At 63.8% G+C, this 56,510-nt stretch carries 51 protein-coding genes and 1 tRNA gene; 27 read left to right on the top strand and 25 right to left on the bottom strand.

Going from position 1 to position 56,510, the window contains the following annotated elements; genetic code table 11:
- Window positions 1-105: 105 nt before the first annotated feature.
- Window positions 106-558 (top strand): hypothetical protein, encoded by a 453-nt coding sequence (locus OOJ09_RS04845; protein ID WP_269904108.1) that lies wholly within the window; start codon window positions 106-108, stop codon window positions 556-558.
- Between the two features lie 41 nt (window positions 559-599).
- Here the strand turns inward: OOJ09_RS04845 and OOJ09_RS04840 are convergent, their stop codons facing one another.
- The 4 genes from OOJ09_RS04840 to OOJ09_RS04825 all read right to left on the bottom strand — a co-directional run bounded on the left by OOJ09_RS04840 (window position 600) and on the right by OOJ09_RS04825 (window position 3,886).
- Window positions 600-1,409, bottom strand: a complete 810-nt coding sequence (locus tag OOJ09_RS04840; protein WP_269904107.1) for a hypothetical protein — start codon at window positions 1,407-1,409, stop codon at window positions 600-602.
- 100 nt (window positions 1,410-1,509) lie between these two features.
- The gene (locus tag OOJ09_RS04835; RefSeq protein WP_269904106.1) at window positions 1,510-2,484 is read right to left on the bottom strand and encodes a WD40 repeat domain-containing protein; all 975 of its coding nucleotides are present in this window, start codon (window positions 2,482-2,484) and stop codon (window positions 1,510-1,512) included.
- Window positions 2,462-2,836: an Imm45 family immunity protein gene (gene imm45 / locus OOJ09_RS04830; RefSeq protein ID WP_269904105.1), complete on the bottom strand. Its 375-nt coding sequence runs from the start codon at window positions 2,834-2,836 to the stop codon at window positions 2,462-2,464. Before imm45 ends, OOJ09_RS04835 begins: the two co-directional genes overlap by 23 nt.
- 9 nt (window positions 2,837-2,845) lie before the next feature.
- Window positions 2,846-3,886 carry a CobW family GTP-binding protein gene (locus OOJ09_RS04825; RefSeq protein WP_269904104.1) on the bottom strand — a complete coding sequence of 347 codons (1,041 nt, stop codon included), beginning with the start codon at window positions 3,884-3,886 and terminating at the stop codon, window positions 2,846-2,848.
- Window positions 3,887-4,098: 212 nt separating this feature from the next.
- Between OOJ09_RS04825 and OOJ09_RS04820 the strand changes: the two genes are divergently transcribed.
- Both OOJ09_RS04820 and OOJ09_RS04815 read left to right on the top strand, forming a co-directional pair.
- Window positions 4,099-4,839: an intradiol ring-cleavage dioxygenase gene (locus tag OOJ09_RS04820; protein ID WP_269904851.1), complete on the top strand. Its 741-nt coding sequence runs from the start codon at window positions 4,099-4,101 to the stop codon at window positions 4,837-4,839.
- A 213-nt stretch (window positions 4,840-5,052) separates the two neighbouring features.
- A complete protein-coding gene (locus tag OOJ09_RS04815; RefSeq protein WP_269904103.1) occupies window positions 5,053-5,523 on the top strand; it encodes a MarR family winged helix-turn-helix transcriptional regulator in 471 nt (156 codons plus the stop codon).
- 22 nt (window positions 5,524-5,545) lie between these two features.
- On the opposite strand, the gene OOJ09_RS04810 is transcribed toward OOJ09_RS04815, so the two are convergent.
- Window positions 5,546-6,418: an AraC family transcriptional regulator gene (locus tag OOJ09_RS04810; protein WP_269904102.1), complete on the bottom strand. Its 873-nt coding sequence runs from the start codon at window positions 6,416-6,418 to the stop codon at window positions 5,546-5,548.
- Between the two features lie 51 nt (window positions 6,419-6,469).
- Between OOJ09_RS04810 and OOJ09_RS04805 the strand changes: the two genes are divergently transcribed.
- From OOJ09_RS04805 to OOJ09_RS04785, 5 genes are all read left to right on the top strand, one after another.
- A complete protein-coding gene (locus OOJ09_RS04805) occupies window positions 6,470-6,877 on the top strand; it encodes a DUF2000 family protein (protein ID WP_269904101.1) in 408 nt (135 codons plus the stop codon).
- 201 nt (window positions 6,878-7,078) lie between these two features.
- Window positions 7,079-7,963 carry a DMT family transporter gene (locus OOJ09_RS04800; protein ID WP_269904100.1) on the top strand — a complete coding sequence of 295 codons (885 nt, stop codon included), beginning with the start codon at window positions 7,079-7,081 and terminating at the stop codon, window positions 7,961-7,963.
- Window positions 7,964-8,029: 66 nt separating this feature from the next.
- Complete coding sequence (locus OOJ09_RS04795; protein ID WP_269904850.1) at window positions 8,030-9,052, top strand: LacI family DNA-binding transcriptional regulator; 1,023 nt, start codon at window positions 8,030-8,032, stop codon at window positions 9,050-9,052.
- Window positions 9,049-10,032, top strand: a complete 984-nt coding sequence (locus tag OOJ09_RS04790) for a 2-hydroxyacid dehydrogenase (RefSeq protein WP_269904099.1) — start codon at window positions 9,049-9,051, stop codon at window positions 10,030-10,032. Before OOJ09_RS04795 ends, OOJ09_RS04790 begins: the two co-directional genes overlap by 4 nt.
- Before the next feature lie 82 nt (window positions 10,033-10,114).
- Window positions 10,115-10,519: a hypothetical protein gene (locus OOJ09_RS04785; RefSeq protein ID WP_269904098.1), complete on the top strand. Its 405-nt coding sequence runs from the start codon at window positions 10,115-10,117 to the stop codon at window positions 10,517-10,519.
- Here OOJ09_RS04785 and OOJ09_RS04780 read toward each other — a convergent pair whose 3' ends face one another.
- Complete coding sequence (locus OOJ09_RS04780; protein ID WP_269904097.1) at window positions 10,520-11,293, bottom strand: gamma-glutamyl-gamma-aminobutyrate hydrolase family protein; 774 nt, start codon at window positions 11,291-11,293, stop codon at window positions 10,520-10,522.
- A gap of 264 nt (window positions 11,294-11,557) precedes the next feature.
- Between OOJ09_RS04780 and OOJ09_RS04775 the strand changes: the two genes are divergently transcribed.
- Window positions 11,558-12,667: a TRAP transporter substrate-binding protein gene (locus tag OOJ09_RS04775; protein WP_136621867.1), complete on the top strand. Its 1,110-nt coding sequence runs from the start codon at window positions 11,558-11,560 to the stop codon at window positions 12,665-12,667.
- 54 nt (window positions 12,668-12,721) lie between these two features.
- Here the strand turns inward: OOJ09_RS04775 and OOJ09_RS04770 are convergent, their stop codons facing one another.
- The 4 genes from OOJ09_RS04770 to OOJ09_RS04755 form a co-directional block, all read right to left on the bottom strand.
- Window positions 12,722-13,750 (bottom strand): zinc-dependent alcohol dehydrogenase family protein, encoded by a 1,029-nt coding sequence (locus tag OOJ09_RS04770; RefSeq protein ID WP_269904849.1) that lies wholly within the window; start codon window positions 13,748-13,750, stop codon window positions 12,722-12,724.
- A gap of 19 nt (window positions 13,751-13,769) precedes the next feature.
- Complete coding sequence (locus tag OOJ09_RS04765) at window positions 13,770-15,542, bottom strand: TRAP transporter large permease (protein ID WP_420107500.1); 1,773 nt, start codon at window positions 15,540-15,542, stop codon at window positions 13,770-13,772.
- Entirely contained in the window at window positions 15,542-16,126 is a 585-nt protein-coding gene (locus OOJ09_RS04760; RefSeq protein WP_269904095.1) for a TRAP transporter small permease subunit, read from the bottom strand. The genes OOJ09_RS04765 and OOJ09_RS04760 overlap by 1 nt, the downstream gene beginning before the upstream one ends.
- 189 nt (window positions 16,127-16,315) lie before the next feature.
- Window positions 16,316-17,221, bottom strand: a complete 906-nt coding sequence (locus OOJ09_RS04755) for a branched-chain amino acid ABC transporter permease (RefSeq protein WP_269904094.1) — start codon at window positions 17,219-17,221, stop codon at window positions 16,316-16,318.
- Between the two features lie 152 nt (window positions 17,222-17,373).
- Between OOJ09_RS04755 and OOJ09_RS04750 the strand changes: the two genes are divergently transcribed.
- The 10 genes from OOJ09_RS04750 to OOJ09_RS04705 all read left to right on the top strand — a co-directional run bounded on the left by OOJ09_RS04750 (window position 17,374) and on the right by OOJ09_RS04705 (window position 29,498).
- A complete protein-coding gene (locus tag OOJ09_RS04750) occupies window positions 17,374-17,982 on the top strand; it encodes a CGNR zinc finger domain-containing protein (protein ID WP_269904093.1) in 609 nt (202 codons plus the stop codon).
- Complete coding sequence (locus tag OOJ09_RS04745) at window positions 17,975-18,505, top strand: hypothetical protein (protein WP_269904092.1); 531 nt, start codon at window positions 17,975-17,977, stop codon at window positions 18,503-18,505. Before OOJ09_RS04750 ends, OOJ09_RS04745 begins: the two co-directional genes overlap by 8 nt.
- 215 nt (window positions 18,506-18,720) lie before the next feature.
- Window positions 18,721-22,200 (top strand): indolepyruvate ferredoxin oxidoreductase family protein, encoded by a 3,480-nt coding sequence (locus OOJ09_RS04740; RefSeq protein WP_269904091.1) that lies wholly within the window; start codon window positions 18,721-18,723, stop codon window positions 22,198-22,200.
- A gap of 144 nt (window positions 22,201-22,344) precedes the next feature.
- Window positions 22,345-24,657: a putative bifunctional diguanylate cyclase/phosphodiesterase gene (locus tag OOJ09_RS04735; protein ID WP_269904090.1), complete on the top strand. Its 2,313-nt coding sequence runs from the start codon at window positions 22,345-22,347 to the stop codon at window positions 24,655-24,657.
- A 149-nt stretch (window positions 24,658-24,806) separates the two neighbouring features.
- A complete protein-coding gene (locus OOJ09_RS04730; RefSeq protein WP_269904089.1) occupies window positions 24,807-25,586 on the top strand; it encodes an N-acyl amino acid synthase FeeM domain-containing protein in 780 nt (259 codons plus the stop codon).
- A 120-nt stretch (window positions 25,587-25,706) separates the two neighbouring features.
- The gene (locus OOJ09_RS04725; protein WP_269904088.1) at window positions 25,707-25,856 is read left to right on the top strand and encodes a DUF3096 domain-containing protein; all 150 of its coding nucleotides are present in this window, start codon (window positions 25,707-25,709) and stop codon (window positions 25,854-25,856) included.
- Between the two features lie 205 nt (window positions 25,857-26,061).
- A complete protein-coding gene (locus OOJ09_RS04720) occupies window positions 26,062-26,286 on the top strand; it encodes an aa3-type cytochrome c oxidase subunit IV (RefSeq protein WP_269904087.1) in 225 nt (74 codons plus the stop codon).
- Between the two features lie 84 nt (window positions 26,287-26,370).
- Window positions 26,371-27,669: a Re/Si-specific NAD(P)(+) transhydrogenase subunit alpha gene (locus tag OOJ09_RS04715; RefSeq protein ID WP_269904086.1), complete on the top strand. Its 1,299-nt coding sequence runs from the start codon at window positions 26,371-26,373 to the stop codon at window positions 27,667-27,669.
- Entirely contained in the window at window positions 27,669-28,094 is a 426-nt protein-coding gene (locus tag OOJ09_RS04710; protein ID WP_091581083.1) for a proton-translocating transhydrogenase family protein, read from the top strand. The genes OOJ09_RS04715 and OOJ09_RS04710 overlap by 1 nt, the downstream gene beginning before the upstream one ends.
- A gap of 6 nt (window positions 28,095-28,100) precedes the next feature.
- Window positions 28,101-29,498 carry an NAD(P)(+) transhydrogenase (Re/Si-specific) subunit beta gene (locus OOJ09_RS04705; RefSeq protein WP_269904085.1) on the top strand — a complete coding sequence of 466 codons (1,398 nt, stop codon included), beginning with the start codon at window positions 28,101-28,103 and terminating at the stop codon, window positions 29,496-29,498.
- A gap of 78 nt (window positions 29,499-29,576) precedes the next feature.
- Here OOJ09_RS04705 and OOJ09_RS04700 read toward each other — a convergent pair whose 3' ends face one another.
- The 4 genes from OOJ09_RS04700 to OOJ09_RS04685 form a co-directional block, all read right to left on the bottom strand.
- The gene (locus OOJ09_RS04700) at window positions 29,577-30,494 is read right to left on the bottom strand and encodes a hypothetical protein (RefSeq protein WP_269904084.1); all 918 of its coding nucleotides are present in this window, start codon (window positions 30,492-30,494) and stop codon (window positions 29,577-29,579) included.
- Between the two features lie 221 nt (window positions 30,495-30,715).
- Complete coding sequence (gene gyrB / locus OOJ09_RS04695) at window positions 30,716-33,187, bottom strand: DNA topoisomerase (ATP-hydrolyzing) subunit B (RefSeq protein WP_269904083.1); 2,472 nt, start codon at window positions 33,185-33,187, stop codon at window positions 30,716-30,718.
- Window positions 33,188-33,348: 161 nt separating this feature from the next.
- Window positions 33,349-35,967, bottom strand: coding sequence for a caspase family protein (locus OOJ09_RS04690; RefSeq protein WP_269904082.1), 2,619 nt, complete (start codon window positions 35,965-35,967; stop codon window positions 33,349-33,351).
- 91 nt (window positions 35,968-36,058) lie between these two features.
- On the bottom strand, window positions 36,059-36,628 hold the full coding sequence (locus OOJ09_RS04685; protein WP_269904081.1) for an NADPH-dependent FMN reductase: 570 nt from the start codon (window positions 36,626-36,628) through the stop codon (window positions 36,059-36,061).
- 211 nt (window positions 36,629-36,839) lie between these two features.
- Here OOJ09_RS04685 and OOJ09_RS04680 point away from each other — a divergent pair, with 211 nt between their 5' ends.
- Window positions 36,840-38,213, top strand: coding sequence for a cytochrome P450 (locus tag OOJ09_RS04680; protein WP_269904080.1), 1,374 nt, complete (start codon window positions 36,840-36,842; stop codon window positions 38,211-38,213).
- 21 nt (window positions 38,214-38,234) lie between these two features.
- Here OOJ09_RS04680 and OOJ09_RS04675 read toward each other — a convergent pair whose 3' ends face one another.
- Window positions 38,235-39,212 (bottom strand): complex I NDUFA9 subunit family protein, encoded by a 978-nt coding sequence (locus OOJ09_RS04675; protein ID WP_269904079.1) that lies wholly within the window; start codon window positions 39,210-39,212, stop codon window positions 38,235-38,237.
- A gap of 24 nt (window positions 39,213-39,236) precedes the next feature.
- Here OOJ09_RS04675 and OOJ09_RS04670 point away from each other — a divergent pair, with 24 nt between their 5' ends.
- Complete coding sequence (locus OOJ09_RS04670; RefSeq protein ID WP_269904078.1) at window positions 39,237-39,626, top strand: hypothetical protein; 390 nt, start codon at window positions 39,237-39,239, stop codon at window positions 39,624-39,626.
- Between the two features lie 162 nt (window positions 39,627-39,788).
- On the opposite strand, the gene OOJ09_RS04665 is transcribed toward OOJ09_RS04670, so the two are convergent.
- The 3 genes from OOJ09_RS04665 to OOJ09_RS04655 form a co-directional block, all read right to left on the bottom strand.
- Entirely contained in the window at window positions 39,789-40,790 is a 1,002-nt protein-coding gene (locus OOJ09_RS04665; protein WP_269904848.1) for an Ldh family oxidoreductase, read from the bottom strand.
- Window positions 40,791-40,905: 115 nt separating this feature from the next.
- Window positions 40,906-41,715, bottom strand: a complete 810-nt coding sequence (locus OOJ09_RS04660; RefSeq protein WP_269904077.1) for an ABC transporter permease — start codon at window positions 41,713-41,715, stop codon at window positions 40,906-40,908.
- Window positions 41,715-42,428: an ABC transporter permease gene (locus tag OOJ09_RS04655; protein ID WP_269904847.1), complete on the bottom strand. Its 714-nt coding sequence runs from the start codon at window positions 42,426-42,428 to the stop codon at window positions 41,715-41,717. The genes OOJ09_RS04660 and OOJ09_RS04655 overlap by 1 nt, the downstream gene beginning before the upstream one ends.
- On the opposite strand from OOJ09_RS04655, the gene OOJ09_RS04650 reads away from it, so the two are divergent.
- On the top strand, window positions 42,424-42,618 hold the full coding sequence (locus OOJ09_RS04650; RefSeq protein ID WP_269904076.1) for a hypothetical protein: 195 nt from the start codon (window positions 42,424-42,426) through the stop codon (window positions 42,616-42,618). The genes OOJ09_RS04655 and OOJ09_RS04650 overlap by 5 nt on opposite strands.
- Here the strand turns inward: OOJ09_RS04650 and OOJ09_RS04645 are convergent.
- The gene (locus tag OOJ09_RS04645; RefSeq protein ID WP_256749190.1) at window positions 42,588-43,385 is read right to left on the bottom strand and encodes a transporter substrate-binding domain-containing protein; all 798 of its coding nucleotides are present in this window, start codon (window positions 43,383-43,385) and stop codon (window positions 42,588-42,590) included. The two genes, OOJ09_RS04650 and OOJ09_RS04645, sit on opposite strands and share 31 nt — an antisense overlap.
- 57 nt (window positions 43,386-43,442) lie before the next feature.
- Window positions 43,443-44,255, bottom strand: coding sequence for an ABC transporter ATP-binding protein (locus OOJ09_RS04640; RefSeq protein WP_269904846.1), 813 nt, complete (start codon window positions 44,253-44,255; stop codon window positions 43,443-43,445).
- 219 nt (window positions 44,256-44,474) lie between these two features.
- Here OOJ09_RS04640 and OOJ09_RS04635 point away from each other — a divergent pair, with 219 nt between their 5' ends.
- From OOJ09_RS04635 to OOJ09_RS04625, 3 genes are all read left to right on the top strand, one after another.
- A complete protein-coding gene (locus OOJ09_RS04635) occupies window positions 44,475-45,323 on the top strand; it encodes a dimethylarginine dimethylaminohydrolase family protein (RefSeq protein WP_269904845.1) in 849 nt (282 codons plus the stop codon).
- Window positions 45,320-46,909 carry a 5-guanidino-2-oxopentanoate decarboxylase gene (locus tag OOJ09_RS04630; RefSeq protein WP_269904075.1) on the top strand — a complete coding sequence of 530 codons (1,590 nt, stop codon included), beginning with the start codon at window positions 45,320-45,322 and terminating at the stop codon, window positions 46,907-46,909. The genes OOJ09_RS04635 and OOJ09_RS04630 overlap by 4 nt, the downstream gene beginning before the upstream one ends.
- Window positions 46,910-47,096: 187 nt before the next feature.
- Complete coding sequence (locus OOJ09_RS04625; RefSeq protein WP_269904074.1) at window positions 47,097-47,804, top strand: SDR family NAD(P)-dependent oxidoreductase; 708 nt, start codon at window positions 47,097-47,099, stop codon at window positions 47,802-47,804.
- Here OOJ09_RS04625 and OOJ09_RS04620 read toward each other — a convergent pair.
- The 4 genes from OOJ09_RS04620 to aroA all read right to left on the bottom strand — a co-directional run bounded on the left by OOJ09_RS04620 (window position 47,789) and on the right by aroA (window position 53,835).
- Window positions 47,789-49,555 (bottom strand): hypothetical protein, encoded by a 1,767-nt coding sequence (locus OOJ09_RS04620; RefSeq protein WP_269904073.1) that lies wholly within the window; start codon window positions 49,553-49,555, stop codon window positions 47,789-47,791. The genes OOJ09_RS04625 and OOJ09_RS04620 overlap by 16 nt on opposite strands.
- A 233-nt stretch (window positions 49,556-49,788) precedes the next feature.
- The gene (rpsA, locus tag OOJ09_RS04615; protein ID WP_091580884.1) at window positions 49,789-51,486 is read right to left on the bottom strand and encodes a 30S ribosomal protein S1; all 1,698 of its coding nucleotides are present in this window, start codon (window positions 51,484-51,486) and stop codon (window positions 49,789-49,791) included.
- A 206-nt stretch (window positions 51,487-51,692) separates the two neighbouring features.
- A complete protein-coding gene (cmk, locus tag OOJ09_RS04610) occupies window positions 51,693-52,343 on the bottom strand; it encodes a (d)CMP kinase (protein ID WP_269904072.1) in 651 nt (216 codons plus the stop codon).
- Window positions 52,344-52,476: 133 nt separating this feature from the next.
- Window positions 52,477-53,835, bottom strand: coding sequence for a 3-phosphoshikimate 1-carboxyvinyltransferase (gene aroA, locus OOJ09_RS04605; RefSeq protein WP_269904071.1), 1,359 nt, complete (start codon window positions 53,833-53,835; stop codon window positions 52,477-52,479).
- A 206-nt stretch (window positions 53,836-54,041) separates the two neighbouring features.
- Here aroA and OOJ09_RS04600 point away from each other — a divergent pair, with 206 nt between their 5' ends.
- Both OOJ09_RS04600 and OOJ09_RS04595 read left to right on the top strand, forming a co-directional pair.
- The gene (locus OOJ09_RS04600) at window positions 54,042-54,431 is read left to right on the top strand and encodes a TIGR02300 family protein (RefSeq protein WP_091581070.1); all 390 of its coding nucleotides are present in this window, start codon (window positions 54,042-54,044) and stop codon (window positions 54,429-54,431) included.
- 172 nt (window positions 54,432-54,603) lie between these two features.
- Window positions 54,604-54,679: transfer RNA gene (locus OOJ09_RS04595), tRNA-Ala, on the top strand.
- An 856-nt stretch (window positions 54,680-55,535) separates the two neighbouring features.
- Here the strand turns inward: OOJ09_RS04595 and OOJ09_RS04590 are convergent.
- A complete protein-coding gene (locus OOJ09_RS04590; protein WP_269904070.1) occupies window positions 55,536-55,811 on the bottom strand; it encodes a hypothetical protein in 276 nt (91 codons plus the stop codon).
- Window positions 55,812-56,510: the final 699 nt, after the last annotated feature.

Below are 56,510 nucleotides of genomic sequence, written 5' to 3'. Positions count from 1 at the left end.
TTGGCCGCGGGTCCGCCCTGCATTGGCTCAGCCGGCAGCGGCGGCGCTTGACCCGGTTGGCGAAGTCGGCGTCAATGCGGACGGCAATGGGTGGCGTGGGGGAAAATGCGGTCGATCATCTGCGGATTGGGGCTGTTCCTGTCGGCCGGCACGGCCTTCGCCACCGGCGGCATCTGGTGTTCCGTCGACGATGCGGCGGTGAAATTCCAGGTCGATGCCGGCGTCACCACGGGCATGGGCGGCCCGACCTTCAATTTTCGCGGCGACCTCGAAATCAAGGCAAGGCCCGCCGGCGATGAATTGCGCAAGACGGTGTTCGAGAATTCCAACCTCACCCAGTACTGGCTCGACAACAAGGAGCTGCGGTTGAACATCTACAGCGAGCATCAGGTCGCAAACACCTACAGTTCCGTCGAACTGACGGTCCTGACCAAGGCCAGCGACGAAGGCGTCTATGACGGGCAGTACAGGCTTGCCGTCTACGACAGCACGGCTGACAAGGACGGCGACGGCAAACCCGCAAATCTGAGCGGGACGGTATCCTGCGGCGCCGAGTAGACCGATCGGATGCGGCAGCGCGCAAACGCGGCGGCGCCGCGTTATTTCCGGGAGGTCACCGATGGATCGACGAGATTGATCTTTTCGCCGGGCGGAAAGCCGAACACGCGTTCGAAGTGCTTGGGGCCAAGCAGCAAGGCTGCCTGATCGATCAAATGCTGGTTGCGCGCATTGATCGTTTCCGGGCTTGGCGGCGCAAAGCCTGGAATTCGCTGCGCTGTGAAATTCTGCACCTCGCCCTTCAGCGACAGGAGCTTGGCCAGCAGTTCCGGTTCCTCGTCGCCGAGCACCGATCGTGCGTGCTCCTCGAAATCGTCGGGCAATCCTTGCATCTTGGTCACTCCGCCGGCTCCACCGGCCGCCAGGGCGCTCGTTCCCAGGCAATGCTGGATCTTGCTGGCCCACGCCGCGTGCCGCAGCCCATAGGTTCCATATAGGAAGCTGCTCGCCCCATAACCACGCGCTTTCTTCACCGTCAGCCGCGTCCCGGTGGTCGCGTAGAGCACCTGATTGGCAAGCTGGTGGCAGACGCCATCGATGCCGTAAATCAGTATGGTCCCCTGGGCGGCGGGAACTGTCGCCGAATCGGCATTCGACTGGACAAGGCATTGCGCCAGCGCCAGATGCCCGGACTGTTTACCGAGAGTTCCTGTCGGATCACCGGGTGTTCCACCGGTCGGATGATAGCTGCCCCAACAGAACCAGTAGTCCTTGCCGGCGGCGGCAACAGCGGCTGCATTGGCATAGTGGTGCCGCTGGTTGTCATAGGTGGTAACCCAGGTATGGTCGACCGGCGAGCCGCCGACAAATGCCGGCGTCGCCCAGGCATGAAGCGTAACCGTGCTTGGCAAGGTCTCCTCCCATCGGAAGCTTGTCCAACGCAAAGAGGATGCGCTCAAGAAGGGCAGCGCGCAAGCATGGTGCCGGGCTTGACCCCGATGGCGCGGGGTTTCAGGCCGAAATGTCGATGACGCCGCAGTCGCCGGCGGCACTGCCAAACGCGACGCGGCGTTCTTCCTTGTCCCACATCATCGAGGTGATGGCGCCCTTGCCCGGTCGCCGCAACAGCACTTCCTTGGCGTCGGCAAAACGCACCGCCATCACCATGCCGTCGTCATAGCCGACGGCGACGACATCCTGGCTCGGATGGCAGGCGACCGCCGTCACCATGGCGTTGCCGCGCGTGCCAAGTTCCAGCGGCGCCTTGCCCATCGGGCCGTCCTTGCCCGAGAATGGCCAGACGATCGCCGCCGGTGCACCGGAACTCGCCAGCCACTTGCCTTTCACGCTCCACGACAGGCTTTTGACCTTGCCGGGATAGCCGGTCATGCGCATGTGCTTGCCGTCGGCGAGCTTCCAGCCATGCAAGGCGTTTTCCTGCATCGTGGTGACGAGGAAGGCGCCGTCGGGCGAGAAGGTGATGCCGGTGTGGGCGCCCGCCCATTCGAGTTCGACCGGCTTGCCCTCGGCGGCGGGGAAATGCAGCGTCGCGCCATTGTAGCGGGCAACGCCGAAGCGCATGCCCTTGGGCGAGAAAGCCAGCCCCTCGACCGAGCGCGGATGGACGAATTCCCGGGTCTTGCCGTCGGCGAAGCGCACGAAGACCGTCTTGCCCGTCGCATAGGCGATGGCGCCCTGCGGCCCGGCGGCGACGCTGGTGACCCATTTCTTGCCGGCGCTTGCCAACTCGGCGGCATTGCCGCCCGCGGTAACGGCAAACACCTTGCCGTCCTCGCCGCCGGTGATCAGCCGGTCATTGGCCGCATCATGGAAGGCGGCGAGCAGCCCGTCATTGGCCTGAACTGTCTTGTGGCCATGGTCGAGCCGATGGACGGCGCCGTCGGCCAACGCGAAATGCGGCACGTCGCCGAGGAAGACGGCGGCGACGCAATGGCCTTCGAGATCAAGCGGGGCGACGGTCGGCATGGCGGGTTTCAACAGTCATTCGTTCGTTCCAGTGCAGGATGACGGTTCCCTCGATCGGGACCGGGCCGCCTTGATAGGTGAAGACGAACCATTTGTCCCAGTTTTCGATCAGCCAGGCTTTCGAAAGTCCAGGTTTTTTCTCGAACCGGCTTTCCTCGGGCAGCACCGCGAAGACCAGACCTGCCTTGTAGCCGGATGCCACCATCAGACCGAGCCCGGCATCGTTTTCGCGGGTATCGAAGATCAGCAGATCGACTGGGCCGGAGCCCGGCCCGAGATCGTAATTGTCGCAAAGTCGGATAACGTCTCCAATGATCAGAAAATCATCGGAGAGGTCGAGCAAACGCGGCATTGGTTGCGGTCAGGCGACCTGGCAGGCGTCGAAACTCTTCTTCAGCCGCTCGGCGTCGAGTTCGCGGCCGATGAACACCAGCCGGCTCTCATGTTTCTCGCCGTCTTTCCAGGCACGCTGGTGGTCGCCCTCGATGATCATGTGCACGCCCTGGATGACATAGCGCTCGTCGTCGCCCTTGAGCGCGATGATGCCTTTCAGCCGCAGGATGTTCGGGCCTTCCATCTGGGTGATCTTCTCGATCCATGGGAAGAATTTCTTCGGGTCCATCTCGCCGCCGCGCAGCGACACCGACTGCACCGTCACGTCATGGATGTCGGAAGGATGCGCGTGATCGTGATGATCATGCCCGTCATGATCATGGTGATGGTGATCATGATGATCGTGGTCGTCATGCGCTTCGAGGAAATGCGGATCGTTTTCCAGCGCCCTCGACAGGTCGAAGGCGCCTCGGTCGAGCACTTCGGACAGGGCAACCCCGGCGCGGGTGGTACGGTGGATCTTCGCCGCCGGGTTGATGGCGCGGATCGTCGCTTCTACCTTGGCGAGCTCTTCGGGGGTGACGAGGTCGGTCTTGTTGAGCACGACGACGTCGGCGAAGGCGATCTGGTCCTCGGCTTCCTTGGAATCCTTGAGCCGCAGCGGCAGATGCTTGGCGTCGACCAGCGCCACCACCGCGTCGAGCCTGGTCTTGGAGCGCACGTCGTCGTCCATGAAGAAGGTCTGCGCCACCGGCACCGGATCGGCGAGACCGGTCGTTTCCACCACGATGGCGTCGAAGCGGCCCGGCCGGCGCATCAGTCCCTCGACGACACGGATCAGGTCGCCGCGCACCGTGCAGCAGACGCAGCCATTGTTCATCTCATAGATTTCCTCGTCGGATTCCACGATCAGGTCATTGTCGATGCCGATTTCACCGAATTCATTGACGATGACGGCGTAGCGCTTGCCGTGGTTTTCCGACAGGATGCGGTTGAGCAGGGTCGTTTTGCCGGCACCGAGATAGCCGGTGAGAACGGTTACGGGAATCTGCGTCTGTGCGTCGCTCATGGCCTGCCTCGAAGAATTTGGGCCTCGGAAAATCCGGCCCTCGAAAAAGGGATTGTCGGCTCCATATAGGATGTGCGCCGCTCTTTTGCACGAGGCAAACCGATGGGCCAAACAGGCTTGCCGCCGTTACCTGATTTTCGTTGGCGATAGCCGCTGTCACAAGCTGGATCAGGACAAGGGAGGCAATGCGAAGCCAATTCGAGAGGCACGATATGTACGGCAAGCCATCCTCTTCCCTGCTGAGCCGGCGCAAGGCGCTTGGCCTGATCGCGGTGACCGCCGGCGGTGGTGCCTTGCTGCCGGGCGCGGCAATGGCCGCCCAGTCTTCGGAGCCCTCGCCCTATGCCGGATTGGCCCTGTTCGAAACCGGCGCCGGCGTCTGCGCCATTACGCCCGAGGTGACCGAGGGACCGTTCTATTTCGATCCGAAGCTCGAACGTGCCGATGTTACCGAAGGCAAGAAGGGCATTGCCCTTACCGTGAGGCTGCAGGTCGTCGACGCGGCCTGCCGCCCGCTTGCCGGCGCCCGCGTCGACATCTGGCATTGCGACGCGCAAGGCGCCTACTCCGGCTATCCGGGACAAGGTGATGGCAGGGATGTCGATACGTCGGGCCAGGCCTTCCTGCGCGGCTGGCAAAGGACCGACGCCAGCGGCATTGTTTCCTTCGCCACCATCTATCCTGGCTGGTATCGCGGCCGCACCACCCATATCCACTTCAAGGTCTTCCCCGATGACAATTCGGTGATGACCGGCCAGTTGTTTTTCCCCGACAGCCTCAGCGAGCAGATCTTCACCGCCGTCGCGCCCTACAATGACCGGCCCGGCAAGCGTGACACCTCGAACGCCAGCGACCGCATCGCCAGGCAGGCCGGACCGCGGTCGCAGGCGGCGCTGCGCGAAGTGGCGGATGCCTATCAGGCGCTGATGATCATTGCGGTGAAGCCCGGATGAGCTGTGCGCGCCGGAACTTCGCCTGCCGCGAAAACTCCGGCCACGAAACTCGTTTGTCATCTAACTGAAATAATCATCTGGCATTAGCCACGGCGGACACCGCAATGCTTGCCGGCAAAGCTGTTTGGGACGCCGGATTCTTTTTATCGTCGATTGCCAACCGGCTGGCAGCTTCTATGCTGCCCGCACCGGTACGGCCGAAGAGGGATGACCATGGCCAAGGCGGACAAGACTGCGACAATGAGCCGGCTGCATTCGGCGGCAAGGCTGGCAAGAACCGCGCTGGCGGCGCGGCTCCTGGCGCACGGCTTCTATGCCGGTCAGGATCAGATCATGCTGGCGCTCGACCGTGAAGACGGCCAGACGCCGGGCAATCTCGCCGGCCGTCTCGGCGTGCGCCCGCCGACTATCACCAAGACCATCAACCGGTTGCAGGCCCAGGGTTTTCTGGAAAAGCGGGCCTCGTCGGCCGATGCTCGCCAGGCGCATATCTTCCTCACGGACACCGGCCGCGATATCATCCACGCCATCGAGAAATCGGTGAAGAAGACCGAAAAGCAGGCGCTGAAGGGCCTCGACAAAAAGGACCAGAAGGCGCTGTTCAAGCTGCTTGCCCGCATCGAGGCCAACCTCTCGAACGAGGAACTGGTGTTGGTCGACGACGACGCCGAGTCGGACGAATGAACGCCTGATCCCGGCGCAACGATCAAGCCGCCGCCGCGGCGTATCCACGGATCAGCGACGACCAGCGTCCCGGCGTCATGCCGAACGCCTTCTTGAAGTGCCTGATAAAGTGGCTCTGGTCGCTGAAGCCGGCCTCGATGGCGATCTGCGCCAATGGTTCGCCCGCGGCGATCATCCGCCGCGCGCGCTGAAGCCGGCGCATCACCAGGAAGCGATGCGGGCTGGTCGAGAAGGCGGCGCGGAAATGCCGTGACAAGGCATAGCGGTCGAGCCCGGTGATCGCCTCCAGTTCGCCGGAATGCACCGGACGGGCGAAGTTTTCCGCGAGATAGTCACGCGTGAGCGTCGCCGCCCGCCACGCCGTCCTCGCGATCGGCTTGGCTGGCTGGCCCGCATGCCGGGTCAGGCCTTGCATCAGTTGGGCGAGGAAGTCGGCAATGAACAACTCATCGAGTTGCTGTTCCAGCGGCCCCAGCGCCGAAAGCAGCGTTGCGCGGAAGGCGCCATCCGTCACCACGCCGTCCCGGACGAAGGGCAGTGATGCGCCGCCAAGGCAGTCGAGCATCAGCGACGGCTCCAGGTAGAGCATCCTGTAGCGCAGGCCGTCCTCGGTGCCGGCGCCGCCATCGTGCAGCTCGTCGGGATGCAGCACGATGATCTGGCCAGGCAGGCTGTGGCGCGTCGCGCCGAGATAGCGAAATGTCTGCACGCCATGCAGCGTCACCCCGATCGCATAGGTGTCGTGGCGATGCAGCTCGAAGGCGCTGCCATGGAACCGCGCCTCGATCCTCTCCATACCGGCAGGATCGGGGGCGGAGATGATGCAGTTTTCCGCCGCATCAACGCACAAACGTCCAAGACCCTCGAAGGCCTGGCTGCCTACATCGTGCGACATCGTCTCCTTCAGCCTCGAAATCGGGGCGCAACCTCGAATGGTCAATGTCACATGTTCGATACCAAGTTTGCAATCGTGCTCAGGGACGATCTGCCAGTCTGGCAGAAACTCAACGTCACCGCTTTCCTGACCAGCGGCATCATCGCCCAGTTTCCGGACATAATCGGCGAGCCTTATCTCGATCGCGCCGGCAATCACTACAATCCGCTGTCGATCCAGCCGGTCATCGTGCTGTCGGCCGACCAGGCGACGCTGGGGACGATCCACCGGCGCACGCTGGAGCGCGGTGTGACGACATCGCTCTATGTCGAGGAGATGTTCTCGACCGGCTTTGACGCGGCCAACCGCGCCGTCTTTGCCGAATTCGCGCCCGACGATGCCAAGGTGGTCGGTATCGCGCTTCGCTCCGAGAAGAAACTGGTCGACAAGATCACCAAGGGTGCCCGCATGCACGCCTAGTCCAATGCTCACGAAAGACTAAGCCTGCCGGCGGCTGTTGTTGTGCCAGCCGGCTTTGGCCCGGCGGCAGGCGACAATTGGCTTGCCGGCAAGCGACATTTCCCGCAAAGGTGGGCTCCAGCCCTGCTTCCCACCGGCCTGCAAGTGAGTGCTCCCCAAAAACACCTAGAAAGCGCGACGCCTCCCGTGGCGATCCTGTGCATGCTTTCCACCTATGTCTGCTTCACCTTCCTCGACACCAGCAGCAAATATCTCGTCCTTGCCGGCGTGTCGGTGCTGATCGTCGCCTGGGTGCGCTTTGCCGTGCATGTGGTGCTGGTCGGCGCGCTCCTGCGCGGCTGGCGCGAGCCGGCGCGGTTTCGCCCGGACAGCCTGCCGGCACATGTCCTGCGCGGCCTGTTCCTGTTCGGCTCGACCATCTTCAACGTCCTGGCGCTGCGGTCCCTGCAACTGGCGGAGACGACGTCGATCTATTTCTTCGGGCCGATGGTGATCACGGCACTTGCCGGTCCGCTGCTGGGCGAATGGGCCGGCTGGCGGCGTTGGCTGGCGATCCTGGCTGCCTTCGCCGGGGTTCTCATCATCACCCGGCCAGGCGTGGGTGTTTTCGGTGTCGGGCACCTCTTCGCGCTCGGTTCGATGCTGTCGAACTGCTTCTACGTCATCATGACCCGCCGCATGTCGGCAACCGAGACGCCGGAAAGCCTCATCCTGTTCTCGGCGCTCGCCCCGGCGCTGCTGCTTTTGCCCCTCCTGCCGTTTTCGTTCTCCCTGCCGCATGATGGCTGGCATTGGTTCGTGCTGCTCATGCTCGGTGTGTTCGGCGCCGTCGGCCACTGGCTGCTGGTCCAGGCCTATCGGCTGGCGACGACCACGGCATTGGCGCCCTATCCCTATTCGCAGATGGTGTGGATGATCATTTCCGGCTGGATCGTCTTCAAGCAGTTTCCCGACCGCTGGACACTGGTCGGCGCCGCCATCATCGTCGCCAGCGGCCTTTACATCGTCCATCGCGAGCATCGGCTCCGGCTGCGCAGCCGCGCTGCCTCGGATGTCGAGGCGGAAGCGCTGGCAAAAAAACTTTGATTTGCTCCCAATCGATGGCATAAGGCCGCCTTTAAACAGTTTAAATCGATTGGGGAGCGCAAGGCGCTGGCACAGAAGATCAAGCTCTCGACGATCGCGGATGCGCTTGGCGTGTCCACGGCCACGGTTTCGCTGGCCCTGCGCGACAGCCCGCTGGTCGCGGGCGCCACCCGCGACCGCATCAAGGAACATGCCCGCGCCATCGGCTATATCTACAACCGTCGCGCCGCCAGTCTGCGTACCTCGCGTTCGGGCATTGTCGGTGTCGTCGTCCACGACATCATGAACCCGTTCTTCGCCGAGATCCTGCGCTCGATCGAGAGCGAGCTCGACCGCAGCCGGCAGACCTTCATCCTGTCCAATCACTACGATCAGCTCGAGAAGCAGCGCACCTTCATCGATACGCTGCTGCAACTCGGCGCCGACGGCGTCATCATGTCGCCGGCCATCGGCACGCCGGCTTCCGACATTATGATGGCCGAGGAGAACGGCCTGCCGGCGGTGCTGATCGCGCGCACCGTCGAGGGCGCCGACGTGCCGGTCTTTCGCGGCGATGATGCCTATGGCACCGCGCTCGCCACCAATCACCTGATCTCGCTCGGTCACAAGCGCATCGCCATGATCGGCGGCACCGACCAGACTTCGACCGGCCGCGACCGCTACCAGGGCTATCTCAATGCCATGGAGGCGGCCGGGCTTGAAGTCAGGCCGTCTTGGCGCATTGCCGGCCCGCGCACCAAGCAGGCCGGCTTCGAGGCAGCCGGGCAGTTCCTGGCGCTGAAGGACAAGCCGACGGCGGCATGCTGCTGGAACGACCTCGTCGCCATCGGCCTGATGAACGGCATCGCGCGCGCCGGCCTGGTGCCGGGCATCGATATCTCCGTCACCGGCTATGACGATCTCGAAGAGGCGGCGATCGCGACGCCGGCGCTGACCACCGTCTGGAACGGCCAGCGCGAGGTTGGTCGCCGCGCCGCCAGCGCGCTGCTCGACAAGCTCAACGGGCAGACGGTGCGGCCGTCGCAGGAATTGATCAAGCCGGAACTGCATGTGCGCCAGTCGACCGGCAAGCCGGTGGAGCGTGCATGACCAAGGCCGTACAGCTGCAAGCGGTAGCCATTCTGGTGCCGCGCGACTTCAGCGACCACGCGGTCGAGCGCATCGACCGAACGTTCAAATGCATCAGGATCGAGCACGCCGATCCGGCGCTCGTCACTGACGAGATGCGTCGTGGCGTGCGTGGCATCGCTGCGTTCGCCGGTATCAACGCGGCGATGATGGATGCATTGCCCAATCTCGAACTCATCGCCTCCTTCGGGGTCGGCTACGATTCGGTCGATGTCGGCCATGCGGCCGCGAAAAACATCATGGTCACCAACACGCCTGATGTGCTGACCGAGGAGGTCGCCGACACCGCCATCGGGCTGCTGATCAACACCGTCCGTGACCTGCCGCGTGCCGAGACCTGGCTGCGTGACGGCAGTTGGGTGCGCAAGGGCAACTATCCGCTGAGCCGGCTGACCTTGCGTGGCCGCAAGGCCGGTATTTTCGGCATGGGCCGCATCGGGCAAGCCATAGCCCGCCGGCTGGAAGCGTTCGGACTGCCGGTCGCCTACCACAACCGGCGCAAGGTCGACGGTCTTTCCTACCAGTACCACCCGACACTGAAGGGTCTCGCCGAAGTGGTCGATACGCTGATTTCGGTGGCGCCCGGCGGCGCCTCGACGGAGAAGGCGGTCAATGCCGAAATCCTGTCGGCGCTTGGCGCGAACGGCGTCTTCGTCAACATCGGCCGCGGCAGCACGGTCGATGAGGCGGCACTTGCGGCAGCGCTTGCCAATGGCGCCATCGCCGCTGCTGGCCTCGATGTCTTTGCCGACGAACCGAACGTGCCCAAGGCGCTGCTCGACGCGCCGAACACCTCGCTGTTGCCGCATGTTGGCTCTGCCTCGGACCACACCCGCCGCGCCATGGCAGATCTGTGCGTCGACAATCTGGTCTCCTGGTTCACCGAGCGCCGGCCGCTGACATCGGTGCCCGAGACGGTGCATGTCAGGGCACGAAGCTGAGTGACGGGCTGCCACATTTATTAACGTCAGCTTAACCCTTTGAAATCATTCTTCATCCTGTCCGTGCTCGTGGATGAACATGATGAAAACGATTTCCGCATTGATTTCAGCCGCCGCGTTGTTCGGCGGCGTTGAGCTGTTCCATGACGGCAGCGGTGAAAGTGCTGCCGACGAGGTCGCGCCGTCCAGCAACTACAGGCTGGTCGCCAATGGCGACGAGGCGGTCTGCCCGGTCAGTCGCGGCGCCGCAATTTCGGATGGCCTTTCCCTGCTCACCGTCGCCTCGACCTGCCGTCGGCTCTTGCCAGGCATCGAGCGGGCAAGGTTCTGGCGTGAGAAACAGGACGGCACGGTCGCCTTCAGCGCCAATGGCATCGATCCGATCGTCACTTTCGCGGTTGCCGATGGTGACGGTTACGAATCCTATGCGCCAGCCACGCCCTTGCTGTCGCTTGCGGCCACCGGTGATTTGAGCGCTGGCGACTGATTATTCCGCCGCGGCGCGCGCGCCGGATCTTGCCGCCGCGTGCAGGCGCACCGCATCGCCGAAGGCGCGGAAGATCCTGGCCGAGTTGCCGTCCGACTTGACCCAGTATTCAGGATGCCACTGGACGCCGACGGCGAAGGCGCGGGCGTCCTTCACCGACACCGCTTCCACCGTCCCGTCGGTGGCGACGGCCTCGATCTGCAGGTTGGGCCCGAGCCGGTCGACGGCCTGGCGGTGCACCGAGTTGACCAAAATGTCACCGGCACCGAACACACCTGCCAGACAGCTTCCAGGTGCGATCGTCACCTTCTGGCGGATGCCGAAACGTTCGTCCTGATTGTCGCTTGCCGGCGCGCGATGGTCGAGCGAGCCATCGCGCTCCTGGATCTCGGTGGCCAGCGTTCCACCCAGCGCCACGTTCATCTCCTGGATGCCGCGGCAGATGGCGAGCAGCGGCACGCCGCGCTCCACCGCCTTGCGGATCAGCGGCAGCGTGGTGGCGTCGCGCGCCGGGTCATAGGGGCCGTTGGCCTCGCTGGCATCGCCGCCATAGAGCGAGGGGTGCACATTGGATTTGGAGCCGGTGACCATGACGCCGTCGACCGACGACAAGAGTTCGTCGAAGTCGAGCCTGTCGCCGAAGGACGGCACCAGAACCGGGAATACGCCGGCGCCTGTTATCGCGGCCTCCAGATATTGCTGCGGGGCGGCATGCCAGGTGTAGTTTTCGAACTGACGTACGTCGGTCGATATGGCGACGAGCGGCTGGTGCATTTTGGCTCTGTTTTCCATCTGGGCAAGGAATGTTCTGCCCCCAAAATAGGCCATCCGTGGGCATTTTTCCATGGCAAGTTTCAGCGTGTCGCATGGGCCACGAATCGGTCTGTTAGACTATAGTTGCAAGGTCATGTGGCTTCGCCGTCAAATCCGGCCACCGCGCTGGACTCGACTTTTCGCCTGTGTATTGTTCGGGCGAACCGATACGGGGAGACGAGGATTCCCGAACGTCGGTCTGTAGGTCCAAAAGGGAGGAACTTCATGGATCGTCGTTCGTTCATTCGCAAGGCCGGCGTCACCGGCGTCGGCGCTGCTGCCGCGGCCGCAACGCTTGCCGCGCCGGCAATAGCCCAGTCCAACCCCAAGGTGACATGGCGGCTGGCGTCGTCCTTTCCGAAGTCGCTCGACACCATCTATGGTGGCGCCGAGGTGTTCTCCAAGATGCTGTCGGAAGCCACCGACGGCAACTTCCAGATCCAGGTCTTCGCCGCTGGTGAGCTCGTGCCCGGCCTGCAGGCCGCCGACGCCACCACGGCCGGCACTGTCGAGGCCTGCCACACGGTGGCATATTATTACTGGGGCAAGGACCCGACATGGGCGCTCGGCGCGGCGGTTCCCTTTTCGCTCAACGCGCGCGGCATGAATGCCTGGCACTACCATGGCGGCGGCATCGACCTGTTCAACGAATTTCTTGCCACGCAGGGCCTTTTCGGCCTGCCGGGCGGCAACACCGGCGTGCAAATGGGCGGCTGGTTCCGCAAGGAGATCAACACGGTCGCCGACCTTTCCGGCCTCAAGATGCGAATCGGCGGCTTTGCCGGCAAGGTGGTGCAGAAGCTCGGTGTCGTGCCGCAGCAGATCGCCGGCGGCGACATCTATCCGGCGCTGGAAAAAGGCACCATTGACGCGGCCGAGTGGGTCGGTCCCTATGATGACGAGAAGCTCGGCTTCTACAAGGTCGCGCCCTATTACTACTATCCCGGCTGGTGGGAAGGCGGCCCGACCGTCCATCTGATGTTCAACAAGGCGAAATACGACGAGCTTTCGCCGGCCTACAAGTCGCTGCTGCGCACCGCCGCGCAGGCGGCCGACGCCAACATGCTGCAGAAATACGATTATTTGAACCCGGCAGCGGTGAAGCGGCTGGTGGCCGGCGGCGCCAAACTGCGCCCGTTCAGCCAGGAAATCATGGCTGCCTGCTTCGAAAAGGCCAACGAAGTCTACGCCGAAATGGAAGCCTCCAACGCGCCCTTCAAGAAGATCTGGGAATCGATCAAGGGCTTCCGCAAGGAGCATTATCTCTGGGCGCAGGTGGCCGAGTACAACTACGACACCTTCATGATGGTCCAGCAGCGCAACGGCAAGCTGTAGACCACCCCACTGCATCGTTAAGCAGAGACCCCGGGCCGGCGCGCCCGGGGTCTTTCATTTCAGGCTGGGCACCACCAGCACCTTGACCTCGCCCGGAGCTGGCGGATTGGCGATCACCGTCGGCGCGTCCTCGAGCGGCACCTGCCTGGAGATCAGCCGGTCGATTTCGATCGCGCCCGACGCGATAAGCTCGGCCGCCCGGCGATGAGTGTAGGGATTGAGGAAGGAGCCCAGCACCCTGAGTTCCCGGAACAGCAGGTCGAACGGCTCGAATTCCGCTTTCATGCCTTGCGGCGTCACGCCGACGATGACGATCGTGCCGCCGGCTCGGGCCAGCCGCATCGACTGCTCGACGGTTTCCCGCACGCCGGCGCATTCGAAGACGACGTCGACACCGCTGGGCGCCAGCCCAGCTGGCCCGGCGATGGCATCGATGACATCGGCTGCGGTCGGATCGACCGTCGCCGTGGCGCCGAGATCCCTGGCCAGCGCTCGCCGCGATGCCTGCCTGGTCGACAGGATGATGGTCCTGGCCCCCGCCAGCCGCGCCAGCTGCACGGTGAGCAGGCCGATCACGCCGCCGCCAAGCACGGCCACCGAGCTGCCCGGCCCGATTTCGGCAAGGTCGACACCATGCAGGCAGCAGCCGAGCGGCTCGCAGAAGGCGCCATGCGTCGGTTTCAGGCCGGCAGGCAGGACGAAAGCCTGTTTCTGCGGCAAGGCGAGATATTCGGCGAAACCGCCGTCGCGATGGATGCCGATGGCGCGCAGATTGCTGCACAGATTGACCCGCCCGGCATGACAGTGCGCGCAACGCCCGCAGGCGATGTTGGGGTCGCCGGTGACGCGGTCGCCGACGGCAAATGCCGAGACGGACGTTCCGATCGCCTCGACGATGCCGGAGAACTCATGCCCGGGCGTCACCGGCGGCGTGCACGGAAATTCGCCGTGGAACAGATGCCGGTCGGTGCCGCAGACGCCGCAGGCTTCGACGCGTACCAGAAGTTCATCCGGTCCGATGTCAGGCTTGTCGACCTCGCGCAGCGCAATGCTGCCCACCGCTTCAAGCCGCACCGCTTTCATGATCGTCGCCATGCCTGTTTCAGTTGAAGCTTGGCGGTTGCGACAGGTCCGGCTGCGGTGCCGCCGGCTGGACTGGCGGCGTGTCGCCAAAGCTCGGCGGCTGCGACAGGTCGGGGGCGGCGGGAGCGGCCGGAGCCGTGCCGCCGCCGGCCGGCGGTGCACCGAGCGGCGACAGGCCGGGTACCTCTGGCACCTTGTAGTCGATGGTGCCTGGATCGACGGTCGTGCCCTTGTAGTGCATCACCATCTGCGGGAAGGCGATGGTCAGTCCGATCATGATGACCTGGATGCAGACGAAGGGAACCGCGCCCCAATAGATCTGGCCGGTGGTGACCGGCGCGATCTGCTTGCCGGTGAGGCGGTCGAGATAGGGCACGCGGGCAGCCACCGAGCGCAGGTAGAACAGCGCGAAGCCGAAGGGCGGGTGCATGAAGCTTGTCTGCATGTTGACGCCCAGAAGCACGCCGAACCAGATCAGGTCGATGCCGAGCTTGTCGGCGGCCGGCGCCAGCAGCGGCACGATGATGAAGGCCAGCTCGAAGAAGTCGAGGAAGAAGGCCAGGAAAAAGACGAGGATGTTGACGCCGATCAGGAAACCGACTTCACCGCCCGGCAGCGAGGTCAAAAGGTGTTCGACCCAGATGTGGCCGTTGACGCCGTAGAAGGTAAGCGAGAACACGCGCGCGCCGATCAGGATGAACAGCACGAAGGACGACAGCCGCGTCGTCGAGGTCAATGCCTGCTTGACCACGTCCAGCGACAGCCGCCCCTTTGCCGCGGCCATGATCAATGCGCCGACACTGCCCATGGCGCCGCCCTCCGTCGGGGTGGCGATGCCGAGGAAGATGGTACCCAGCACCAGGAAGATCAGCGCCAGCGGCGGGATCAGCACGATGATCACCTGCTGCGCCAGCCTGGACATCATGTTGAAGTTCAGCCGTTTGTCGGCAATTGCCACGATGTAGATGAAGAGCACCCCGACAGTGGCGCCGAGAATGTCGGCATTGTCGCCATGCGCCGGAGCGAGGTAGTAATACGCCGCATAGGAGATCGCGACCGACACCAGCAGCGCCGCCAGGAGCGACAGTACGCCGTGGCCGAGCGTACGGGCTTCCAGCGGCAGCGCCGGCACCGACGCCGGCCGGACGATCGACATGATCAGGATGTAGAGCGCGTAGAGACCGGTCAGCACCAGGCCCGGGATCAGCGCGCCCGCATACATGTCGCCGACCGAACGGCCGAGCTGGTCGGCAAGCACGATCAGCACCAGCGATGGCGGGATGATCTGGGCGAGCGTACCCGACGCCGCGATGACGCCAGCCGCCAGCCGGCGGTCATAGCCATAGCGCAGCATGATCGGCAGCGAGATCAGGCCCATGGCGATGACGGAAGCGGCCACCACGCCGGTTGTCGCGGCCAGCAGCGCGCCGACGAAGATCACCGCATAGGCGAGGCCGCCGCGGATCGGCCCGAACAGCTGGCCGATCGTGTCGAGCAGGTCTTCGGCCATGCCCGATCGTTCAAGCACGATGCCCATGAAGGTGAAGAACGGAATGGCCAGCAGCGTGTCGTTCGACATCACCCGGCTGCCGTAGAAATTGTCCGGCAACGCGTGCAGAAGCGGCCAGGCGAGGTTGATCGATCCACCGGAATAGGGCGAGAGGAGCACGCCGATGAAGAAGAACATCAGGCCGTTGGCGGCCAGCGAAAAGGCGACGGGGTAGCCGATCAGCAGGAAGATGATCAGCGAGGCGAACATGATCGGCGCCATGTTCTGGGCGATGAACTCCATCACGAGCGCACCTCTTCGGCCATCGCCTTGGCTTCGAGTTCGGCCTGCTCATGTGCCGATATGAATGGATTGGGATCGTCCATGTCGCCGCGCATGATGGCGATCTTCTTGATGATCTCGGAAATGCCCTGCAGCGCGAGCAGGAAAAAGCCGACGAGCAGGATGGCCTTGGCCGGCCAGATGATCAGCCCGCCGGAGTTGTTGGACATCTCGCCGCTGCGAAACGACAGCGACACATAGGGAACGAAATAGATCACCATCAGCGTCACGAACGGCATCAGGAAGAGGATGTGGCCGAGCAGGTCGATCCAGTGCTGCACGCGGCGCGAGAACAGGCCGTAGACGATGTCGATGCGGATATGCTCGTTCTGCTTCAGTGTGTAGGCGGCCGCCAGCATGAAGGCGGCTCCGAACAGATACCACTGCAACTCGAGCCACGCGTTGGAGGATATGTCGAACACCTTGCGGATGATGGCGTTGGCGGCGCTGACCAGGATCGCCAGCAGGATCAGCCACGATACCCACTTGCCGATGAATTCGTTCGCGCGATCGATGGTCCTTGATAGAGCGAGAAGCCCTGCCATGCATTCCTCCCTGGTATTGGAGGCGTGCCGGCTTCCCCCTTGTCTCCGTCACGCCGCGTGGTCCAACGGTATGCCGCGCGTGGACTGACGGGTCAACAAGGATAGCGGCGGCAAAACATCATCGAACGAGCGGCAGGGCCGGATACCGGCGGCCTGCCCTCGCGGCATGCAACCAAAGTCTGATACGGTTCAGACGATCTTCCGCTGGTCGCGGCCGGCGCCGATCAGCACCAGCATGGCGACGAGGAACACGTACATCCAGGCGTCGCGCCATTCGAGCGGGAAATAGCCCGCCCACAGCGATTCGGCCATGCCGAAGGCAGCCGCACCGAGCGCCGCGCGCGGCGGCGAGAGATAGCCGCCGACCGCCGTCACGAACAGGATCTTCAGACCATAGGTCAGGCCGGTGCCGAAGCTGATGTTGCCATAGTAGATGCCGGCAAGCACGCCGGCGAGCGCGGCGCAGAAGCCGCCGAACAGCACCGCGTGGCGGAACACGGCACGCACGTCGACGCCGCACATCGCCGCCGCCTTGGGGTCGTCGGAAACGGCGCGCCATGACCTGCCGAAGCTCGAGCGCGCGAACGCCCATGCGGCCAGCGCGATGGCCGCCAGCACGGCGGCGCAGTCGAGCAGCTGGATCAGCGTCAGCGTCGCCTTGAAGCTGTCATCCTGCGCGAAGATCACCGGCACCGCCAGCATCGGCGGCAGCCATAGATCATGGGTATCGGCGGCGATGCGGCTCGCCTCCGACAGCACCAGCAATATGCCGAGCGTCGTCACCACGATGGCGTTGGGCGAGCGGTCGGCCAGCGGCTCGAACACGTTGCGCGACAGGACATGGCTGATCAGCGCCGCGTAAAGGAAAGCCGCGACGACGCCGAGCGCCACCGCTGCGAACAGCGTCATCCACAGAGCCTGGTAACCGAAGGCGGCGGTAAGGATCATCGTGTGGCCGCAAAAGGCGAACACCGCGCCATAGGCGAGATTGGTGCGGTGCAGGATGCCGTTGGTCAGCACATAGCCGAAGGCGAGCAGGGCATAGAGAGCGCCCGAATGCAGCCCGTTCAGAACCTGCTGGAAGAAATAGAGCATGCACGGTCCTCAGAGCTTGTCGCCCAAAAGTGCGAGGCGGTTTTGGGACGACGACATGCTCTACTGAAGGTCGCCGCGGACGCCGCGCCCGAAGCAAGGTTGCATCGTGGAATCTAACTTGTCAAACAGGATTTATCGGTTAGATTTAGCACATGACGGTATCCTGGACCCCGCATCGCTTCACCGGCGGCATTCTCGCGCTCGACACGGCCAACACTGTCGTGTTGCGCGACGACCCCCAGAAGACCTTCGATCGTTTCGACGATCCGGTGGAGATCGCGCGCTTCGCCGATGCCGCAAGCGGTTTTCGCGCGGCCGAACTCGGTGGCAGGCAGTTGCAGGCTCCGTCGCCGGAGACGATAGCGCCGGTGGTGATGTCGATCCGCGAGAGCACCGACCGGTTGTTTCGCGGCGCTGTGTCGAAAGGCGCGATCGCCACCGGCGACCTGGCGGGCTTCTTGCGGGACTGCGCCGACGGTCTGACGCACAGCCGCACCGAAATCGGTGCGGCTGGACGGCCGTTCGGAGACCCGGCGACGCCGATCGCCTTCGAGGCGGCACTGGCCGTCTCGGCCCTGTCGCTGCTGCGCGACGACACCGTCGCCAGGCTCAGAATCTGCCCCAACTGCAGTTGGCTGTTTGTTGACCGAAGCCGCAATTCCAGCCGCCTTTGGTGCGACATGGCGGTGTGCGGCAACCGTCAGAAAGCCAGTCGACACTATCGCCGCCGCACAGCGGCCGGGGAGGTCTCCGATGTCTAGAAAGTTCTCGCGTTCGATCGTTCTGGGGGCATGCTTGTTCGCCGCCGTCGCCCTTGGCGCCTGCCGGGACTCTGGCAAGGATCAGCTGTTCGCCATTTCGGGCAAGCTTTTCGAGTTCAACTACCGGCTCGGCATCGCCACCTATGTCATCACCCTCAATCCGCTGCGTCCGATGGGTGAGGGGCAGGTCGCCGTGGTCAACTTCCAGAACCCGGCCGGCGGCGATCCGATCATCGTCAACCAGAAGATCTGGCCGAAGCTGCCGCACATCACGCTCACCAGCCCGCCACTTACCTGCGTGGTCAAGGACAAGCCCTATGCCGTTTCGATCCGCATCGAAGATGCCAACGGCAAGCTGCTGCAAAGCTTCGAGACGACGCTGACATCGTCGCTCGATCAGTCGGTCCTGCCCGACCGGCCGCTGGTGGTCGGGCCGGTCTACGAACTCAACAAGGACATGATCGGCCATGTCGACGGCAAGCTGCCGGGCGAGCCGAAGCCCGACTGTTCGAAGGCCGCCTGATATCTCCCGCTTGTGAGCGCCGCCGGGGGCACCCGGCCGCGAAGGCTGCCACCAGTGCCGTTCTCGTCCGCCTGATGGGTGTGCGGCGGTTTGCTCTCCGCTCTGCTGGACCCTTCGATTTTGTTTGACCTGCCTTGCAAGGGGAGAAAGGATGCGTCATCCGACCCCGACGTTGGCTGCCTGTCCCCGCGCGGCCTTCGCAGAGGAAATACCTGATGACGCTGCACGACGTCGCGCTCGACGACAAGTTCGATCTTGGCAAGGAGCGCATCTTCCTTTCCGGCGCGCAGGCGGTCATCCGCATGCTTCTGATGCAGCGCGAGCGCGACCGCCGCGCTGGCCTGAACACGGCCGGCTTCGTCTCCGGCTATCGCGGCTCGCCGCTCGGCGGTCTCGACATGCAGCTGTGGAAGGCGAAGAAGCAGCTCGCCCAGGCCGACATCGTTTTCCAGCCCGGCCTCAACGAGGAGCTTGCCGCCACAGCTTGTTGGGGATCGCAGCAGACGGAACTCCTGGGCGAGGGCACCCACGATGGTGTCTTTTCGGTCTGGTATGGCAAGGGGCCGGGCGTCGACCGCTCTGGCGACGTGTTTCGCCACGCCAATCTCGCCGGCTCGTCCAGACATGGCGGTGTGCTCGCCCTGATGGGCGACGACCACATGGCCGAATCCTCGACCAACGCTCACGCCACCGAATTCCTGTTTGTCGACACGATGGTGCCGATCCTCAACCCGGCCGGCGTCCAGGAGATCATCGACTACGGGCTCTACGGCTTTGCCATGTCGCGCTTCGCCGGCACCTGGGCGGCGATCAAATGCGTCAAGGACAACATCGAATCGACGGCCTCGGTCGATGCCTCGCTCGAGCGGCTTGGTATCGTCGTCCCGGATTTCGACATGCCGCCCGGCGGTCTCAACATCCGCCACGAGATCGACATGCTTGGCCAGGAGGAGCGGCTGCATGAACACAAGCGCGCCGCCGCTTCCGCCTTCATCCATGCCAACGGGCTGAACCGGATCGTCTATTCGGGCGGCCGCAACCCGAAGATCGGCATCATCACGCTTGGCAAGAGCTATCTCGATGTCCGCCAGGCGCTCGAGGACATCGGCGTCGACGAGGCGGCCGCCAACCGCATTGGCGTGAGGCTGTTCAAGGTTGGCTGCCCCTGGCCGCTCGACCTGCATCACATCGCCGACTTTGCCCGCGGCCTCGACACCATCGTCGTCGTCGAGGAGAAACGCTCGCTGATCGAGGTGCAACTGCGCGAGAGCCTTTACGGCACCGCCACCCAGCCGGTTATTGTCGGCAAGAAGGACGAGCGCGGCGACTGGCTGTTCCCGGCCAAGGGCGCGCTCGACCCCAACGAGATCGCCATTGCGCTTGGCGAGAGGATCGTCAGAACCATCGGCCCGTCGGAAGAGATTTCGGCGCGGGTGGCCAAGCTGCGCCAGTTCCAGGCAATGCTGGCGGACGCCACCGACATCGGCTCGCGCACGCCTTTTTTCTGTTCCGGCTGCCCGCACAATTCCTCGACCAAGGTGCCGGACGGCTCGATCGCCGCGGCCGGCATCGGTTGCCATTTCATGGCGTTGTGGATGGACCGCAACACCGTCGGCTTCACGGCGATGGGCGGCGAGGGCGCGCAATGGGTTGGCCAGGCGCCCTTCTCCAAGCGCGGCCACATCTTCCAGAATCTCGGCGACGGCACCTACAACCATTCCGGCATGCTGGCGATCCGCTTCGCGCTGTCGACCGACGCCAACATCACCTACAAGATCCTCTACAACGACGCCGTCGCCATGACCGGCGGCCAGCCGCATGAAGGCGGCCTGACCGTCGACATGATCGCCAGGCAGGTGCGCGCCGAGGGCGTCGACCGCATCGCCATCGTCACCGACGAACCCGACAAATATGCTGGCAAGGCCGAATTCCCGGCCGGCGCCACGATCCATCACCGCGACGATCTTGATCTGGTCCAGCGCGAGCTGCGCGACGTCAAGGGCGTCTCGATCCTGCTCTACGACCAGACCTGTGCCGCCGAAAAGCGCCGCCGCCGCAAGCGCGGCACTTTTCCTGATCCCGACAAGCGCGTCTTTATCAACGAGCTGGTCTGTGAAGGCTGTGGCGACTGCGGCGTGCAGTCGAACTGCGTCTCGATACAGCCGGTCGAAACCGAATTCGGCCGCAAGCGCAGGATCGACCAGTCGAGCTGCAACAAGGATTTCTCCTGCGTCAACGGCTTCTGCCCGTCCTTCGTCACCGTGCACGGCGCCAGGATCCGCAAGGCCGAGGGCCTGGCCGGCAAGGCCGATCCGCTCGACGGCGTGCCCACGCCGGCCGAATTCCCGCTGGGCGAGCAAGGCTGGGCGGCGATCATCGATGGCGTCGGCGGCACCGGTGTCGTCACCGTCGGTGCGGTGCTCGGCATGGCGGCCCATCTCGAGGACAAGGGCTGCGGTATGATCGACATGGCCGGCCTCGCCCAGAAGGGGGGCTCGGTGTTCACCCATGTCCGCATCGCCCGCACCCCGGACGACATCCATGCCATCCGCGTTTCGGCCGGCAAGGCCGATCTCGTGCTTGGCTGCGACCTCGTCGTGTCGGGCGCCAAGAAGGTGCTGACCGCGGTGCGCGAGGGCCATACCATCTTCCTCGCCAACACCGCGGAGATCATGCCCGGCGAGTTCGCCCGGTCGGCCGATTTCTCGTTGCCGATAGAGCGCCTGAAGAAGGCGATCCGCACCGCAGCGGGCGACGACAAGGCGCATTTCTTCGACGCCACGCGAACCGCCACCGCGCTGTTCGGCAATTCGCTCGGCGCCAACATGTTCATGCTCGGCTTTGCCTTCCAGCATGGCGGCTTGCCGCTGTCGGCCGAGGCGGTCGAGAAGGCGATTGAACTCAATGGCGAAGCCGTGGCGATGAACATCGCCGCGTTCCGCTGGGGCCGTCGCGCCGCCCATCAGCCGGATTTCGTGCGCGCCCTCGTCGTTCAGCCGGGCAAGGCCGGGCAGACTGCCGATGTCGCCGAGACGCTGGACGACATCATTGCCCGCCGCGTCGCTTTCCTGACCGCCTATCAGAACGCCGCCTATGGCAGGCGCTACGCCGCGAGATTGGCCATTGTGCGCGCCGCCGAGGCCAAGGCCGTGCCCGGCTCGACAGCCGTGGCCGAGGCAGCGGCCAGGAATCTGTTCAAGCTGATGGCGATCAAGGACGAGTACGAAGTGGCGCGGCTCTACACCGACGGTTCCTTCGCCGCCGGCCTGGCAAAGCAGTTCCAGAGCTACGAGAAGCTCGAATTCCATCTCGCGCCGCCGATCATGGGGCGTCGCGGCAATGACGGCAAGCCGAGGAAATCGAGCTTCGGTCCCTGGATGATGAGGGGTTTTCGCGTGCTGGCGGCGATGAAGGGCCTGCGCGGCACCGCCTTCGACCTGTTCGGCTACTCCGCCGAGCGGCGCATGGAGCGGCAACTGCTTGGGCAGTACGAGGCGGATCTGGAGCTCGTGGCCAGATCGCTGACGCCGGCCAGGGTCGATGTGGCGGTTGCGCTGGTCTCGGTGCCGGCGCTTATCCGCGGCTACGGTCACGTTCGGCAAGCCAGCGCCGAAAAGGCCGCGGGCGAACGCCAAAGGTTGCTCGAACGCTTGTCTAACACGCCGGCGCGGCCCGAACTTCAGGCCGCGGAGTAATCGATACGCCTTGTTTACCTGAAGAACACTTTCCTCGCTTTCCGCAACGTCACCCGGCTTGACGGCAAGGGCGTGACGGTCTCTCTAAATCTTTCTTAAGGCGGATGTGGCACTGCTTGGGTCCCAAGGGTTGGGATTCAGGCGTTGAATCTGAGAAAAAAGAACGAGATCCCGGTCGACGTCTACATTCCGTTCGTGGAAACCCTGTTTCGCGACGGCTTGACGCTTTCGATTGGCTTCTTTGCCCAGACCCTGCTGGTGGTGCTTGTCTACTGGAAAACCAGGGATCCAGCCTATCTTGCCGTGACGTTTGGTTTTCTGACGGTCGCATTCCTGCGTCTGCGCAACATCCGAAAGTACCGGAACGCGCCGGTGCCGAAGAGCCGGGAGGAAGCGCGTCAACGCGAGAACGACTACATTTTCTACGGCTCCATGCATGGCTTCATGCTGGGCACCTTCTGTTTCGTCGGCATCTATCTGGCCTATGACAGTTTCGCCGAGATCGCGGCCGTCTGCGTGACGCTCGCCTCCGCGACCGCGATCGCCGGCCGCAACTACGGCTCGCCCAGGATGGTCATGATCTTCATCATGACCATGACCTGGCCGATCTCGCTTGGCTTCATCCTGCGCGGCGATCCCTATCATTTTATCCTTGGCCTGCTCTCCGCGCCTTTCCTGTTTGCCATCAAGCGCTTCGCCGACCTGGTCCGCGAGGTGCTTTTTGCTGCTTTGTCCGAGGAAAAGAAGGCGAACCGCATTGCCCAGCGCTTCAACCGGGCGCTCAACACCATGTCGCATGGCCTTGTCATGCTCGGCCCGGATGGCCGGGTGGCGGTGGCCAACGCCGAAGCCGCGCATCTGATGTCGCTCAAATCGCCGGATGCGCTGCTCGGGCGGTCGATCCATGGCCTTCTGATGCGCGGCGTCGCCGGCGGCATGCTGGCGCCCAAGGATTGCCGTTATATCGAGGCTCAGCTGACGCGCGCCCTACGCGAGGGCCGTGACCGCAAGGTGCTCGTTTCGCTTGCCAATGGCCAGCACTATGAGTTCTCGGCTCGCGAAGGCAGCCAGGAGCTCGGCGTCATCACGTTCGAGGACGTGACCGCCCGTGTCGAGGCGGAAGAAAAGATCCGCTTCATGGCGCGCTACGATAACCTCACCGGCCTGCCCAACCGCGCCTATTTCCATGAACTGGTCGGCGAGGCCATGGCGTCCGGCGATCGCGACCGTCTCTGCGGGCTGGCGGTGCTCGACCTTGACGATTTCAAGAGCGTCAACGACACGCTCGGACATCCGATCGGCGACGGTTTGATCTACGCTGTTGCCGAGCGGCTTGCCGCCATTGCCGGGCAAGGCATCACGGTCAGCCGTTTCGGCGGCGACGAATTCATGATCTTTTTCGACCGCGTCGAGGATGAGAGCGATCTGACCAGTCAGCTCGACGAGATTTTCGCCGGCCTGCAGGGGGAAGTGGACGTCGCCGGTCACGGGCTGCGCATCCAGGCCAGCGGCGGTGCGGTGCTGTCGCGGGTCAAGGACACCGATGTCGACGCCATGATCGTCAAGGCGGACCTGGCGCTCTACAAGGCCAAGGAACTCGGCAAGAACAGCTGGCGGCTGTTCGAGGCTTCGATGGATGCCGCCTTCCGCAACCGCCAGCTGATGAAGGCGGATCTGCGCAGCGCCGTAGAGGCCAAGAGTCTGCGCGTGGTCTATCAGCCGATCGTGGCGATGAACACGATGCGCATCGCCAGTTGCGAGGCGTTGTGCCGTTGGGACCATCCGGATCTTGGGCCGGTCTCGCCCAGCATCTTCATTCCATTGGCGGAGGAAATGGGCATCATTTCCGAGATCAGCACCTTCGTGCTGCAGGCAGCCTGCGCCGAATGCGCCAAATGGCCGGACCAGACCAGCGTCTCGGTCAACCTTTCCGCCAAGGATTTCCGCAATCGTGACGTCATCCAGAAGGTTCGCGATGCGTTGGCCAGCTCCGGCCTCGCCGCCGGCCGGCTGGAGATCGAGGTTACCGAAACGGCGCTACTCGACGACAAGTCGCTGACGCGCCAGTACATCGAGGAACTGAAGCGGCTTGGCGTGCGCATCGCGCTCGACGATTTCGGCACCGGCTATTCGAGCCTGAGCTACCTGCACAAGCTGCCGCTCGACAAGATCAAGATCGACCGCTCGTTCCTGATCGATGTCACCCAGAACGCCCGCTCGCTTGAACTGCTCAAGGGCATTGTCAATCTGTCACGGCCGTTGGGGCTTTCGGTGACGGTCGAAGGCGTCGAGACGTTCGAGCAGCTCAAGATCCTGGCGCTGCAGGTAAAACCCGACCTTGTGCAGGGTTTCCTGTTCGGCTCAGCGCTCAGCGCGTCCGGTATCGACACGATGTCGAGCACGGTCTGGCCCTTCGCCAAGGATATCAAGACAGCCAAGAGGATTGCACGCCGCTGATTCCTTGCCAGGGAAGCGATGCATTTTCGTAAAACTTTACGGATTGTTAACGTTAACGATGAGTAAACGGCGTCTGTCCCATTTTCATCTTTACATCCCGGGGGCCTGTCGTAGGGTTGAACTGCGGGGGCAACTTACGGGGACGCATGATGGACGGGCAGTTGGCGGCGCTTCGCCATGCGGCGGGCGCGGACGGAGGAAATTCGTCCGATAACATGTCGAGCTTTGCTCGGAACATTTCGGCAATGCTGGAGCGCACAGAGTATCGCCGCTGCGACAAGGGCGAAGATCTCGAAGACATCTACAGGTTGCGCTACAAGTCCTATCGGTTGAGCGATATGGTGCCGGAAAACCCCGAACATATTGTGCATGATGAGCTCGACGAAACCGAGAATTGCTCGAAATTCGGCATCTACATTGACGGGGAACTGGTCAGCACGCTGCGCATCCACCATGCCTGCAGCGCGACCCCGCAATCGCCCTCCACCACGGTCTACGGTGACATCTTGCGGCCAATGCTTGCCGCTGGTGCGCATTTCGCCGACCCGAGCCGCTTTGCCGCCGACCCCGACTGGTCAAAGATCTATCCGCAGATTCCCTATCTGACGTTGCGCCTCGCCGGTATGGCTTGCTTCTATTTCGATGCACCTTACTGCCTGTCGACCATTCGGCCGGAACATGCGGGTTTTTACCGTCGCATCTACTGTTCCGAGCAGATCGGCGAGCTGCGCGACTATCCAGGCCTGAACTACAAGGTCGTGCTCTACAGGGCCAACGTCAACGCGATCCGCGAGCGCTCCTTCTCTCGGTTCCCGTTCTTCCGGTCGACTCCGATGGAGCAACGCATGCTGTTCGAGACCCCTGGTGCGGGCGAACTGGCGCCGCTGACCATTCTGCCAACGGCAAAGTATTTTCGCGAAGCCGCTTGAGGCCACGCGTTTTTCGCCAGGCGTCTGGAGCTTTCCAGCCATATCCGCGTTCTGATGATGGCGGCGTGCTTCGCGCCGGCCTTGTCATCATGCCAACGAATCTGCCCGAAGGAACCCGACATGCACATTTCCCAGCTCGCGCTCACCCCGCTCATCTCGCTGATCGCCGGCGTGCTGATTCTGGTGATGCCACGGCTGTTGAACTACATCGTCGCGCTTTATCTGATCGTCGTCGGATTGCTCGGGCTCTTCCCGCATCTTGCCCGCTGACAGCGCCGGTTGCGGCGACAGGCCCCTCGGCGGCCGCCTCGATCGCTTTCGCAATCCCGCGTCAGGCCCCCCGACCCCAGGGATCCGGCAGCCGGCTTCAACTTTCCTTTGAGGCAGTTGTCGCCGGCGATGCGGCAATAGCGCCATTGCCCTCGGCCCGGCTTTTCGCTATGTGCCTCAAAGATGTCTTCGAAGGGGAATTCCTATGGCTGATCACACGCCGACCGGTCCTGTCGAACTGGGCGCGAAGATGGACTACGCCGAGCATGACCGCACCTATGCGGGCTTCCTCATGCTCGCCAAATACGGCGCGCTGTTTTGCGGCGCCCTTTTGTTGGCGATGGCTTTTGGCTTCTTTGCAGGCGGCTTCTTCTCGGCGACCATCCTGTTCGTCCTGATCCTGGCCGTCGGCGGCTTCATTCTCCGATAGACTTTTCAGACCCTTTGCCGGGGGCGCCGCCGGAAGTCCGGCCGACGTCTTGCGGAAACAGGTTCCAGCCGAAAGGATCATGCGGTGGGACAGATGGTTTTCATCCCTCGTGAGCTCGATGCGAACGAGCCACGCGTCGCGGCCTCGCCCGATACGGTGAAGCGGCTGGCCGGGCTTGGCTTCGACGTGGTTGTCGAAACCGGAGCCGGCACACGCTCGCGCATCCCCGACGAGGAGTTCGCCAAGGCGGGGGGCGCGATCGGCAAGGCTTCCGATGTCGCCAAGGCCGACGTGGTGCTGAAAGTGCGCCGGCCGATGGATGCCGAACTGAAGAACTACAAATCCGGGGCGGCGGTCATCGCCATCATGGATCCCTATGGCAATGATGCCGCCGTCGCGGCACTTGCCAGGGCCGGCGTCACCGCCTTCTCGATGGAATTCATGCCGCGCATCACCCGTGCCCAGTCGATGGACGTTCTGTCCTCGCAGGCCAATCTTGCCGGCTATCAAGCGGTGATCGACGGCGCTTCGGAATATGACCGGGCGTTGCCGATGATGATGACGGCGGCCGGCACCGTGCCGGCGGCAAAGGTCTTCATCATGGGCGTCGGCGTCGCCGGCCTGCAGGCGATCGCCACCGCGCGCCGGCTTGGCGCGGTCGTCACCGCCACCGACGTGCGTCCCGCCGCCAAGGAACAGGTTGCCTCGCTCGGCGCAAAGTTCCTGGCCGTCGAGGACGACGAGTTCAAGGCCGCCGAGACAGCCGGCGGCTACGCCAAGGAAATGTCGAAGGAATACCAGGCCAAGCAGGCGGCGCTGACCGCCGAGCATATCGCCAAGCAGGACATCGTCATCACCACGGCGCTGATCCCCGGCCGGCCGGCGCCGAAGCTGGTGTCGGCGGCCATGGTCGCTTCGATGAAGCCGGGTTCGGTGCTCGTCGACCTTGCGGTCGAACGCGGCGGCAATGTCGAGGGTGCCGTGGCAGGCCAGGTCGTCACCACGGCCAACAACGTCAAGATCGTCGGCCATCTCAATGTGCCCGGCCGCATCGCGGCATCCGCTTCGCTGCTCTATGCGAAGAACCTATTCGCTTTCCTCGAGACACTGGTCGACAAGACGACCAAGACGCTTGCCATCAACCGCGATGACGATCTGGTCAAGGCGACGATGCTGACCGACGGCGGCAAGATCGTGCATCCGGCCTTCGCCAAGACCGACCAGCAGCCTCATGTCGAGCCCGCCGCGATCCCGGCCAAGACCATGGTCGCCGACGCTTCGGGCAAACCTGCTGCCGCGAAGAAAGCCGCGCCCAAGAAATCTGCCGCATCCAAACCGGCCGCACCCAAGTCGCCCTCGTCCAAGTCGAAAGGCATTGCGTGATGGATCAGACCCTCCAGAAAGCCCTCGACCAGCTCGACCAGGCCTCCGCCGCCGTTCGGCTGGCGGTACAAAACATGGCGACCGCGCCCGGTGGCGCCGAGGCGGCGGGTGACGCCGCGCACGCGCTGTCCGGCGGCGCCATCGATCCCTTCGTGTTCCGCTTCGCCATCTTCGTGCTGGCGATCTTCGTCGGCTACTATGTCGTCTGGTCGGTGACGCCGGCGCTGCACACGCCGCTGATGGCGGTCACCAACGCCATCTCCTCGGTCATCGTCGTTGGCGCGCTGCTCGCTGTCGGCATCGCGGCCTCCGGCATCGCCGCCGGCTTCGGCTTCGTCGCGCTGATGCTGGTCTCGGTCAACATCTTCGGCGGCTTCCTCGTCACCCAGCGCATGCTGGCCATGTACAAGAAGAAGGACAAGTAGAGCGCCATGAACGCCAACTTCGCGTCCTTCCTCTATCTGGTTTCCGGCGTCCTGTTCATCATGGCGCTGCGCGGCCTGTCGCACCCGACCACCAGCCGCCAGGGCAATCTGTACGGCATGATCGGCATGGCCATCGCCATCGCCACCACGCTGGCGCTGGCAACGCCGTCGGCCGGCCGCTTCGGCCTGATCGTACTCGGTCTTGCCATTGGCGGCGGCGTCGGCGCCATCACCGCGCGCCGCATCGCCATGACCTCGATGCCGCAACTGGTCGCCGCCTTCCATTCGCTGGTCGGCCTCGCCGCCGTCATGGTCGCGGCCGCGGCCATCTATGCGCCGGAAAGCTTTGGCATCGGCACGGCAGGCGATATCCATGCCCAGGCGTTGATCGAGATGAGCCTGGGCGTCGCCATCGGCGCCATCACCTTTACCGGCTCGGTCATCGCCTTCCTCAAGCTCGATGGCCGCATGTCCGGCAAGCCGATCATGATCGGCGGCCGCCACTTCATCAACGCCGCGCTTGGCATCGCGCTGATCGTGCTGATCGTTCTGCTGGTCACCACGGAATCGAAACTGGTGTTCTGGCTGATCGTCGCCGCGTCGCTGGTGCTCGGCATCCTGCTCATCATCCCGATCGGCGGCGCCGACATGCCGGTCGTCGTCTCGATGCTGAATTCCTATTCCGGCTGGGCGGCGGCGGCGCTGGGCTTCACGCTCGGCAATCTGGCGCTGATCATCACCGGCGCGCTGGTCGGCTCGTCCGGCGCGATCCTGTCCTACATCATGTGCAAAGGCATGAACCGCTCGTTCATCTCGGTCATCCTTGGCGGCTTCGGCGGCGAGACGGCGGCAGCGGCCGATGATGGCATCGAGCGTACGGTCAAGCAGGGCTCGGCCGACGATGCGGCCTACCTGATGATGAACGCGCAGAAGGTCATCATCGTGCCCGGCTACGGCATGGCGGTTGCCCAGGCGCAGCACGCGCTGCGTGAGATGGCCGACAAGCTCAAGGCCAACGGCGTCGACGTCAAATACGCCATCCATCCTGTGGCAGGCCGCATGCCCGGTCACATGAACGTGCTGCTTGCCGAAGCCAATGTGCCCTATGACGAGGTGTTCGAACTCGAGGACATCAACTCGGAGTTCGCGCAGGCCGACGTCGCCTATGTCATCGGTGCCAACGACGTCACCAACCCTTCGGCCCGTGACGACAAGTCGTCGCCGATCTACGGCATGCCGATCCTTGACGTCGACAAGGCGCGCACCTGCCTGTTCGTCAAGCGCTCGCTCGGCTCCGGCTATGCCGGCATCGACAACACTCTGTTCTACAAGGACGGCACCATGATGCTGCTCGGCGACGCCAAGAAGATGACCGAGGAAATCGTCAAGGCCATGGATCACTGATCCGGCGACAGCGAGATTGAACCAAACAAAAGCCCGGCCGCGAGGCCGGGCTTTTGCGTTTTCAAGGGCGTGGCAGGTTCAGCGGCTGCTGATGAAAAGCGCTTCCTCGTCATCGCGCTGCCTGCCGCCGAGGGCCGCGGCAGCGCTTGCAATGAAAGCCCCGATGACCAGCGACAAGGCGCCAAGCAGTGCAAAGGTCGCACCGCCCTTCCTGGCGGTATCGGCTGCCTGCTTGGCCTTGACCTTGGCATCCTGGACCTTGGCAACCAGCGCATCGACCCGTGCCTTGGCATCGGCTTCGGAAAGACCGGTGCGGGCGGCGACCAGTTGCGACAGATAGGTCTTGTCGTCGGCCGGGATTTCGCCTGCGGCTGCACTGGCGATCAGGATGCGCGAGGCCTGCCCGACGGCGGCGGCATCGCCGTCTGGACTGGCGGCCGCGAGCTTGCTCGGATCGGCCGGACGAAACAGCGAATCCACTAGGTAGGAGGTCGCATTGTCGGTCGGTGCGCCGCCGGCATTGGCCGATGCACCGGCCGAAGCGCCCAGCGCCGCGCCAGAAGCCACGGTGGAGACCGCCTGGACGCCTGAACCAACTGCGGCGGACAGGGCCGAACCAAGCACGCCGACGACGAGCAGGGTGGCCAGTGCCCAGGCGAGGAAGCCGTGGGCGGTGTCACGGAAATAGACCTCGTCGGTGTGGATGCCGACCCATTTGGTGCGCAGGCGCCCCGCAAGGTAGCCGCCGACACCGGAGGACAGCCATTGCACGATGACGAGCCAGATGGCGGTGGAAACCGCGAAGGTGGTGACCGAAGCGCCCGAGCCCGACCATGGTGAAACCATGCTCAGCCCAAGCCCGGAGCCGAGCAGCATGAGGATGAAGGTCAAGGTCGATGCCGCGAAGGCGCCGGCGATGATCGGTCCCCAACTGACGGCCGTGGCGGAGGATTCTGTTGAAGCGGATACGTCGACCGCCGATAGGATGGACTGCATCAATGCCCCCTACCGTACGAAGAGCATGATGAGAATGATGATTGGAATCGGAATTCCGAGCAACCAGAGCAAAATGCCGCGTCCCATGAAAGCCTCCTGTGAGAAATTGTGATCGATGTTGTCACAATGTCCCGAGGAGACTTCTGTTCCGGCGGGTTATAAAATGATTTTGTTTGCCAGGGTGGAACAATTGGCGCGCCGCGGCGCGCCAACACCAGAGATCAGATATCCAGATTGGCGACCGACAGCGCGTTGTCCTGGATGAATTCACGCCTGGGCTCGACCTCGTCGCCCATCAGCCGCGAGAACAGGCTGTCCGCGTCGGTTGCGTCATTGACCTTGACCTGCAGCAGCGAACGCACATTCGGGTCGAGCGTGGTTTCCCAGAGCTGTTCGGCGTTCATCTCGCCGAGACCCTTGTAGCGTTGCATGGTCAGGCCCTTGCGACCAGTCGCAAAGACCGCGTTGAGCAGCGCCAGCGGTCCCGAGATGGTTTCGGAGACTTCCTTGCGGCGCAACACCGGTGGCGTTCCGTAGACGTCGCTGAGGCGCTGTGCGTAGCGGTCGAGCTGGCGCGCGTCGGCCGAATTGATCAGGGCGAGATCCAGATGCGCGTATTCCTTGACGCTGCGCACGGTGCGCTCGAACACATAGCCGCCAGTGCCTTCATTCGAGGTTGACATGCGGCCGGTCCAGCCGCGCTCGGTGTCTTCGGCGATGATGTCGAGGCGCTTGGCGACACGCTCGGCCATGGCATTGGCGCGGCCGAGGTCGGTAAACACGTCCGGGTTAAGGCCCCCGGCGATCGCCGCCTGCTCGACCACGCCTCTGCTGTAGCGCGTGTGCAGGCCGTTGATGAGCTGGCGCACGGCCAGCGCATCGTCGATGGCGCTGCGCAGGTCCTGCCCGGCGCGAACTTCGCCCGAGCCGAGCGCAAGCGACGCCTCTTCCAGCCCCGAACCGATCAGGAATTCCTCGAAGGCGCTCTCGTCCTTGATGTATTGCGAGCTCTTGCCGCGCGTCACTTTGTAGAGCGGCGGCTGGGCGATGTAGAGATGGCCGCGCTCGATCAGCTCCGGCATCTGCCGGAAGAAGAAGGTGAGCAGCAAGGTGCGGATGTGGGCGCCGTCGACGTCGGCGTCGGTCATCAGGATGATCTTGTGATAGCGCAGCTTGTCGGCGTTGAACTCGTCCTTGCCGATCGAAGTCCCGAGCGCGGTGATCAGCGTGCCGATCATGTCGGAGCCGAGCATGCGGTCGAAGCGTGCCCGCTCGACATTGAGGATCTTGCCGCGCAAAGGCAGGATCGCCTGGTTCTGGCGCGAACGGCCGCCCTTGGCCGAGCCGCCGGCCGAGTCACCCTCGACGATGAAGATTTCGGACTTCGCCGGGTCGCGTTCCTGGCAGTCGGCCAGCTTGCCGGGCAGAGAGGTGACGCCAAGCGAGCTCTTGCGGGTGATGTCGCGCGCCTTGCGCGCGGCCTCGCGCGCCGCCGCGGCCTGGATCACCTTCTCGATGACCACCTTGCCCTCGGTCGGGTGCTCTTCCAGCCAGGTGCCGAGCGCCTCGTTGACCAGCCCTTCGACGACCGGGCGCACTTCCGACGAGACCAGCTTGTCCTTGGTCTGCGAGGAGAATTTCGGATCGGGGACCTTGACCGAAAGCACAGCCGTCAGGCCCTCGCGGCAGTCGTCTCCGATCAGCGAGACCTTTTCCTTCTTGGTCAGGCCCGAGGAGTCGCCATAGCCGGTGACCTGGCGGGTCAGTGCCCCGCGGAAACCGGCCAGATGGGTGCCGCCGTCGCGCTGCGGGATGTTGTTGGTGAAGGCCAGCACGTTCTCGTGGTAGCTGTCGTTCCACCACATCGCCACTTCGACGGTGATCCCGTCGCGCTCGGCCTTGATGGCGATCGGCTTGTCGATCAGCGGCTTCTTGACCCGGTCGAGATATTTGACGAACTCTTCGAGCCCGCCATCATAGTGCAGCTCATGGCGCACGACATCGGCATGGCGCGCATCGGTCAGAACGATGCGCACGCCGGAATTGAGGAAGGCGAGCTCGCGCAGCCGGTGTTCCAGTGTGCCGAAGTCGAATTCGACCATGGTGAAGGTCTCGGCCGACGGAAAGAAGGTGATCTGGCTGCCGCTGCGTCCCTCATAGGTACCCGGCTGCTTGTTCTGCTCATAGCTGCCCGTCGCCTTCAGCGGCGCGTCGGCATTGCCATGCGTGAAGCTCATCTCGAAGATCTGGCCGTTGCGGCGGATCTTCAGCTTCAGCCATGCCGAAAGGGCGTTGACCACCGAGACGCCGACGCCATGTAGACCGCCGGACACCTTGTATGAGTTCTGGTCGAACTTGCCGCCGGCATGCAGCTGCGTCATGATCACTTCGGCCGCCGAAATGCCTTCACCGGTGTGGATATCGGTCGGAATGCCACGGCCATTGTCGATAACCGTCACCGAACCGTCGGGGTTGAGCGTCACCGTGACGAGGTCGGCGTGACCGGCCAGCGCCTCGTCGATGGCGTTGTCGACCACCTCATAGACCATGTGATGCAGGCCCGAACCGTCGTCGGTGTCGCCGATATACATGCCGGGGCGTTTGCGGACAGCGTCCAACCCCTTCAAAACCTTGATGGAATCGGCGCCGTATTCGGCTTCGGCGCCGTTGGCGTTTTCGGTCTGGTCGCTCATGAAAACCTGTTGTCTAGATGCCGCTTGTACAGCGCGAAAAATCGGCCCCGAATCGCGCCTCTGCTATCGGCTAGATATAGGCGCTAAAGGCGGTTTTTCCAAGGTTTGCAGCCATTTCCAGGGGAATGAGCCGGCTGTCCATGCCCGGCTCCCACCAGGCCTTATTTCACCTTGGCCAGCCGGTCCTCGAGAAACTTGATCATGAACTTGTATCGCGGTGCCAGCCGCCCGCTGCGGTCGAGCTCCTGCGTCATGTCGAGCGCCTGGGAAAGCACTGCCTTGGGGTTCTTGGCGACCTGGGCGTAATCGACCATGGCAACCACCAGGTCGCGCTGCCAGGTGGCATTGTCCGGGTCGGACTGGGCAAGCTGCTGGCGGATGGCGAGACTGTCCTGGAATGCCTGCCGCGCCCCCTTGATGTCGCGCTGCTTGACTTTGAGCATGCCGATTTCGGACAGCGTGATCGACAGGTCGCGTTGCCAGTCGGCATTGCCCGGATCAAGCTTGGCCAGCCGGTCGGCGATGACGAAACTGTTCATATAGGCTTTCAGCGCGCCTTTCTGGTCGCCCTGTGTGGCCAGAACCCCGGCGACCTTTTCAAGGCAGACGGAAAGGTCGCGTTGCCAGTCGGTGTTGTTCGGGTCACTGGCCGCCAGCACGCGGGCTGTCGAGAGGGCGTCCTGATAGGCGGCGAGCGCCGCCGGCCAGTCCTCCTGATCGCTCAGCGCATTTCCGATCTTGGCGTTGCCGACCGACAGGTCGCGCTTCAGCTCGGTATTGTCAGGGTCGCGGCTCACCAGTTGTTCGACGATCGCCTGGCTCGCATGGTAGGCCGCGAGCGCCCCCGCCGCATCGCCGCGCTCGCGCTTGAGATCGCCGATCGTCTGATGGCTGACCGAGACATCGCGCTGCCGCTCGGCATCCTGCGGTTTCTTGCCGGCCAGCGCCAGGCGGACCTTCAGGCTCTCCTCATACGCCACCTGGGCGTTGTCCAACTGGCCCATGACATGGGCAAGGTCGCCGATCTCGTCATAGCTGATGGTCAGATCGCGCTGCGGCTCGGCGCGGTCCGGCTCGCTGTCGGCAAGCTGCTTCTTGATGGACAGGCTTTCCTGGTAGACCTGCGCGGCACCAGCCAGATCGCCCTGCGTCACCAGCACATTGCCGATCTTGTCGTCGGCCATGGCCAGATCGCCGAACCAGGGCAGCTTGTCCGGGCGGGCCGCGGTCAGGTCCCGCAAGATCGCCTTCGCCGCCTGGTAGCCTTCCAGCGCGGCCGGCAGATCGCCTTGCGCCAGCCGGATGTTGCCGAGCTTGATGTGGCTGACCGCGAAATCGCGCTTGACGCTCGGATCGGTTTCGCGGCCCGAACGCAGCTCGAGATTGGACACCAGCGCCGCAAAGGCACGGCCTGCCGCATCGGTGTTGCCGACAAGGGTGTAGAGCTTGCCGAGCTCATCCAGCGTGCGGATCTGACGGTCGGCGTCGTCCAACGCCAGCGAGGTTTGCCCGGCTTCGCCGTAGAGGGCCAGCACCGATTCATAGTCCTTGATGGCGGTGGCGTAGTCGAGGTCGGCGCGTGCCGCGCCGCCGGAAAGAAAACGCGTCGCGGCTTCGGACAGCGTGCGACTGACGAAGTTGGCCTTCAAGGCATTGCGCGAAACATTGTCGATGTCGGCCGCCCTGGCGAGGATCGCACGCGCGCCATCGAAGGCGCCGAGCGAAAGCTGCTCCTCGGCCTGCCGGCGCAGTTCCGTGACTTGTGGGTCATCGGAGGCGAGCGTTTTCATTTCGCTGCGCACCTTGACGAAGGCGTCGGCCGCTTCGCGCAGCCTGGCATTCAGGCTGTCGGCCGACAAATGGCTGGCATCTGAACTGATCAGCGCGCCATAGAGTGGCGCCAGCGGCATGTCGGCATCGCTGGCGATCTGTTCGACTTCGCCGCGCATTTCCGGCGTCACATCGGCCATGGCGAGCAGCAGGCGCTCGCGCTCCGGCAACGATTCCTTGGCCGAAGCGGCAAAGAACAGTTTCGGCAGGCCGCTCTCGACATAGGGCAGCTGCTTTCCACGCGAAAGGTCATAGACCTCCTGCTGGACCAAGGTCAGGACCGAACGGATCTCGAGGCCGTCGGTGCCGAGATATTTGACCAGCGCCGTCGTGAATGGCGAGTTCTGGCCGGTTCCGTCGGCGGCTGTTTCGCCGGGTGCCGCTGAAAAGGCGAACAGGATGTTCTCGGCGCGGCCAATGCGGCCGAGGCCCGGCCGGACCTTCTCCGCGACATCCTTGGCCAGTGATGTCGCGCCACGCCCTTCGCTCGCCGTGCCCGAGAACGGATCGCTGCGGCAGGCGTCGAGCACGATCAGCCCGACCTTGGCGGTGGCGGCAACCGCGTCGCGCACCTCCTCCAGCGGCAGGCTGGTCTTTTCCAGCGCATCGAGCGAAGAGGCATCGGCATCGATCGGCAGCAGCCGGTTGTCGCCAGAGATTTCGACGCCGTGGCCGGAGAAATAGAGCAGCGCCACGTCTGCCCCTTTGGCGTCCTGGCGAAAATCGTCGAGCGCTCGCCGCATGCGCCTGAGATCGCGGTTGGTTTCGAGAACGACCTCGAAACCGAGCTTCTTCAGCGCCGCTTCCATGGCCTCGCCGTCATGAACGGGATTGGCGAGCTGCCGGACCAGGCGGTAGTCGTCATCGGCAATCACCAGCGCCACGCGCCGCTCCGCCATCGCAGTGGCGGTCGCCGACAAGATCAGCAGCAAGGCAAACAGCAAGCGCAAGTCGAACCGCCCCCGGCTCGTTCATTTGCGCGAACATTCCACCTCTTTATGGCATGAGCAAGCCGGGCTTTTTGGCCGAAAACCGGCTCGTTCAGGAGGCGCGCATCGGCTTCAACGCCTCGCTCCAGCGCAACAGCTCGTCCAGCATGGCTTTAGCTCCGCTCTGCACATGTTCGCTGGGCCGGAAAGAGCCGTCGTTCTCGAGCAGTTTCTGATAGAGCGGCAACGAAACGCCCTCGGGGATCGGCATGATGCCGACCGAAGTCAGCAGCGGCTTGACCGCTTGCGCCGCGCGCAGGCCGCCGGAGACGCCGCCATAGCTGAGGATGGCGGCGGGTTTGTATTTCCACTCGCGCGCGAGATAGTCGACGGCGTTGACGATCGCCGGAGCGGCGAAATAATTGTATTCCGGCGCCACGAACACAAAGGCGTCGGCGGCATCGATCGCCTTCGACCAGGCCTTGGTATGATCGTTCTGGTAGTTGCCGAGCCTCGGGTGATGCGGTTCGTCCAGCACCGGCAGGTTGAACGCGGCGATGTCGGTCAGCACCGGCTCGAATTTCCCGTGCTCGCGCGCGAATGTCTCCAGCCACTGCGCAAATACCGGTCCGGCGCGGCCGGGCCGCGTGCTGCCGATGATGATGTTCAGCTGGTGCTTCAAGGTCGGCTCCTTCGTTTGGCGGTATCTGTTGGTGACTGTCACTACGGCACAGCGTCCGGGTGGACAAGGCGGGACCTTGCGCGCGGCGGTCACGATCGGATGAACAGGCTGTCTGCCGCGACGTCCCGGTCGCGCGGCTTGAGCATTGCTGTTCGGCCACATGGACGCCTGGATTGCCAGCCACTACATTGATGTATCAGCGGAGCACATGATGGACACCCAGCCCGCCCCCTTCGTTCCCCCCGCACCGAAGCCGCGCACGTCGCCGCCTTCGACGCTGGAGATGATCCGCATCGTCTATCGCAATCCGCTCGAGCTGTGGGGCGAGCCGACCTACAACGAGCCTTGGATATCGGTGAATGGCGTTGGCGGACATCTGGTCATAGCCAACGATCCCGGCCTCATCCGCCATGTGCTGGTCGACAACGCCAAGAACTACAAGATGGCGACGGTGCGCCAGAAGATCCTGCGGCCGATCCTGCGCGACGGCCTGCTGACCGCCGAGGGCGAGGTCTGGAGGCGTTCGCGCAAGGCGATGGCCCCGGTGTTCACGCCGCGCCATATTTTCGGCTTTGCCCAGCCGATGCTCAGGCGCACGCAGGAGTTCGTCACCCGCTACGAAGAGGGCGGCACGTCCGACATCGCCCATGACATGACCCTGCTCACCTACGACATTCTGGCCGAGACGCTGTTCTCGGGCGAGATCGCTGGCGAGCCTGGCAGTTTTGCGAATGAAATCGACCGCCTGTTCGAGACGATGGGCCGCGTCGATCCGCTCGACCTGTTGCGTGCCCCCGACTGGCTGCCACGCCTGACCCGCATCCGTGGCCGCAAGACCATGGCCTATTTCCGCAAGATCGTGACGGACACGGTCAAGATGCGCGAAGACAAATTCAAGCGCGATCCCGATGGCGTGCCGCAGGATTTCCTGACGCTGCTGCTCAAGGCGGAAGGGCCGGAAGGACTGACGCGGGCCGAGGTCGAGGACAACATCATCACCTTCATCGGCGCCGGCCATGAGACGACGGCGCGCGCACTCGGCTGGACGCTCTATTGTCTCGCGGAATCACCATGGGAGCGCGACAGGATCGAGCGGGAGATCGACCAGGTGCTGGCGCGCGAGCCCGATCCGACGAAGTGGCTGGACGCCATGCCGTTGACCCGCGCCGCTTTCGACGAGGCGCTCAGGCTCTATCCGCCGGCGCCATCGATCAACCGCGAGCCGATCGTGCCGGAGATGTGGAAGGATCTTTACATCCCGAAGCACGCGGCCGTGCTGGTGATGCCGTGGGTCGTCCATCGCCACCGGAAGCTTTGGGACAGGCCCGACGCCTTCCTGCCGGAACGCTTCCACCCGGGAAACCGTGAAAAGATCGACCGCTTCCAGTATCTACCGTTCGGCGCGGGCCCGCGCGTCTGCATCGGCGCCAGCTTCGCCATGCAGGAGGCGATCATCGCGCTCGCCATCATGCTGTCGCGCTTCCGCTTCGACACGACGGCCGAGACCAAGCCCTGGCCGGTGCAGAAACTGACCACGCAGCCGCAAGGCGGCCTGCCAATGCAGGTCACGCCTCGCCATCGTTGAGGGGCAAGACCCTTCTGGAAGTTAAGCTGCGGGCTTGCGCTGCTGGAACTGGCCGGCGGCGCGGAACCGCCAGAGGTAGCTCGGCAGGATCGAGCCGATCGATTGCGGCTGGATGCCGAGCCCGGGCAATGTCCGGTTGGCCTTCGCCGCCGCGTCGGAAACGATGTTGTGCTCGCGCAGCTGCAGCACCTGGTCCTTGGTCAGCAGCGGATTGGGCAACAGGCCGAGGATCGAGGCCTCGATGTTTGCTACCCACCACGGCACCGGCACCAGCAGGCGCTTGCGCTCGATCACTTCAAGCAGCTCTTCCATGCACTCCTTGAAGGTAAGCACCTCCGGTCCGCCAAGTTCATAGATCTGGCCGCCCCCGACCTTGCCGTCGACCGAACGCGCCACCGCTTCGGCAACGTCGCCGACATAGACCGGTTGGAACTTGGTCTGGCCGCCGCCGATCAGCGGCAGCACCGGCGAATAGCGCGCCATGTTGGCGAAGCGGTTGAAGAATTCGTCCTCGGGCCCGAAATTGATCGATGGCCGGAAGATCACGGCGTCCTTGATCGTCTCGAGCACGGCCTTTTCGCCAAGCGCCTTGGTGCGTGCGTAGTCCGACCCGGACTCCAGATCGGCGCCAAGCGCGGAAACGTGGGTCAGGCCGGCGCCGACGGCGCGCGCCGCTTCGGCCACGGCGCGGGCGCCGAACTCGTGCAAGGCGGAGAATTTCTGGCGGCCGGTCTCATGCAGGATGGCGACGAGATTGACGACATGGTCAGCACCCTGCACGGCGCGGTCGATCGACCAGCGCACGCGCACATTGGCCTGCACCGGCTGGATCTGGCCGACATTGCCAAGCGGCTGCAGGTGGCCGGCAAGATCGGGCCGCCGGCAGGCGACCCGGATGCGATAGCCGCGCTTGGCCAGCGCGCGCACGACATGGCGGCCGACAAAGCCTGACCCGCCAAAGACGACGACGAGCTTTGGGGTCTGCAGGATTTCGGTCATGGCTGGCTCCGGCGCACGTTCCAGATGGCTTGGCTGAAGCCGTTTCATAGTCGGTTTTGCGCCAAAGGCAAAGGGCGACGCGTCGTCGCTGTCCCCCTTGTTTTTGAGCAATTCCAGGAAAAGTGCGAAGCGGTTTTCCCGGGAAAAGCGCATAGCGCTTTCCCCTGGGAATTGCGTCAGGACCAAAACGAGTCTGAATGCCTTGCCGATGCGGGCGTCGACCGAGTGGCGGTTGCCGCCGGGAATGACCAAGAAGAGCAGGATCGCGGTCCACGAAAGCGATTTCTCGGCGGCCGAAAGGACGCGTGTTTTATTGACGCACCCGCGGGCAAATTCAAACGCAGAAAACCCCGCCGAGGCGGGGTTTTCCGGGTGACGCTCATGTCGAAACCAGGGTCCAACGAGGCTGCCTGACCTGAGACGGTATCAAGTGGGCGCGAAGCAAGCACGCCCGCCCCAGCCCTGGACACATTCGACCGGATGGCACCGACCGGGCAAACCCGACCCGGACAGCTATTGGTCGTCGCAACGCACCAGAAGGTTCAGCGAGGCGCGGAAAAAATCCGTTGACTTCATTCAGGAAGAATAACGCGCCGCGAACTCGGAGATGCGCTGCACCACCGCCTTGGACGCGGTGATCCCGCGCGCTTGCGCCCTCTCGACGGCCTCGGCGCGGGCGCGGCCCGGCACATGCACGCCATAGCGGCGCCGCAGCCGGTCGAGCTGGTCCTTCATCCGCTGCTCGAAGTCCGGGTCGAGCAGCTTGGGCTCCACCGCAAGCACGAACAGCCCGGTGCCGGGGCTCTCCGCTCCGCCGGTGAACCATGGCGCGTCGAGCGACCAGTTGGCGCCCGACAGGCCGGCCGCCAGCACTTCGACCATCAGGGCGATATTGGCGCCGCGCTGGCCGCCGAAGGCGAGCATGGCGCCTTTCATGGCGGCGGCCGGATCGGTGGTCGGGTTGCCGCTGGCGTCCAGCGCCCAGCCTTCGGGTATCTTCTTGCCGTCTTCCGCCGCCTTTCGGATATTGACGAAAGCGGTGGCGCTCGACGACTGGTCGATGACCAGCGGCGCGCCGTCGGCGGCAGGGGCCGCAAACGACATCGGGTTGGTGCAGTAGACCGGCTTGGTCGAGCCCGAGCCGGCGAGAATGGCCGGGCCGTTGGTGGCGGCGAACGACACCAGCCCCTGGGCGGCCAGCCGTCCGGTGAAATAGCCGAGCGCGCCGCATGTATAGGCGTTCTTCTGCGAGAAGATGGCGACACCGAACAACCGCGCGGCCTTGGCGAGGTCGTCGATTGTGCGGTCGAAGCCGGTATGCGCCAGACCGCCGCGCGCGTCGGAGAGATAGACCGCGAGTGCCGGCCGGGTGATCACCGGATCTGCATTGCCGTCAATGCGCCCGGCTTCCAGCGCCTCGAGGTAGTCGATGAGATGCGACAGCCCGACGGTCGAAAGCCCTTCCGCCTCGGCTGATATGATCGAGGCGGTGAGCGATTGCGCCGCTTCCTCATTGGCACCGGCGCCAAGCGCCGCCATTCGGCACAGTCCTTTGGCCTGGTCGAGACTGAGTTGCATCACGATGAGTTCCTGAGTGAGTAGCGAACAGGGAATAGCGAATAGGGGAATGGCGAGCTGTCGGCCATCGCGCGTCCCCTGTCCCCGATTACTACTCGCTATTCGCTATTTGCTTCTACCCAATTTTGTTGGGGATCCGCGCCTCGATCCTGCTGAACGCGAAGACGAGAATGCCGGTGATCGTCATGTAGATCAGCGCCAGCAGCAGCAAGGGTTCGTAGGTGAGGTAGGTGTCCTGCCGCACCTTCGACGAAACGGCGAAGATGTCGATGACGCTGATCGTCGCCACCAGCGGCGTCGATTTCAACTGCAGCACGGTCTCGCCGGTCAGCGTCGGCAGCGCCCGGTAGAAAGCCTGCGGCAGCCAGATGCGCCGGAAGATCTTCCAGCGGCTCATGCCGAAGGCGCGCGCGGCTTCCAATTGCCCCTTGGGAACGCCGGCAAACGCACCGCGCATCACTTCGCCCTCATAGCCGGCGAAGGACAAGGTCAGCGCCAGTACGCCATAGGGCCACGCCTGCCGCAGATACGGCCACATCCAGGACTCGCGGACCCACGGGTACTGCGGAAACAGCGAGCCCAGGCCGTAATAGAGCAGCCACAGCTGGATCAGAAGCGGCGTCCCCCGGATGATCGTGCAGAAGGCCTTGGCGGGCGCGGCGAACCAGAACGAACCGGTGGCCTGCGCCAGCCCGAGCGGCACCGCGAACAGGAAGCCCAGAATGCAGGTGACGGCCAGGATCCACAGCGAGCGCCAGATGCCGATCAATCCCATTTCATAATATTGCGGCAACCAGTCCCAGCGCATGAAAAAGGCTGCCGCCAGAACCAGCCCCAGCGCGATCAGGATCAGCACGATGCGATGCGGCTGCAGCCACAGCGAGGTCCGCGCGACAACGTTGATGATGGCCGCTTCGTTGGCCATCAGCGTGCTTCCCTGAGCGAAGGCATGCCGCGCCGGGACCATGCTTCGACGCGGCCGATAAGGAAATTGGAAATCAGGGATAGCAGCAGGTAGAGCACTGCCGCGGCAAAGAAGAAGGTGAAATAAGCCTTGGTGACGCCCGCGGCCTGCCGTGTTGCCAGCGCCAGTTCGTAGAAACCGACGACCGCCAGCAGGGCTGTATCCTTGGTGGCAATGAGCCAGAGATTGGCAAGGCCCGGTATGGCGAAAGGCAGCATTGCCGGCAAGGTGATGCGCCGCAGGAGAAGTCCAGGAGACATTCCATAGGCGCGGGCGGCTTCAATTTGGCCCTGCGGAATGGCCAGGATCGCCCCACGGATCACCTCGGTCGAGTAGGCGCCCTGGACAAAGCCGAGCACGGCGATGCCGGCGGCAAGGCCGCTGATGTCGACGCGCTGATAGCCCATTGCCGTCAGCGCCTGATTGATCAGGTCGGTGCCGGCGTAATAGAGCAGCAGGATCAGCACCAGTTCGGGCACCGCGCGCACGATGGTCGTGTAGACACCCAGCAGGTCGCGCACCACCGGACCGCCATAAAGCTTGCCATAGGCGCCGCCGGTGCCGATCAAGAGACCGAGGCACGTGGCGCCCAGCGCGATCTCGATCGAATGCAGAAGCCCAACCAAAAGCGTCCTGCCCCAGCCCGGTGGGTTGGGCGAGAGAAGTTCGATGATGCCGGCCGCCGAGGCCGAAAGAAATGCGTCGATCAGCTTCGCCCCCGGATTGCTGCGTCAGCCGCTGGCCATTTTCGTCAGCGAAAGCGTGCGTGGAGAGGTTCAGGCAAACCGCACGGCGCTCAACGCGCCGCGCGGTCACAAGCCCAGACTTGCCGATCAGTTCGACTGCGCGCCGCCGCCGCCGTAAATATCGAAATCGAAGTACTTCTTCGAAATCTCGTCATATTTGCCGTTGGCGCGAATGGCCTTGATGCCGGCGTTGATCTTTTCCTTCAGGTCGGTGTCCTCCTTGCGGACGCCGGCGCCGACGCCCGGTCCGAGCACTTCATCGTCCGGAGCCACCATGCCCTTCAGATCGCAGCAGGCCTTGCCCTGGTCCGACTTGAGGAATTCGCCAAGCGCGATGGAATCGGCCTGTACCGCGTCGAGACGGCCGGCGGCGAGATCCTGGTTGGCCTCGTCCTGGGTCTGGTATTCCTTGATTTCCTGCGCCCCGGTGAAGTGCTTCTTGGCGTACACGGCATGCACCGTCGACACCTGGACCCCGATGACCTTGCCCTTGAGGTCGTCCGGAGCGGAGCCGAACTTCTGGTCCTTTGGTCCGATGATCGCGGTCGGGGTGTTGTAGTACTTGTCGGAGAAGTCGATCGTCTTCTTGCGCTCCTCCGTGATCGACATCGAACTGGCGATGACGTCGATTTTCTTGGTCGTCAGCGCCGGAATGATGCCGTCCCAGGCGACGGGGGTGATGACACAGTCGAGCTTTTCTTCGGCACAGACGGCGTCGATGAAATCGATCTCCCAGCCGACCCATTTGCCGGACGCATCCGGCGAAGTGAAGGGCGGATAGGGTTCGGCGGCGACGCCGATCTTGACAGGATCGGCCTTGGCCACGCCCATGGCGGCGACGCCCAGCAGCAGCGCCGCGGCGAATGTCTTCAGAACAGTCTTCATTTTAACGACTCCCAGTTTGTTGTTGGTTCCCGGTTTTTCTTCCGTCGCGGCCTTTCCCTAGCCGATGTTGCGGATGAACTGCTTGAGCCTCTCGGATCTGGGCGCGCCGAAGATCTGCTCCGGCGGTCCTTCTTCCTCGACCAGCCCGTTGTAGAGATAGACGACGTGTGTCGCGACCTCGCGGGCGAACTTCATCTCGTGTGTGACCAGCACCATGGTGCGGCCTTCGCGCGCCAGGTCGCCGATCACCTTCAGCACCTCGCCGACCAGCTCGGGGTCGAGTGCGGAGGTCGGCTCGTCGAACAGCATGACGCGCGGATTGATGGCCAAGGCGCGAGCGATCGCGGCCCGCTGCTGCTGGCCGCCCGACAGATAGGCCGGATAGACGTCGCGCTTTTCGGCCAGGCCGACGCGGGCAAGCAGCTTTTCCGCCTCGGCGACGGCCACCTCGCGCTTGACGCCAAGCACATGCACCGGAACCTCGATGACGTTTTCGATCAGCGTCATATGGCTCCACAGGTTGAAGTTCTGGAACACCATGCCGAGCTTGGAGCGGATGCGTTCGATCTGCCTGCGGTCGGCCGGAACCGTGTGGCCGTGGCTGTCGGCCTTCAGCTTGATCTCCTCGCCATTGACACGGATGACGCCGCTGGTCGGGTTTTCCAGGCAGTTGATGCAGCGCAGCAGTGTCGATTTGCCCGAGCCCGAGCCGCCGATGATGGCGATGACCTCGCCGTCGCGCGCCGACAGCGAGACGCCCTTCAGCACATGCAGCTCACCGAACTTCTTGTGCAGGTTCTCGACATGGATGGCTTCGGCGGCGCCGTCCTGCGCCGTGTGTTTCAGTGCGGGTGCGGCGAGTTGAGCCATCATCCCTTCGACGCTCCGCGGAGCGGTCGAGCTCGTCGCTGCTGGATTCTTTTACCCATTACCCGTCACTGACAGAGTTCCCGTTCTCAAGATGGACCGTTCCGCTTGCCTCCGTCAACCATGGTTTTTGGACTATTGATCACGGCCTGCTGTAGTGGTTAGTGGCGGCAACGGACGCTTCGGGAGAATTGAGTGGGCAAAACATACGGGTCGCAGTCGATGGCCGGACCGTTGAAGCGCGTGCTGATGCGCTCCGCCGAGAGCGCCATGCGTCATGCCAGGGCGCAGGAATGGCACTACGGCCCCGGCTTCGATGCGCAAAAAGCCGCTGCCCAGCATGAGCAGCTGACCAGCATGGTCGCAGCCTCCGGCGCCGAGATCGAATGGCTGACGGACGCCGATGACGGGCTGGCCGATTCCGTTTTCACCCATGATCCGTCGCTGATGACCGATCATGGCGCGATCATTCTCTCGATGGGCAAGGCGCTGCGCCAGCCTGAGCCCGGTCTGCATGAGATAGCCTACAGGCGCATGGGCATCCCCCTTCTCGGCCGCATCGATGGTCCGGGCCAGGTGGAAGGCGGCGACTGCGTCTGGGTGGATGCAGACACGCTGGCCGTCGGCCGTGGCGTGCGCACCAACCAGCACGGCATCCAGCAGCTGTCAAACCTGCTCTCGCCCAAGGGCATTTCGGTTTATGGCTTCGACCTGCCGCTCTGGCATGGCGAGGAAGCCTGCCTGCATCTGATGTCGGTGATCAGCCCGCTTGCCGACGATCTGGCGCTGGTCTACGCGCCTTTGCTGCCGGCCGCTTTCTACCAGCTGCTGCGCGCGCGCGGCATCAGGCTGGTCGAGGGCGATGCCGACGAATTCTTCGCCTCCAACGGGCTCAGCCTCAATGTGCTGCCGACGGCGCCGCGCCAGGTGATCGCTGTCGCCGGCTTTCCCAGGACAGCGGCTGCCATGCAGGCGGCCGGCTGCGCGGTTTCCACCTTCGAGGCGGATGCGCTCTGCATCGCATGCGAGGGCGGCCCGACTTGCCTGACACGACCGGTGCTGCGCCAATGACGAGCATCGGGACGACTGTCGGCGAGGCTCTCATTTCGCTGCTCGAAGCCCATGGCGTCGATACGGTCTTCGGCATTCCCGGCGTGCACACGGTCGAGCTTTACCGGGGACTTGCCCGCTCGAAGATTCGCCATGTCACGCCGCGCCACGAACAGGGCGCCGGCTTCATGGCGGACGGCTATGCGCGCGCCAGCGGCAGGCCGGGCGTCGCCTTCGTCATCACCGGACCTGGGCTGACCAACACCATCACGGCCATGGGTCAGGCGCGCGCCGATTCAGTGCCGATGCTGGTGATCTCCGGGGTCAACGCCACGCCGACGCTGGGCAAGGGTCTGGGCTTCCTGCATGAACTGCCCGACCAGCGCGGCATGATGGAAAAGGTGGCGCTGTTTTCTCAGCGCGTTACCGAAGCCGGCGAACTGCCCGGCGCGCTCGCCCGTGCCTTCGCCCTGTTTTCATCGTCGCGGCCAGGCCCGGTGCATATCGAGATCCCGACCGACGTCATGGTCAAGCCGGCGGACGGCATCGCTGCCGTCCTGAGCAATGCCGCGCCGCCCGTGCCGGAGCGCGCGGCAATCGCCAGGGCGGCCGAACTCATCGCCGCGGCGCGCCGTCCGCTGATCCTTGCCGGCGGCGGCGCCAAGCGCGCCGAACCGTCATTGCGGCGCCTTGCCGAGCGGCTCGGGGCGCCGGTCGTGCAGACCGCCAATGCGCGCGGTCTCTTGCACGGCCATCCGCTTTGCGTGCCGGCCAGCCCCAGCCTGAAGGTGGTGCGGGCGCTGATGGCCGAAGCCGACCTGGTCATCGCCGCCGGCACCGAATTCGGCCCGACCGACTATGATGGCTACAGCGACGGCGGTTTTGTCCTGCCCGCCAACCTCATCCGCATCGATATCGGCGCCGACCAGCTCGCCCGCCGCCCGGTGACTGTTGCGATCCAGGCCGATTGCGCCGAGGCGCTCGAAGCGCTGCTCCTGGAAACCAGCCATGTCCGTGCAAACGAAGCCGGCCCGGCGCGCGCCGCCGCTGCACGGGAAGCGGCCTTTGCCGAGATCAATCCGACGTTGCAGGCACAGGTGCGCGCCGTCGAGACGATCCGCGATGCGCTGCCGGGCGCGATCATCGTCGGCGATTCCACGCAACCGATCTATGCCGCCAACCTTTATTACGATCATGACCGGCCAGGTGGCTGGTTCAATGCCGCCACCGGCTTCGGCGCGCTTGGCTATGGTCCGCCGGCGGCGATCGGCGCCGCCCTTGCCGTGCCCGATGCGCCGGTCGTATGCCTGACCGGTGACGGCGGCTTCCAGTTCACCTTGCCGGAACTGGGTGCCGCGCTCGATGCCCAGGCGTCGGTCATCTTCGTGGTCTGGAACAATCGGGGCTACCGCGAGATCGAAACCTCGATGCTCGACGTCGGTGTCGAGCCGGTCGGTGTGTCGCCGGCGCCGCCGGATTTCTGCAAGCTGGCGGAAGCCTATGGCATCAGCGCCGAACGCATTGCCGACATCGACGACCTGGCGGGCGCGCTGAAACGCGCGCGGGCAACCGGACTGCCGCGCGTCATCGAAATCACCGTCGATTGAGCATTGGCGGCGCAACGTGCCTCGTGCCTAGGCTTTGCATGGACCCCCGCTGGCCGGCGGGCGGATGCATGCAAAGACGCGACGACTGCCATGTTGAGATTTCAGTTGAGTGATCGCGCGAAAGGCGCGATTTTCTGCGCCGGCGCGGCACAAGCATAAGAAGAAAAATGACAGGAGCGGTCGAAAGATGACGGAAACACTTGATGGCAGGCATATCGTCGTGACCGGCGGAACCGGGGCGCTCGGTGGCGCGGTAGTCGGCAAACTGCTGGGTGAGGGCGCGATCTGCCATGTACCCAATGCCCATGCCGCCGCGCCCGCGCATTTCCCCTTCACCGCGCATGACCGTGTCAGGCTGGTGCACAATGTCGATCTCTCGGACTCCGCCAAGGTCGAGGCGTTCTACAGCCAGGTCCCAGGCCTGTGGGGCTCGATCCACCTGGCCGGCGGCTTTGCCGCGGCGCCGGTGGAAAAGATCGAATCGGCATCCTTTGCCGAGATGATGGACACCAATGCGCGCACCGCCTTCCTGTGCTGCCGCGCGGCGGTGCGCTCGATGCTGGTGTCGGGCACCGCGGGCCGCATCGTCAACGTCACGGCGCGCGCCGGGCTCGATCCACGGCGTGGCGGTGGCATGGTTGCCTACGCCGCCAGCAAGGCGGCGGTCGCGGCAATGACGGTGGCAATGGCCGAGGAACTCAAGGGCAAGGGCATCCTGGTCAATGCCGTGGCGCCGTCTACGCTCGACACGCCGGCGAACCGCGCCGACATGCCGGACGCCGATGTCACCAAATGGGTCAGCCTCGAGGCGGCGGCCGAAGCCATCGCCTATCTCGCCTCACCGGCCAATCAGGCGATGAGCGGCACGTTGGTACCGCTTTACGGCAGGGCCTGAGCAGAGAGCGTCGAAGCGGGGCAGCCGGCTTCCGATCCATCGGTATTGCGGTAGCTGTAGATTCGCAGTGGCGATGAAGCATCCGTAGGGCACTCCCTCAACCATGCCGGCGGGTGGCCTTCCATCAGCGCCGCCGCGAATGGATAGGCGGCTTCGAGATGTGGCGAGGGCGGGTCTCGCCACGCGCAAATCGCAACATGCGTCGCCTTGGAGGCATCGAGGATCGCGCGCGGGTCGGCGGTCGAAGGGTCGAGAAAACGATAGCTCCGTTCGATGCCCTTGGCTGAAGGGTGGTTGGGGATCGTCACGACCTTGGGACCTTCGGCAAGCGCGACAAAATGCGATCCGATCAATGGTGGCGCAAGAACGACGGCGCCTGCCGGCCAACCCCGTTGCGGATCAAAATGACTGAAGTAACAACTGTCGGCGAACTCGGCAGCGGGAATCGCTGCCTGGGATGCTCTCACCGAGAGGTGGTATAGCGCCATTGCTCCCGACAGGACGAGACCGGGGACGATCAACGCGTATCTGCGCGATGCCACCGGCACGGGAGATTCCAGGTAGCGGGCCAGTCTTGCGTCGCGTGGCAGGAAACTCGCCAGCACGAAGATCAGGCCGATGCCGGAAAAAACCGGCAGATAGCGGAAGTAGCGGAGATAGTCGATCGCCAGCACCAGAGCGAGCAGCGAGAACAGCGCCAGTATGACGAGGGGGCGGCTTCGGCCATGCGGATCGAGGCAGATGACAACCGGGGCAAGCGCGCCGACAAAAAGCAGCACCATGCTCGGAAAACTTGCCGACAGAACGAAATCAGGCCGCCGAAACAGGCTCAATTCCTGGAGGATTCTGTTGAGCATGTTGTCGCGAACATAAGCGTCGAGCGAGCCATAAGGGCCGGCCAGGCATTGCGGGAACAACATCACCAGCGCCGCCAGGCTGGCGGCCGCGAACACCAGCAGAATTGCCGCGCGCGTTGCCCATCCGCCGCGCCGTCCGACAAGCAAAGGCACGACGGCAAATGAAAGCCCGGCCGCGGCCAATGCCGTCACATGCGGCGCCGAATAGGTGTCGCATCTGACGGCGGCATAGGCTGAAGGCGGCACGATCGCGGCGTACAGACCGACCGCGCCAATGGCCAGGGCCAGCCCAAAACCGACGATCCTGTCTTCACCGCCTTCGCGGCCAAGGATCCAGTCAAAGGCATAGACTGCCATCACGAGAGCATAGAACGGCGCGAACTCGGCGCTGACAGCAATTGCCAGGGCCGCCAGCAGCCCGTTGACGAAGGCTGAAAGGCGGTTCGGCGACATCATCAACACCAGGGCCGCGAGCAGCAGCAATATTTGCAGATTGTGATAGTCGATCCGTCCCGGGGCGTATTCGAAAAAGGTGCGCACGGCAAAGATCAAAGCCAGCGGCAATGCAACGGCCGGGTAGGCAAAACCGGTGGCGATCACCAGTCGATTGTAGAAATAGAGCGCCGGCGCGAGCAGCAGCAGCGGAACCGCAAAGCTTGCCAGCATCAGCGCCGGCTCGAAGCCGGCAAACGGCGCGAGCAGGCGCGCGAAGGCGGCATAGGGCAGGTCCACGATCCATGGCCAATGCGAGACATAGGGCTCTGGCTGGACAATGCCGGGCAGCGTCCGGTCGAAGATGTTGCCCGTTTCAAGCAAGGTACGGACTTCATGCAGTTTCAGGAGGTCGTCCGCGTCGCCATTGAGCCGGAAGTCCAAGGACCACAGAACGGTCATCAAGATCGCCATTGCGCAATAGCAGAAAAAGGCCGGCGACCTGGTGTAAAGACGCAGCAACCACGACGATCCCCTGGTGGAACGATCATCGCCATTGCGCATGAAAAGCCTCCCTCGCGGACCACAAGGCAAATACGCGAGGAAGTTTATCTTACCGTAAAGAAAAACCCCGCCGGAGCGATCCGGCGGGGTTTTGTTGATAACCGCGCGAACTGCGCGGCGGCAGCCGATGCTTAGCTGCCCTGCTTCTTCAGCGCGGCACCCAGGATATCGCCCAGCGAAGCGCCGGAGTCGGTCGAGCCGTACTGGGCAACCGCTTCCTTCTCCTCGGCGATTTCCAGCGCCTTGATCGAGACCTGCAGCTTGCGGGTCTTCTTGTCGAAGGCGATGACGCGGGCATCGACCTTCTGGCCGACGGTGAAGCGCTCGGGGCGCTGCTCGTCGCGGTCGCGGCTCAGATCGGAGCGCTTGATGAAGGTCTCGATGCCGCTGTCGACCAGCCGCACTTCCAGACCACCATCCTTGACGCCGATGACTTCGCAGGTGACGACGGCGTTTTTGCGCAGTTCGCCCGAAGTCGCTGCCTCGCCGACCGTATCCTTGGCCAACTGCTTGATGCCGAGCGAGATGCGCTCCTTCTCGATGTCGACGTCGAGCACCTGCGCCTTGACCATGTCGCCGCGATTGTACTCTTCGATGACCTGCTCGCCCGGACGGGTCCAGTCGAGGTCGGAGAGGTGCACCATGCCGTCCACGTCGCCTTCCAGGCCGATGAACAGGCCGAACTCGGTCTTGTTCTTGACCTCGCCCTCGACCTGGCTGCCGACCGGATGGGTGCGCGCGAAGGCTTCCCACGGGTTTTCCAGCGTCTGCTTGAGGCCGAGCGAGATGCGGCGCTTGGCCGGATCGACCTCGAGCACCACCACGTCGACTTCCTGCGTCGTCGACAGGATCTTGCCGGGATGCACGTTCTTCTTCGTCCACGACATTTCCGAAACGTGGATGAGGCCCTCGATGCCCGGCTCCAGCTCGACGAACGCGCCGTAGTCGGTGATGTTGGTGACGGTGCCCTTGATCTTCTTGCCGATCGGGAACTTGGTGCCGATCTCGGACCACGGATCGCTCTCGAGCTGCTTCATGCCGAGCGAGATGCGGTGGGTTTCCTGGTTGATGCGGATGATCTGCACCTTGACCGTCTGGCCGATGTTGAGGATTTCGGTCGGATGGTTGACGCGGCGCCATGCCATGTCGGTGACGTGCAGCAGGCCGTCGATGCCGCCGAGGTCGACGAACGCACCGTAGTCGGTGATGTTCTTGACGACGCCTTCGACAACCTGGCCTTCTTCGAGGTTCTGCACGATTTCCGAACGCTGTTCGGCGCGGCTCTCCTCAAGCACGGTGCGGCGCGACACCACGATGTTGCCGCGGCGGCGATCCATCTTGAGGATCTCGAAGGGCTGCGGGTTGTGCATCAGCGGCGAGACGTCGCGGATCGGGCGGATATCGACCTGGCTGCGCGGCAGGAAGGCCACGGCTCCGTCGAGGTCGACGGTGAAGCCGCCCTTGACCTGGTTGAAGATGACGCCTTCGACGCGCTCACCCTTGGTGAACTTCTCTTCAAGACGGACCCAGCTCTCTTCGCGGCGGGCCTTCTCGCGCGAAAGCATCGCTTCGCCAAGCGCGTTCTCGATGCGCTCGACATAGACCTCGACCGTGTCGCCGACCTTGAGCGTCGTGTCCTTGCCCTTGACGCCGAATTCCTTCAGCGGCACGCGGCCTTCGACCTTGAGGCCGACATCGATGATCGCCATGTCTTTTTCAATGGCGGTGATGATGCCCTTGACGACCTGGCCTTCGCCGGAGTGGCCGGCGGTAAATGATTCTTCGAGCAGGCTCGCGAAATCATCGCGAGTGGGATTTGCAGCTGACATTGTTTCTCCTGGATGCCCCGCATCTGTCGCGGGACGGGCGCCGTGGGTTAGCGTTGCTTGGGCCTGCCGGCGTTCCGGGCTACAAAAGCCCTGGGCCGCTCTTTAGGCGGCAATTCCGGCGCATGAAGAATGCTGGCAGGCTGGTTCGTGCCCGATATGGGTATTTTCTTCGCCTCCGGCAATCGGAAACAGCATGAAAACCCAGCTCAGGCCTTGTCTCTCTTGGCCAGCACGTCGTCGATAACAGCTCTGGCTGCGAGAAACGCGGCTTCTATAGCCATTTCGCTGGTATCAAGCAAGTGCGCGTCGGCCGCGGGCTTCAACGGCGAGTCGGCGCGGCCCATGTCGCGCTCGTCGCGGTGCACGATATCGGCGAGGATTTCGGCGAAATTGGCGGTGCCGCCGATGCTTTCGATCTCGGCCAGCCGCCGCCTTGCCCGCACCTCGGCGCTCGCCGTCACATAGAGTTTTATGTCGGCGTCGGGACAGACCACGGTGCCGATGTCACGGCCGTCGAGCACCGCGCCCGGCGGTGTCTTGGCGAAGTCGCGCTGCTTTTCGACCAGGATCCGCCGCACCGTCGGGAAAACGGCGACCTTCGAGGCGGCCTCGCCGATGGCATGCGCCGACAGGACCGCCCGGTCGAGCCTTGCCAGATCGACCTGGCGGGCCGCGGTTTCCGCCGCCGAGACATTGTCGAGCGGCAGCGCGTGCTGGATCAGCGCATGGGCCACCGCGCGATAGGTGAGGCCGGTGTCGAGCAGGTTCAGCCGGTAATGGTCTGCGAGCCGCCGGGCAAGGGTGCCCTTTCCGGCTCCGGCTGGGCCGTCTATGGCGATGGTGAAGACGTGTGTCATTGGCAGGGAACCGGCCTTCGCCCCGTCGTCATCCCAGGGCGGAGCAGGAGCGAAGCTCCGTCGCTGAGACTCCAGGATGACGAAGGGAGGTACGCTGGCGCCCAATCTCCACGGTTTGCGATTGCCACGACTGTCATCCGATCTCCGCGCCCAGCCCCTTCATCAGCCCCATGAACTCAGGAAAGCTGGTCGCGATCATCGCCTGGTCGTCGATGGTCACCGGCTTCTCCGTTGCCAGTCCCATGACCAGAAAGCTCATGGCGATGCGGTGGTCGAGATGGGTCTGCACGGTCGTGTCCTGGCCGTTGGGATGGCCGCCCAGCCCCTTGCCGCCCGGCCTGCCGCGCACCGCGAGCGAGGCTTCGCCCTCGGTGCAGTCGACGCCGTTGAGCTTCAGTCCGTTGGCGACGGCCGACAGCCGGTCGGATTCCTTGACCCGCAGCTCTTCCAGCCCCTGCATCAGCGTTTCGCCCTCGGCGAAGCTGGCGGCGACCGCGAGCACCGGATACTCGTCGATCATCGACGGCGCCCGCTCGGGCGGCACGGCGACGCCTTTCAGTTCGGAGTAGCGCACGCGCAGGTCGGCGACATCCTCGCCTCCGGCATTGCGCGGGTTGAGGATGTCGATCTTGCCGCCCATTTCCTGCAGCGTCAAAAGCAGTCCGGTGCGGGTCGGGTTCATCAGCACGTTTTCGATGACAATGTCCGAGCCCGGCACGATCAATGCCGCCACCAGCGGGAAGCCGGCCGAGGACGGGTCGCCCGGCACCGCGATCGTCTGGCCGGTGAGCTTGCCCTGGCCCTCGATGAAGATGTGGCGCACGCCGCGCTCGTCGGTCTCCACCGACAAATTGGCGCCAAACCCCTTCAGCATCTTTTCGGTGTGGTCGCGCGTCATCACCGGCTCGATGACGGTGGTGATGCCCGGCGTGTTGAGGCCGGCCAGCAGCACCGCCGACTTCACCTGCGCCGAGGCCATCGGCACCCGGTAGGTGATCGGCGCGGCATGTTTTGGCCCATGCAGCGTGATCGGCATGCGGTCGCCGGGCGTCGCCTTCAGCACCTGCACGCCCATCTGGCGCAAGGGTTCCAGCACGCGGCCCATCGGCCGGCCCGACAGCGAGGCGTCGCCGATGAAGGTCGTTTCCATGTCATAGGTGCCGACCAGGCCCATGGTGAGCCGCGAGCCGGTGCCGGCATTGCCGAAATCGAGCGGGCCTTCCGGCTGCAGCAGCGCGCCGTTGCCCGTGCCGCGGATCACCCACTCGGCGCCGCGCTTTTCGATATGCGCCCCCATCGCCTTCATGGCCGCACCCGTGCGCATCACGTCCTCGCCCTCCAGCAGGCCGGTGATGCGAGTCTCGCCGGAGGCGAGGCCGCCGAACATGAAGGAGCGGTGCGAGATCGACTTGTCGCCCGGCACGCGTGCCGTGCCGGAAAGGGCTGATGATCTGCGGGCGGTGGCCGGCTTTGGGGCGGCAGCGTGAGACATGGAATTTCCCTGGACGGAACGCCGGCGGCCCGGCGCTTTTCATTTGTTGCGGCGGTCTCGTATCACGGCGGGGCGAAATGGTCATCCCCAGGGTCGCCACTTGCCGCGAGGCCTTTCAATGCATGGTTTTGTGACGCCGGCTTTTCGCTTTGACAGCGCTGCAAACTGTGGTTAAGGGGACCACTCTTTTATTGACGAGGCTTGCCGTGGCAAAAACCGAACTTGGCACAAAACGCATCGACCCGGAGACGGGCCGAAAATTCTACGACCTGAACAAGGACCCGATCGTCTCGCCCTACACCGGCAAGACCTATCCGCGTTCCTATTTCGAGGAAGGCAAGATCGCCGCCCTCGAGGAGGAAGAGGAAGTGGCCGAGAAGGAAGTGGACGCCGAGGACGAAGAGGGCGTTGAGGTCGTCTCGCTCGAAGAGGCCGACGAGGACGTCAAGGCCGACGATCTGCCCGATCTCGGCGATGACGAGGACGACGTCGACCTCGGCGACGACGAGGATGACACCTTCCTGGCCGACGAAGAGGAAGAAGACGACGACGTCGCCGACATGATCGGCGTTGGCGACGACGACGACGAGGTCTGATCGGCCTGGGACGCAAGCGTTTGCAGGCTTTCTCGGCCTGTGAACAAAAAGCCGGTATTCAAGGCTTGATATTGACGAAGGGCGGGGTTAGAAGCCGCCTGCACTAACGGCTCGGTCTCCAACCCGCGCCGGATCTCTTCGCCGGAAACGGCGCCGGTTGACTGCCGGAAGTGGGGCCATAGCTCAGTTGGGAGAGCGCTTGAATGGCATTCAAGAGGTCGTCGGTTCGATTCCGATTGGCTCCACCAGTTTTCCCCCAATCATTCCAGATAGTTACATAGTCGCCCGTTCCGGGCCGGTTAGTAGAAAATGGCTCGGGGCCCCGCCGGGGCACCGCGAGACTCATTTTCGACCCTGCAGAAATCTTTCTGGCTAACCCGCCCCTCGGGCAGGCGCGCGCGTATTGGTCGGGAAACCATCAAAAAGGTTCGAAAGGTCGAGCGGCCTCTAGCCATGTCACAACTTCTCATTAACCAAATCAGCGCAGCCCAATATGCACCGGGCTGGTTGTGCGTCTCTCCGGTAGCGTCCCGGCAATGGCGGAAATCACCCTTCCCGCCTTTTAGGCAACAGCCGGGGCGCATTTGGGGCCACGCCAAGCTACCAGCGTGAATAGCCGCCTCGGAGCATCACCATGTCCGAATCCTCTTCGTCCTCTTCCGGCTGATATGGTTTTGGCGCCACCAAGATCGCGCTCCCTGTATCGTCGCTGCTCTTCGCGGTGTTTGATTGGGTCCCTGACCATCTCGAATAGGGCAGCTCGGTCCGCGTTTTGCGCAAGCAATCGGGCGCAATTGTGCCCGCTGATCCCGCCATTAGCCCCAGAAAGCAAGAATGCCCGCCACCGTGGAGGCAGCGAGCCAGCTATCCCATCTCGCAAGATTTACAGGCCCTGCCCGCCTAGAATAAAGCCGGGAAGTCGTAATCGGTCGGATCGGCTTCGCGCTCGTCGTCAAGTTCGCGCTCGTCGTCCCCCTCCCTATCATAGGTGCCGACGACTTCGATCCCGCCTGCCAGATACGGTTCGAGATCCGGGTCCGGCTCTACGAAGTCCAGCAGTGGGAGCGGACATTGCTCCGCTCCCAAATAGTCGGCGTTCGGCTGCTACTTGGAGCCGCCGAGTGCCTTCAGCTTCTCGCAGAACTTGGCATGCGGCTTGCTCATCGCCGCATCGTTGCATTCCTTCATCATCTTGTCCTGATCGCCCTTGGCCATCGCCGCCCAGACCTTCTTCATGTCGGCGTCGGACTTCATAGTCTTCATGCTCGCGTCGGTGAAGAACGGCGACATCATCTTGGGCTCATCGAGGGCCCCGGCCAGAGCAGCGCCAGCCAATACGGTTGCTGCAAGTGCTCCTAAGCACGCTTTTTTGATGTTCATGGAAATTATCTCTTCCCTGGTTGTTTCCTCGGCCCTTGGACGGGCCAAAGTATCATTACCACCTTCCTCAAGGAAACCTTCCTTACGAATCCGTAAGTCGCGCACCTGCGGTCGGTATCACAGGCTGAACAAGAGCAACGAATTCTCTTACCCCTTCGCTGCTCGTGGGTGTGAACACCCATCAGCCCGCTGCCCCCGCAGCGGGCTGGCCTGCTGTAAGCGCCTTGCTCGGCAGAGCCATTGTCGATGAAAGTGAGCGGAACCGAATCGGGGGTTCGCAGCTTTTGGATTCAACGAAGAATTCATGAGGCGCGTCTAATGTTCAGTGACAAAGAAACACGAGTTTTGGAAGCAGGGCTGTTCGCCGCAGTGCCGCTCTCAATCTTGATCGCGGTGGTGATGGCTAGCCTTACGTTTGGTTGGTTTGGATGACCACTCGCGGCATCAAATTGTTGGCGGATGCCAAGCCTGTCGGCATAAAGCGCGGTGCGGCCCGAACGGGCGTTGTTTAGGGCGAAATCGAATCGAGCCCTTGCGTGGAGAGGCTTCGCCCTCGTGAATTGCTGATGAGGACCGAGGACGCGCCTAGCCCTTCGCCTCTTTCATCGCTTGCGCAGTCGCGCTAACAGGCCGCGAAAACCGAACGGCAACCAAACCGTTTGAATGTCGATCTGGTCTGACGCAAATGCGCTCCTTCGT

Origin of the sequence: Mesorhizobium qingshengii (genome assembly GCF_027563465.1) — a bacterium.
In the GTDB taxonomy this organism is placed as follows: Bacteria; Pseudomonadota; Alphaproteobacteria; order Rhizobiales; family Rhizobiaceae; genus Mesorhizobium; species Mesorhizobium qingshengii_A.
This window is presented reverse-complemented; position numbering and strand designations above follow the sequence as displayed.

Coding starts and splice junctions, on each gene's coding strand:
- rpsA (WP_091580884.1), bottom strand. CDS start 51,486: ATGTCAGCTGCAAATCCCACTCGCGATGATTTCGCGAGCCTGCTCGAA.
- OOJ09_RS04780 (WP_269904097.1), bottom strand. CDS start 11,293: ATGCACCAGCCGCTCGTCGCCATATCGACCGACGTACGTCAGTTCGAA.
- OOJ09_RS04720 (WP_269904087.1), top strand. CDS start 26,062: ATGGCTGATCACACGCCGACCGGTCCTGTCGAACTGGGCGCGAAGATG.
- cmk (WP_269904072.1), bottom strand. CDS start 52,343: ATGACACACGTCTTCACCATCGCCATAGACGGCCCAGCCGGAGCCGGA.
- aroA (WP_269904071.1), bottom strand. CDS start 53,835: ATGTCTCACGCTGCCGCCCCAAAGCCGGCCACCGCCCGCAGATCATCA.
- OOJ09_RS04755 (WP_269904094.1), bottom strand. CDS start 17,221: ATGCTCTATTTCTTCCAGCAGGTTCTGAACGGGCTGCATTCGGGCGCT.
- OOJ09_RS04750 (WP_269904093.1), top strand. CDS start 17,374: ATGACGGTATCCTGGACCCCGCATCGCTTCACCGGCGGCATTCTCGCG.
- OOJ09_RS04815 (WP_269904103.1), top strand. CDS start 5,053: ATGGCCAAGGCGGACAAGACTGCGACAATGAGCCGGCTGCATTCGGCG.
- OOJ09_RS04680 (WP_269904080.1), top strand. CDS start 36,840: ATGGACACCCAGCCCGCCCCCTTCGTTCCCCCCGCACCGAAGCCGCGC.
- OOJ09_RS04820 (WP_269904851.1), top strand. CDS start 4,099: ATGTACGGCAAGCCATCCTCTTCCCTGCTGAGCCGGCGCAAGGCGCTT.
- OOJ09_RS04705 (WP_269904085.1), top strand. CDS start 28,101: ATGAACGCCAACTTCGCGTCCTTCCTCTATCTGGTTTCCGGCGTCCTG.
- OOJ09_RS04670 (WP_269904078.1), top strand. CDS start 39,237: ATGGCTTGGCTGAAGCCGTTTCATAGTCGGTTTTGCGCCAAAGGCAAA.
- OOJ09_RS04790 (WP_269904099.1), top strand. CDS start 9,049: ATGACCAAGGCCGTACAGCTGCAAGCGGTAGCCATTCTGGTGCCGCGC.
- OOJ09_RS04760 (WP_269904095.1), bottom strand. CDS start 16,126: ATGGCAGGGCTTCTCGCTCTATCAAGGACCATCGATCGCGCGAACGAA.
- OOJ09_RS04700 (WP_269904084.1), bottom strand. CDS start 30,494: ATGCAGTCCATCCTATCGGCGGTCGACGTATCCGCTTCAACAGAATCC.
- imm45 (WP_269904105.1), bottom strand. CDS start 2,836: ATGCCGCGTTTGCTCGACCTCTCCGATGATTTTCTGATCATTGGAGAC.
- OOJ09_RS04660 (WP_269904077.1), bottom strand. CDS start 41,715: ATGGCCAACGAAGCGGCCATCATCAACGTTGTCGCGCGGACCTCGCTG.
- gyrB (WP_269904083.1), bottom strand. CDS start 33,187: ATGAGCGACCAGACCGAAAACGCCAACGGCGCCGAAGCCGAATACGGC.
- OOJ09_RS04665 (WP_269904848.1), bottom strand. CDS start 40,790: ATGCAACTCAGTCTCGACCAGGCCAAAGGACTGTGCCGAATGGCGGCG.
- OOJ09_RS04630 (WP_269904075.1), top strand. CDS start 45,320: ATGACGAGCATCGGGACGACTGTCGGCGAGGCTCTCATTTCGCTGCTC.
- OOJ09_RS04845 (WP_269904108.1), top strand. CDS start 106: ATGCGGTCGATCATCTGCGGATTGGGGCTGTTCCTGTCGGCCGGCACG.
- OOJ09_RS04710 (WP_091581083.1), top strand. CDS start 27,669: ATGGATCAGACCCTCCAGAAAGCCCTCGACCAGCTCGACCAGGCCTCC.
- OOJ09_RS04675 (WP_269904079.1), bottom strand. CDS start 39,212: ATGACCGAAATCCTGCAGACCCCAAAGCTCGTCGTCGTCTTTGGCGGG.
- OOJ09_RS04805 (WP_269904101.1), top strand. CDS start 6,470: ATGTTCGATACCAAGTTTGCAATCGTGCTCAGGGACGATCTGCCAGTC.
- OOJ09_RS04640 (WP_269904846.1), bottom strand. CDS start 44,255: ATGGCTCAACTCGCCGCACCCGCACTGAAACACACGGCGCAGGACGGC.
- OOJ09_RS04775 (WP_136621867.1), top strand. CDS start 11,558: ATGGATCGTCGTTCGTTCATTCGCAAGGCCGGCGTCACCGGCGTCGGC.
- OOJ09_RS04800 (WP_269904100.1), top strand. CDS start 7,079: ATGCTTTCCACCTATGTCTGCTTCACCTTCCTCGACACCAGCAGCAAA.
- OOJ09_RS04740 (WP_269904091.1), top strand. CDS start 18,721: ATGACGCTGCACGACGTCGCGCTCGACGACAAGTTCGATCTTGGCAAG.
- OOJ09_RS04635 (WP_269904845.1), top strand. CDS start 44,475: ATGGCCGGACCGTTGAAGCGCGTGCTGATGCGCTCCGCCGAGAGCGCC.
- OOJ09_RS04785 (WP_269904098.1), top strand. CDS start 10,115: ATGAAAACGATTTCCGCATTGATTTCAGCCGCCGCGTTGTTCGGCGGC.
- OOJ09_RS04745 (WP_269904092.1), top strand. CDS start 17,975: ATGTCTAGAAAGTTCTCGCGTTCGATCGTTCTGGGGGCATGCTTGTTC.
- OOJ09_RS04625 (WP_269904074.1), top strand. CDS start 47,097: ATGACGGAAACACTTGATGGCAGGCATATCGTCGTGACCGGCGGAACC.
- OOJ09_RS04620 (WP_269904073.1), bottom strand. CDS start 49,555: ATGACCGTTCTGTGGTCCTTGGACTTCCGGCTCAATGGCGACGCGGAC.
- OOJ09_RS04590 (WP_269904070.1), bottom strand. CDS start 55,811: ATGAACATCAAAAAAGCGTGCTTAGGAGCACTTGCAGCAACCGTATTG.
- OOJ09_RS04650 (WP_269904076.1), top strand. CDS start 42,424: ATGATGCCGGCCGCCGAGGCCGAAAGAAATGCGTCGATCAGCTTCGCC.
- OOJ09_RS04835 (WP_269904106.1), bottom strand. CDS start 2,484: ATGCCGACCGTCGCCCCGCTTGATCTCGAAGGCCATTGCGTCGCCGCC.
- OOJ09_RS04765 (WP_420107500.1), bottom strand. CDS start 15,542: ATGGAGTTCATCGCCCAGAACATGGCGCCGATCATGTTCGCCTCGCTG.
- OOJ09_RS04825 (WP_269904104.1), bottom strand. CDS start 3,886: ATGAGCGACGCACAGACGCAGATTCCCGTAACCGTTCTCACCGGCTAT.
- OOJ09_RS04725 (WP_269904088.1), top strand. CDS start 25,707: ATGCACATTTCCCAGCTCGCGCTCACCCCGCTCATCTCGCTGATCGCC.
- OOJ09_RS04810 (WP_269904102.1), bottom strand. CDS start 6,418: ATGTCGCACGATGTAGGCAGCCAGGCCTTCGAGGGTCTTGGACGTTTG.
- OOJ09_RS04730 (WP_269904089.1), top strand. CDS start 24,807: ATGGACGGGCAGTTGGCGGCGCTTCGCCATGCGGCGGGCGCGGACGGA.
- OOJ09_RS04645 (WP_256749190.1), bottom strand. CDS start 43,385: ATGAAGACTGTTCTGAAGACATTCGCCGCGGCGCTGCTGCTGGGCGTC.
- OOJ09_RS04770 (WP_269904849.1), bottom strand. CDS start 13,750: ATGAAAGCGGTGCGGCTTGAAGCGGTGGGCAGCATTGCGCTGCGCGAG.